The 56500-nt window shown below is 69.1% G+C and carries 48 protein-coding genes, 1 tRNA gene, 1 pseudogene and 1 riboswitch (1 of these 51 cut by a window edge); of the genes and pseudogenes, 27 read left to right on the forward strand and 23 right to left on the reverse strand.

Features of this window, described 5'->3' with window-relative positions; translation table 11 throughout:
* The 13 genes and pseudogenes from ABIS05_RS04155 to hrcA form a co-directional block, all read right to left on the reverse strand.
* Window positions 1-1567: EAL domain-containing protein (locus ABIS05_RS04155; protein WP_348013843.1), on the reverse strand; the 1567-nt coding region annotated here is incomplete at its 3' end.
* Between the two features lie 22 nt (window positions 1568-1589).
* On the reverse strand, window positions 1590-2423 hold the full coding sequence (locus tag ABIS05_RS04160; RefSeq protein WP_348013844.1) for an HDOD domain-containing protein: 834 nt from the start codon (window positions 2421-2423) through the stop codon (window positions 1590-1592).
* Entirely contained in the window at window positions 2420-3766 is a 1347-nt protein-coding gene (locus ABIS05_RS04165) for a hypothetical protein (RefSeq protein ID WP_348013845.1), read from the reverse strand. Before ABIS05_RS04165 ends, ABIS05_RS04160 begins: the two co-directional genes overlap by 4 nt.
* Before the next feature lie 172 nt (window positions 3767-3938).
* Window positions 3939-5267, reverse strand: coding sequence for an HlyD family type I secretion periplasmic adaptor subunit (locus ABIS05_RS04170; RefSeq protein ID WP_348013846.1), 1329 nt, complete (start codon window positions 5265-5267; stop codon window positions 3939-3941).
* Window positions 5264-5920 carry a hypothetical protein gene (locus ABIS05_RS04175; RefSeq protein WP_348013847.1) on the reverse strand — a complete coding sequence of 219 codons (657 nt, stop codon included), beginning with the start codon at window positions 5918-5920 and terminating at the stop codon, window positions 5264-5266. The genes ABIS05_RS04170 and ABIS05_RS04175 overlap by 4 nt, the downstream gene beginning before the upstream one ends.
* A gap of 169 nt (window positions 5921-6089) precedes the next feature.
* Complete coding sequence (locus tag ABIS05_RS04180) at window positions 6090-7487, reverse strand: TolC family protein (protein ID WP_348013848.1); 1398 nt, start codon at window positions 7485-7487, stop codon at window positions 6090-6092.
* 13 nt (window positions 7488-7500) lie between these two features.
* On the reverse strand, window positions 7501-9174 hold the full coding sequence (locus tag ABIS05_RS04185; RefSeq protein WP_348013849.1) for an ATP-binding cassette domain-containing protein: 1674 nt from the start codon (window positions 9172-9174) through the stop codon (window positions 7501-7503).
* Window positions 9175-9523: 349 nt separating this feature from the next.
* Window positions 9524-9661, reverse strand: coding sequence for a hypothetical protein (locus ABIS05_RS04190; protein WP_348013850.1), 138 nt, complete (start codon window positions 9659-9661; stop codon window positions 9524-9526).
* Window positions 9658-10788: a DEAD/DEAH box helicase gene (locus ABIS05_RS04195; protein WP_348013902.1), complete on the reverse strand. Its 1131-nt coding sequence runs from the start codon at window positions 10786-10788 to the stop codon at window positions 9658-9660. The genes ABIS05_RS04190 and ABIS05_RS04195 overlap by 4 nt, the downstream gene beginning before the upstream one ends.
* Complete coding sequence (locus ABIS05_RS04200; RefSeq protein WP_348013851.1) at window positions 10782-12143, reverse strand: TOTE conflict system archaeo-eukaryotic primase domain-containing protein; 1362 nt, start codon at window positions 12141-12143, stop codon at window positions 10782-10784. The genes ABIS05_RS04195 and ABIS05_RS04200 overlap by 7 nt, the downstream gene beginning before the upstream one ends.
* Window positions 12136-12681, reverse strand: coding sequence for a hypothetical protein (locus ABIS05_RS04205; RefSeq protein WP_348013852.1), 546 nt, complete (start codon window positions 12679-12681; stop codon window positions 12136-12138). The genes ABIS05_RS04200 and ABIS05_RS04205 overlap by 8 nt, the downstream gene beginning before the upstream one ends.
* Window positions 12682-12760: 79 nt before the next feature.
* Window positions 12761-13919, reverse strand: a pseudogene (locus ABIS05_RS04210) (YhcG family protein).
* Window positions 13920-14315: 396 nt separating this feature from the next.
* Window positions 14316-15323 carry a heat-inducible transcriptional repressor HrcA gene (gene hrcA / locus ABIS05_RS04215; protein WP_348013853.1) on the reverse strand — a complete coding sequence of 336 codons (1008 nt, stop codon included), beginning with the start codon at window positions 15321-15323 and terminating at the stop codon, window positions 14316-14318.
* Window positions 15324-15503: 180 nt separating this feature from the next.
* Here hrcA and ABIS05_RS04220 point away from each other — a divergent pair, with 180 nt between their 5' ends.
* Genes ABIS05_RS04220 through rapZ form a run of 3 tightly spaced genes read left to right on the forward strand, consistent with a single transcriptional unit; the run spans window position 15504 to window position 18998 of the window.
* Window positions 15504-16370: an NAD kinase gene (locus tag ABIS05_RS04220; protein WP_348013854.1), complete on the forward strand. Its 867-nt coding sequence runs from the start codon at window positions 15504-15506 to the stop codon at window positions 16368-16370.
* Between the two features lie 19 nt (window positions 16371-16389).
* Window positions 16390-18087 carry a DNA repair protein RecN gene (recN, locus tag ABIS05_RS04225; protein WP_348013855.1) on the forward strand — a complete coding sequence of 566 codons (1698 nt, stop codon included), beginning with the start codon at window positions 16390-16392 and terminating at the stop codon, window positions 18085-18087.
* Window positions 18084-18998, forward strand: a complete 915-nt coding sequence (rapZ, locus tag ABIS05_RS04230; protein WP_407074899.1) for an RNase adapter RapZ — start codon at window positions 18084-18086, stop codon at window positions 18996-18998. The genes recN and rapZ overlap by 4 nt, the downstream gene beginning before the upstream one ends.
* A gap of 156 nt (window positions 18999-19154) precedes the next feature.
* On the opposite strand, the gene ABIS05_RS04235 is transcribed toward rapZ, so the two are convergent.
* Window positions 19155-20051 carry a hypothetical protein gene (locus tag ABIS05_RS04235; protein WP_348013856.1) on the reverse strand — a complete coding sequence of 299 codons (897 nt, stop codon included), beginning with the start codon at window positions 20049-20051 and terminating at the stop codon, window positions 19155-19157.
* Window positions 20052-20324: 273 nt separating this feature from the next.
* Between ABIS05_RS04235 and ABIS05_RS04240 the strand changes: the two genes are divergently transcribed.
* From ABIS05_RS04240 to ABIS05_RS04250, 3 genes are read left to right on the forward strand one after another with little or no spacing between them, the layout of a single operon-like run.
* Window positions 20325-20717 (forward strand): BlaI/MecI/CopY family transcriptional regulator, encoded by a 393-nt coding sequence (locus ABIS05_RS04240; protein WP_348013857.1) that lies wholly within the window; start codon window positions 20325-20327, stop codon window positions 20715-20717.
* Window positions 20714-22438 carry a M56 family metallopeptidase gene (locus tag ABIS05_RS04245; protein WP_348013858.1) on the forward strand — a complete coding sequence of 575 codons (1725 nt, stop codon included), beginning with the start codon at window positions 20714-20716 and terminating at the stop codon, window positions 22436-22438. The genes ABIS05_RS04240 and ABIS05_RS04245 overlap by 4 nt, the downstream gene beginning before the upstream one ends.
* Window positions 22438-23553, forward strand: coding sequence for an FAD-dependent oxidoreductase (locus ABIS05_RS04250; RefSeq protein WP_348013859.1), 1116 nt, complete (start codon window positions 22438-22440; stop codon window positions 23551-23553). The genes ABIS05_RS04245 and ABIS05_RS04250 overlap by 1 nt, the downstream gene beginning before the upstream one ends.
* A gap of 231 nt (window positions 23554-23784) precedes the next feature.
* Here the strand turns inward: ABIS05_RS04250 and ABIS05_RS04255 are convergent, their stop codons facing one another.
* The 4 genes from ABIS05_RS04255 to mutM form a co-directional block, all read right to left on the reverse strand.
* Window positions 23785-25530 carry a methyl-accepting chemotaxis protein gene (locus ABIS05_RS04255; RefSeq protein WP_348013860.1) on the reverse strand — a complete coding sequence of 582 codons (1746 nt, stop codon included), beginning with the start codon at window positions 25528-25530 and terminating at the stop codon, window positions 23785-23787.
* Between the two features lie 76 nt (window positions 25531-25606).
* Window positions 25607-25909 (reverse strand): hypothetical protein, encoded by a 303-nt coding sequence (locus ABIS05_RS04260; RefSeq protein ID WP_348013861.1) that lies wholly within the window; start codon window positions 25907-25909, stop codon window positions 25607-25609.
* Entirely contained in the window at window positions 25910-26947 is a 1038-nt protein-coding gene (gene mutY, locus ABIS05_RS04265; RefSeq protein ID WP_348013862.1) for an A/G-specific adenine glycosylase, read from the reverse strand.
* Complete coding sequence (gene mutM / locus ABIS05_RS04270; protein WP_348013863.1) at window positions 26932-27750, reverse strand: bifunctional DNA-formamidopyrimidine glycosylase/DNA-(apurinic or apyrimidinic site) lyase; 819 nt, start codon at window positions 27748-27750, stop codon at window positions 26932-26934. Before mutM ends, mutY begins: the two co-directional genes overlap by 16 nt.
* Window positions 27751-27794: 44 nt before the next feature.
* Here mutM and ABIS05_RS04275 point away from each other — a divergent pair, with 44 nt between their 5' ends.
* From ABIS05_RS04275 to ABIS05_RS04305, 7 genes are all read left to right on the forward strand, one after another.
* Entirely contained in the window at window positions 27795-29522 is a 1728-nt protein-coding gene (locus ABIS05_RS04275) for a tetratricopeptide repeat protein (RefSeq protein ID WP_348013864.1), read from the forward strand.
* Window positions 29519-30031: an outer membrane lipoprotein LolB gene (locus tag ABIS05_RS04280; RefSeq protein ID WP_348013865.1), complete on the forward strand. Its 513-nt coding sequence runs from the start codon at window positions 29519-29521 to the stop codon at window positions 30029-30031. The genes ABIS05_RS04275 and ABIS05_RS04280 overlap by 4 nt, the downstream gene beginning before the upstream one ends.
* A complete protein-coding gene (gene ispE / locus ABIS05_RS04285) occupies window positions 30028-30930 on the forward strand; it encodes a 4-(cytidine 5'-diphospho)-2-C-methyl-D-erythritol kinase (protein WP_348013866.1) in 903 nt (300 codons plus the stop codon). The genes ABIS05_RS04280 and ispE overlap by 4 nt, the downstream gene beginning before the upstream one ends.
* A gap of 38 nt (window positions 30931-30968) precedes the next feature.
* Window positions 30969-31045 (forward strand) — tRNA-Gln (locus ABIS05_RS04290).
* 64 nt (window positions 31046-31109) lie between these two features.
* Window positions 31110-32072, forward strand: coding sequence for a ribose-phosphate pyrophosphokinase (locus ABIS05_RS04295; RefSeq protein ID WP_348013867.1), 963 nt, complete (start codon window positions 31110-31112; stop codon window positions 32070-32072).
* 83 nt (window positions 32073-32155) lie between these two features.
* Complete coding sequence (locus tag ABIS05_RS04300) at window positions 32156-32776, forward strand: 50S ribosomal protein L25/general stress protein Ctc (protein WP_348013868.1); 621 nt, start codon at window positions 32156-32158, stop codon at window positions 32774-32776.
* Between the two features lie 266 nt (window positions 32777-33042).
* Window positions 33043-33786: a PEP-CTERM sorting domain-containing protein gene (locus ABIS05_RS04305; RefSeq protein ID WP_348013869.1), complete on the forward strand. Its 744-nt coding sequence runs from the start codon at window positions 33043-33045 to the stop codon at window positions 33784-33786.
* Window positions 33787-33842: 56 nt separating this feature from the next.
* Here ABIS05_RS04305 and ABIS05_RS04310 read toward each other — a convergent pair whose 3' ends face one another.
* Genes ABIS05_RS04310 through ABIS05_RS04325 form a run of 4 tightly spaced genes read right to left on the reverse strand, consistent with a single transcriptional unit; the run spans window position 33843 to window position 42949 of the window.
* The gene (locus ABIS05_RS04310) at window positions 33843-35237 is read right to left on the reverse strand and encodes an efflux transporter outer membrane subunit (protein WP_348013870.1); all 1395 of its coding nucleotides are present in this window, start codon (window positions 35235-35237) and stop codon (window positions 33843-33845) included.
* A 5-nt stretch (window positions 35238-35242) separates the two neighbouring features.
* Complete coding sequence (locus ABIS05_RS04315; RefSeq protein WP_348013871.1) at window positions 35243-38356, reverse strand: multidrug efflux RND transporter permease subunit; 3114 nt, start codon at window positions 38354-38356, stop codon at window positions 35243-35245.
* Entirely contained in the window at window positions 38353-41475 is a 3123-nt protein-coding gene (locus ABIS05_RS04320) for an MdtB/MuxB family multidrug efflux RND transporter permease subunit (protein ID WP_348013872.1), read from the reverse strand. Before ABIS05_RS04320 ends, ABIS05_RS04315 begins: the two co-directional genes overlap by 4 nt.
* Window positions 41476-41485: 10 nt before the next feature.
* Window positions 41486-42949 (reverse strand): MdtA/MuxA family multidrug efflux RND transporter periplasmic adaptor subunit, encoded by a 1464-nt coding sequence (locus ABIS05_RS04325; RefSeq protein WP_348013873.1) that lies wholly within the window; start codon window positions 42947-42949, stop codon window positions 41486-41488.
* A gap of 99 nt (window positions 42950-43048) precedes the next feature.
* Between ABIS05_RS04325 and pth the strand changes: the two genes are divergently transcribed.
* The 14 genes from pth (at window position 43049) to ABIS05_RS04395 (ending at window position 55494) form a co-directional block, all read left to right on the forward strand.
* Window positions 43049-43681, forward strand: coding sequence for an aminoacyl-tRNA hydrolase (gene pth / locus ABIS05_RS04330; protein ID WP_348013874.1), 633 nt, complete (start codon window positions 43049-43051; stop codon window positions 43679-43681).
* Window positions 43678-44091, forward strand: a complete 414-nt coding sequence (locus ABIS05_RS04335; protein WP_348013875.1) for a hypothetical protein — start codon at window positions 43678-43680, stop codon at window positions 44089-44091. Before pth ends, ABIS05_RS04335 begins: the two co-directional genes overlap by 4 nt.
* Window positions 44087-44318: riboswitch (cobalamin riboswitch) on the forward strand. Its footprint overlaps the gene before it by 5 nt.
* Before the next feature lie 74 nt (window positions 44319-44392).
* Complete coding sequence (locus tag ABIS05_RS04340; protein ID WP_348013876.1) at window positions 44393-46261, forward strand: TonB-dependent receptor domain-containing protein; 1869 nt, start codon at window positions 44393-44395, stop codon at window positions 46259-46261.
* 7 nt (window positions 46262-46268) lie between these two features.
* A complete protein-coding gene (gene cobU / locus ABIS05_RS04345; RefSeq protein ID WP_348013877.1) occupies window positions 46269-46826 on the forward strand; it encodes a bifunctional adenosylcobinamide kinase/adenosylcobinamide-phosphate guanylyltransferase in 558 nt (185 codons plus the stop codon).
* Window positions 46819-47673 (forward strand): helical backbone metal receptor, encoded by an 855-nt coding sequence (locus ABIS05_RS04350; RefSeq protein WP_348013878.1) that lies wholly within the window; start codon window positions 46819-46821, stop codon window positions 47671-47673. The genes cobU and ABIS05_RS04350 overlap by 8 nt, the downstream gene beginning before the upstream one ends.
* A 136-nt stretch (window positions 47674-47809) precedes the next feature.
* Window positions 47810-48790 carry an iron ABC transporter permease gene (locus tag ABIS05_RS04355; RefSeq protein ID WP_348013879.1) on the forward strand — a complete coding sequence of 327 codons (981 nt, stop codon included), beginning with the start codon at window positions 47810-47812 and terminating at the stop codon, window positions 48788-48790.
* Window positions 48787-49545, forward strand: coding sequence for an ABC transporter ATP-binding protein (locus ABIS05_RS04360; protein WP_348013880.1), 759 nt, complete (start codon window positions 48787-48789; stop codon window positions 49543-49545). Before ABIS05_RS04355 ends, ABIS05_RS04360 begins: the two co-directional genes overlap by 4 nt.
* Window positions 49542-50831, forward strand: a complete 1290-nt coding sequence (locus ABIS05_RS04365) for a cobyrinate a,c-diamide synthase (protein WP_348013881.1) — start codon at window positions 49542-49544, stop codon at window positions 50829-50831. The genes ABIS05_RS04360 and ABIS05_RS04365 overlap by 4 nt, the downstream gene beginning before the upstream one ends.
* Window positions 50832-50834: 3 nt before the next feature.
* Window positions 50835-51404 carry a cob(I)yrinic acid a,c-diamide adenosyltransferase gene (gene cobO, locus ABIS05_RS04370; protein WP_348013882.1) on the forward strand — a complete coding sequence of 190 codons (570 nt, stop codon included), beginning with the start codon at window positions 50835-50837 and terminating at the stop codon, window positions 51402-51404.
* Window positions 51401-51733: a DUF1636 domain-containing protein gene (locus ABIS05_RS04375; RefSeq protein ID WP_348013883.1), complete on the forward strand. Its 333-nt coding sequence runs from the start codon at window positions 51401-51403 to the stop codon at window positions 51731-51733. Before cobO ends, ABIS05_RS04375 begins: the two co-directional genes overlap by 4 nt.
* Window positions 51733-52650 (forward strand): adenosylcobinamide-phosphate synthase CbiB, encoded by a 918-nt coding sequence (cbiB, locus tag ABIS05_RS04380; RefSeq protein WP_348013884.1) that lies wholly within the window; start codon window positions 51733-51735, stop codon window positions 52648-52650. The genes ABIS05_RS04375 and cbiB overlap by 1 nt, the downstream gene beginning before the upstream one ends.
* On the forward strand, window positions 52647-53636 hold the full coding sequence (locus ABIS05_RS04385; protein ID WP_348013885.1) for an aminotransferase class I/II-fold pyridoxal phosphate-dependent enzyme: 990 nt from the start codon (window positions 52647-52649) through the stop codon (window positions 53634-53636). The genes cbiB and ABIS05_RS04385 overlap by 4 nt, the downstream gene beginning before the upstream one ends.
* Window positions 53633-55096, forward strand: a complete 1464-nt coding sequence (locus ABIS05_RS04390) for a cobyric acid synthase (protein WP_348013886.1) — start codon at window positions 53633-53635, stop codon at window positions 55094-55096. The genes ABIS05_RS04385 and ABIS05_RS04390 overlap by 4 nt, the downstream gene beginning before the upstream one ends.
* A 122-nt stretch (window positions 55097-55218) precedes the next feature.
* The gene (locus ABIS05_RS04395; protein ID WP_348013887.1) at window positions 55219-55494 is read left to right on the forward strand and encodes a hypothetical protein; all 276 of its coding nucleotides are present in this window, start codon (window positions 55219-55221) and stop codon (window positions 55492-55494) included.
* Between the two features lie 375 nt (window positions 55495-55869).
* Here ABIS05_RS04395 and ABIS05_RS04400 read toward each other — a convergent pair whose 3' ends face one another.
* Window positions 55870-56500 carry the final stretch of a PQQ-binding-like beta-propeller repeat protein gene (locus ABIS05_RS04400; protein WP_348013888.1) on the reverse strand. The gene runs 1145 nt beyond the window's last position, so only the last 631 of its 1776 coding nucleotides appear in the window; its start codon lies off the right edge, out of view; its stop codon occupies window positions 55870-55872.

Here is a 56500-nt window from a genome sequence, read left to right on the forward strand (position 1 = left end):
TGCCGATGGCGCGTAGCAGCTGCGCATCCGACTCGCTGGCTGCGTCCGCAGCCAGCACGCGCAGGCCTTCCGACGCGCCCAGGTCCGCCATCAATTGCAGCAGCCGCCGCTTGCCCGCGCTGCCATCGCCGGCCAGGTTGGTGCTCAAACTCGGCCCCAGGCGCAGATAGCCCACGCCCAGGCGGCGCAGCAGCGCCAGGTCTTCGGGCGGCGAGACGACGCGGCGGATGCCGATGCGCACGCCGTGGCGCTGCAGCATGGTCGTCAGCGGGCCGAGCACGCTGACGATGTTGCGCTCGCCGTCGGTCTCGAACTCCACCCACAACCTGGCGCCAAGTGCGCCCACGCCGGCCAGCGCTTCGTCGAAGCGGCTGACGAAGGTCGGCCGCTCGGCCGAGCGCGGCGAGATGCGGATGGCCAGTTCGTCGCCCTGATCCGCCCTGCCGGCAATCCGGGCCAGCGCCAGCTCGGCCACGCGCAGGTCGATGTCGGCGATGCGCGCGGTGCGCAGCGCGGCGGGCAGCACCTCGTCGGGGCCGAAGAAGCGGCCATCCGCGTGCTGCAGCCGCACCTGGGCGAGCTGGTGCACGATGGCGCCATCGGCCGAAGCCACGGCCGTCAGGCTCAGGTCGACGCGGCCGGTGATGAGGGCCTCATCGATGAGGCTGCGCCATTGCGCCAGCGACACGGTCGGGCCGGTGCGGGTGGCGCGCACCATCATCCAGGCGGCATCGTTGCCTTCGCCGGACTGCAGGCCGCGGTCCACGCGCGACATCACCGCGCCAATCGTCTCGCCGCCATGGAAGGAGCTGGCCGCCAGCCAACCCACGCGTGGCCGGTCGGTCAGCTCACGCTGCTTGAGGCCATGCAACGCGTCGGCCAGCTCGCGCGTCCAGGCGTCGAGGGCGTCGGCCCGCACGAGCGGCATCAGCACCCCGAAGTCGGCACCGTTCAGCCGCGCAATCACGCCACCGGCATCGGTCAGGCGCGGCGCCCGGGTGCGCAGCAGCGTGGCCACCTGCTTGAGCAACTCGTCTGCGCGCTCGCGGCCGGCGCGCTGGTTCAGGCCCGCCAGGTCGTCGATGCGCAGCAGCACGATGCCGCCGGTGGCGTCGTCCGGCTCATGCAGCAGCGCCGCGAGCCGGTCCATGAACTGCGCACGCGCGGCCAGCTGGGTGACCGGGTCCACCGAGAGTTCGGCGTGCAGCACGCCCAGGCGGTGGTCGCGGTCGTCCAACTGCGCCTTGATGCGCGTCAGCGCGACATTGATGGTGCGCGACATCGAGGCCCATTCGACCGGGCCGTCCTGCGGTCGCTCGACGATGCGGCCCTGGCCTGCGGCATCGAGCTGGCCCATCAGCGGCTCGCCACCGCGTTGCCACCAGCGCAAGACGAACAGCAATCCGACCATCGTCGCCACGGCTGCCAGGGCGTGGATGACGAGCAGCCAGCCGAGCTGGGTTGGCGTCAGCGCGCCATGCAGCAGCCACCAGTTGCCAATGGCCGACAGCGTGAAGCCGCCCGCCACTGCCCCGGCGGCTCGCTGTGTGGCGCTGCCAATCGTCATGCGTGCACCCCAAGCGCGGCGCTCACGCCTCGCCCCCCGCCGCAATCAGCTCGTACTGCGGCCCGAAGCGCTCATCCAGGTTCTCGGCCACCAGCGAGGCGGCGGCGACGAGGCTGGTGTCCAGCTTGTGCAGCGCGCGCTGCGCGTTGTCACCGGCCTCGATGGAGGCGGCCACCTGCGTGGCCAGCGCCAGCACCGGCGCGAGCGTGGCGGGCGCGGGTTCGGTGTCGAGGTGATGCGCGACAGCGTCGACCACGGAGGCTGGGAAGCCCAGCTCATCCAGCCACGCCGCGCTGACCTGCGCGTGGTCCAGCCCACAGGCCTCGCGCTCGATGGCCGCCAGCTCCACGCCACGCGTCGAGCGGGCGCCGGCCAGCGCGGCGGGCAGTGTGTCGGCAAAGGCCTGGCAAAGAATCAGGTGGCCGACGTTGTGCAGCAGGCCAGCGAGGAAGGCCGCTTCGACATCGGCGCCGGTGAGCCGGGCCAGGCTGCGCGCGGCCTTGGCGGTGAGGGTCGCGTCCAGCCAGAACTGACGCAGGTTGACGCCCGGCACGGCGACGAACACGGCCTCCAGCCCGCCGCTGATGACCAACGTGCGCAGCGTGTCGGTGCCGATGATGGCGACAGCGTCCTTCAGGCTGGCCAGGCTGCGGCGGCCGCAGTAGTAAGGCGAGTTGGCGATGCGCAGCGTGCGCGCGGCGAGTTGGGGTTCCTGCTCCAGCTCGTCCACCAGTTCGAGGATGGAGGCGCCCGGTTCGCGCAGCTGGCTGATGAGGCGGCGCACGACACGCGGCACCGAAGGCAGTTGCAGTTGCCCGCCGGCCGCAGCCCTGACCTTGTCCATCTGAAGGCTCATGTGCGCGGCCCCTTGCCGTCGGACAGCGCATCGCGGAGCTGGTCTTTCTCCAGGTTCCACAGCGTCGAGTCCATGCGCTTGACGAGGACGGCCTGCTGCATCACCTCGTCTTTCAGCCCCTGGTTGGAGGCGGTCAGCGCGGAGATCTCACGCTCCAGGCTGGCCACGCGCGACAGCGTCAGGCGCACATCGCCGACCAGGGCCTCCTGCACGGGCAGGAAGTCCAGCATGCGGGCAACGCGCTCGTTGGACGAGCCGCTCTCCTGCAGCATGCCCTCGGCCGCCGAGGCTAACCGCGCCATCGCCGGCACCACGTCGCCCACGCCGCCGACGGTGGCCGTCGTGCGCTCCAGCACCGCTTCCTGGCTCTCCAGCCGCTCGGTGAGCCGCGCCGAGGCGCCGGCCATTTGTGCCACCTGTGGCACGAGTTGATCGAGCCGGGCCACCACGTCGGCCAGCCCCGTGGTGGACGCGCGGTGCTGCTCCAGGATGTCGGCCAGCAGCGTGGCCAGGAAGCGCTCGCTGATCTCGACGTTCTCGTTGACGCTGCTCTTCTCGGCCAGCGACAGCACATGGCCGCGCACGGCATCGACGACATCGCCCGCCGCCTTGCGCACCGCCACCATCTGGAAACCCAGCACGATGGAGCCGACCAGGCCGAACATCGACGCCGAGAAGGCCGTGCCCATGGCCGCCAGCGGCTTTTGCAGGCCGCCGACGATCTTGGCGAACTCGCCCTCCATGTCGGCGCCGCCACCCGCGCTCTTGGCAATGGTGGCGATCAGGCTCGACGTCTCGACCAGCGTCTCCAGCAGGCCGACGAAGGTGCCCAGCAAGCCCAGGCCCACCATCAGGCCGACCAGGAACTGGCTCAGCTCCTGGCGCTTGTTGAGGTACTGCTCCAGCGCCTCGATTTCGGGCTCCATCGCCGAGCTGTGGATGTAGACCTGGTGGCCGAGGCCGAGCTTTTGCAGCCGGTCCAGCATGCCGGTGACGAAGGCCGGCGGGCCCAGGCGCGGGTGCTGCTCGCCGCTGGCGTCGCCCTCGCGCAGCCAGCGCATGCCGGCGCGGAAGACGCGGTCCTCGGCGAACAACTCGATCAGGTGGCCCGCCATCGTCCACATGCCCCAGCACAGCACGGCAATGATGATGCCGTTGAGGATGGGGTTGGACATGATCGCGAACGACACGAAGTGCCACATCGACGCGGCGCCCGCCAACATGGCGAACAACGGCAGCGCGACGAAGAAGATGTGACGCACGCCGATGCCATGCTCGTGCGGCGACCTCGGCGCTCGCGGCGGCAGCGGCTCGGACACGGTGGCGATGTGGGTGTCGCTCATGGCGGTGATCTCATTTCAGTGTTCTTTGCGCATTCCGGGCCGAGCGCCGGGCCGCTCCCAAGCCGGCCCGCGCTGGCGATGTGCTCGCGGCTCAATGCCGCGAGCATCGCCGTCCCCTCGGGGGACCGACCGGGCGAGCCGCGTTCAGCGGGGCGAGAGTGGGCGAGGGGCTTCATTTCCTGTCACGCAAAGCGGTATCGGCCATGCCGCGAATCGGCGACAGCAGGTACTGCAGAACGGTGCGGCGGCCCGTGACGACGTCGGCGCTGACGCTCATGCCGGGGCCCAGCGGCTGCGCAAAACGTTTCGCGCTCGCCGGGTCCACGGCAGAGACGACGCGGAAGTAGCGCTCGCCGCGCTCGTCGACGAGGCTGTCCGCACTGATCTCGGTGACGCGCGCTTCCAGCGTGCCGTAGGTCGTGTAGTCGAAGGCCGCGACCTTGACCCGCGTGGGCAGGCCGACGCGCAGCGTGCCGCGCTCGGCGGGCGAGGCGCGCGTCTCGACGACGAGGGCGTCGTCCTGCGGCGTCAGCTCCACCAGCGTCTCGCCGGGCTTCACGACACCGCCCACCGTGTTGCTCGCCAGCTTGTTGACGATGCCGGCCACGGGCGCGGTCAGCACCGTGCGGCGCACGCGGTCGTTCTCGGTCTTGATGTCTTCCTCCAGCCGGCGCAGCTCCACGCGCGCATCGCTCAGTGCCGTGCGGGCCTCGCTGTGGAACTGGGCGACCGTCTCGGCCTTGCGGGCGGCCAGTTCGGCGGCGGCGGCAGCCAGGCGCGGCAACGAGGCCTCGCTCTCGGCGATCTGCGTCGTCAGCCGCTCGACACGGCCGCGTGCATCGAGCAACTCGCTCTGCGAGCCGGCATTGCGGTTGACCATGTTCTGCACCAGGCCGAGCTGCGAGCGCGCCACCTCCAGCTCCGCGCGCAGGCCCTTGCCGCGCGCTGCGGCTTCGGCGGCCTCCTGGCGGCGCTGCGTGGCCTGCTCGTCCAGCACGCGGGCCGTCTGCGCCAGCTTGGCGGTGCGGGCGGCGAAGGACTCGGACTCGGCCCGCACGGCCGGGTCGTTGGCCGCTGCACCCGCTGGCGGCAGGAAGCGCGGCGCGCCGGTGGCTTCCGCATCCAGCCGGGCCACGCGGGCCGCCATGCCTGTCAACCGCGCGCTCTTCTCGGCGCGCGAGGAATTGGCCTGCAGGTCCGACACCGCCACCAGCGGCTGGCCGGCGGTCACCGTGTCGCCCTCGTGCACGAAGACCTTGGACAGGATGCCGCCCTCCAGATGCTGCACCAGCTGCTGCTTGCCCGACGGCACGATGCGGCCCTGGGTGTGCACGACGAGGTCGACGTTGGCAAGCGCCGTCCACAGCGCCAGCGCGGCGATGACGGCCGTGGTGGCGTAGATCAGCGCACGGGGGCGGCGCAGGCGGCGCGTCTGGCCGAGGGTGTTGTCGAAATAGCCGAGCAGCAGGTCTACGGAGGCGTCGCGCGTCACGGTCGTCATGGCTTCTCTCCCAAGCGCACGGCCACGGCTGCGGCGGGCGCGCTGGCATTCATGTCGATGCGCGTGACGATGCGGTCCCCGGCGATGCCCTGGCCGAGCAGCTCGTTGCGCACGGCCATCGCGCGGATGAAGGCGGCGCGCTGGTTCTCGCTGAGGTGGATCTCGGGGCCGATGGCCACGACCTCCAGCCGCAGCGTGGGCGATTCGGTCAGGCGCTGCTTAAGCGGCGCGAGCGCCTCACCCAAGGCCTTGGCGGCGGCGGCATCGACGGTGAGCGCGCCCGGTGCGAAATCCAGTTGCAGGTAGCGGTCGACCGGCTTGACCTTGGCGGTGGCCGCACTCGCGGCGAGCGCGGCCTCGTTGCCGGCCACGGCGATGCGCGTACGCTGCGGCGCCTTGGTCTCGATGAGGGGGCCGCCAGCCGCCGGCTTCTCCTTCTCGGCCGCCGGCCCGATGAGCGCCTGTCGCGCCCGCCCCAACTCTGCCTGCTGCTCGGCAATCTTGGCCGCCATGCGCTTGGCCAGGATCTGCGCCGAGAAGCTCAGCGCGATCGCCAGCACGACGATGACGAACACCATCGCGATGACCACATTGGTCAACGCGTCCACAAACCCTGGCCAGTAATCCCCGCCCTTGCCGCCGCCGCCTGACATGTCAGCTTTCTCCGGCGTGATTGAACGAATACACAACACAGCCACAGAGACACAGAGGCACAGAGGCGGCACCACAGATCCGCGAACGCGGGATTTCTCTGTGCCTCTGTGCCTCTGTGGCTTTGTTCATCGCGCTGGCCAACGTGGACGAGATCTTCAAGTCAGCTCCTCAACGTGCCACGACCGTGCGCAGCGCGCCGGTCAGGTGCGCAATGCGCCACTCATTCTGCGCGGCGCTGACGACGACCTGCACGATGTCCAACCGGCTCTGGTGCAGGCGCTGGTAGGCGTCCAGCACGTCCAGCAGCTGGCGATTGCCGCCGGTGAGCTGAGCGCGGAAGGCTTCGACCACCTTGCGGTTAGCGTCCAGCTCGTCACGCACGGAGGCGAAGCGTTCGGTCGCCGCGCTCAGGTTGGCGTAGCTGGTTTCCAGGTCCTGCACGACACGGCGGCGCACGCCCTCGCCGCGCGCCTCCAGCTCGTTGCGGCGCGCCTCGGCGGCCTTCATGCGCGAGTAGTCGGCGCCGCCGTTGAGCAGGGGCATCGTCAGCACCAGCATGGCCTTGCTGTCGCGCTGCTGCGCCTCGCTGCCGGCCGCGTTGCGCGTCTGCGAATGCGTCACCTCCAAGGCCAGGCGCGGCAGGAAGGCGGCGCGGTTGCCCTTGCGCTCGGACTCCGCCGCCTGCTGCTCCAGCCGCGACGACAGGATCTCGGCGTTGGCGCCGTCGGCTTCGGCCAGCGCCGCGTCGGCATCAACGGGCAGGTAGAGGTCCATCGGCGCGTCCAGCGCGAGGCCGAACGGCGTCACCGACGACAGCCGCTGGAAGTTGCGCAGCGCCGCCGCCAGCGCCGCGCGCGAGTCGGCCAGGCCCGAGCGCACATTGGCCACGCGCGCCGTGATGCGCTCGCGCTCGGCCGGGCTGGCGCCACCGGCCGCCACGCGGTCGCTGATGTAGCGCAGCAGCTCGTTCAACTCTTTCTCGTAGCCCTGGCCAAGCTCCACACCCACGCGTTGCTGCAGCACGGCGAACCAGGCGGTGCCGGTGTCCAGCAGCGTCTGCGACTCGACGCCGGCCTGCTGGATATCGGCAGATGCGGCCAGCAGTTCCTGGCGCGTCCACTCATAGCGCGCGCTCTCGTCCACCAGCGCCTGGCTGAGCACGGCTGAGTTGTCGTTGCGGCCCAGGTTGTCCTTGCGGTCCGGCGGCGTTTCCAGATGGCCACGCCCCACGGAGAAGCGCGTCTCCAGCCTCGGCAGCAACGCACCGCGCGCGGCCTTGCGGGTGTAGTCGAAGCTCAGCGCGCGGTAGCGCGCGGCGGCCACCTCGGGGCTGTTCTGCCAGGCCAGCTGCAGCGCGTCGCCCAGCGACAGCGCCGGGCCGGTGCCCGTCAACGGCAGCACCGGCGGCATGCCCAGCAGCTGTATGAGATTGGCGACGCGCGGCTTGGTGGCCTCGACCATGGGCGCCGATGCGGCGGCGGCCGGCGCATCGGTCTGGGCCACGGCCCAGGCGGGTGCGATGCAGAGCAGCAGCAGGCTGCTCAGGCGACGCAAGGGGAGAGACATGGATCGCATTCCTTCAGGCAGACGTCGTGCGCGGCGCGGGCGTGCGCGGGGTGACAGCGCCCGGCGCCAGCAGGCGCTGCGGCGGCGCGTCGGCCACGAGGCGGCCGCGGTCCAGCACCAGCACGCGGTCGCAGATCTGGATCAGCTCGGCGCTGTGCGTGGCGACGACGACGCAGCGGCCGTCGCGCCAGCTGGGCAGCGCCGCGAGAAAACCTTCCTGGGCCTGGCGGTCCAGGCCGAGCGTGGGCTCGTCCAGCAGCACGAGGTCGGATGTTTGATGCAGCACGCGCGCCAGGGCCAGCATCTGCCGCTGCCCGCCCGACAGCCCGGCGCCGTTGGAACCCAGCTCGGTGTTCAGGCCCAGCTCGCCACGGTCCAGCTGCGGGCCCAGGCCAGCGACGCGCAAGGTGCGCAGCAACTCGGCCTCACGCTGGCCGTTCTCGCCCGGGGCGACGACGTCCTGCAAAGCGCCGGCCAGGAAGCCCGGCTCCTGCGGCTTGTAGGCGACGGCACCGGCCAGCCAGCGGCGGGTCAGGTCGTCCTGCACGACGCGGCCACCCAGTGCGAACTGGCCCGAGGTCGGCACCACATGCCCTGCGAGCAGCTTGAGCAGCGTCGACTTGCCGGCGCCCGAGCTGCCGACGACGGCGACCAGCTCGCCCGGCTTCAGCGTCACGCTCAAATCGGCCAGCACGGGCGGCCGGTCCGGGTAGGCAAAGCCGACACCGGCCAGGCGCACGCCTTCGGCAGCGGCAGACCCGAGCGGGCCGCCGGCCTCGCGGTCGGGCAGGGTCGCCGCGTCCAGCGCCACCGTATGGCCCATGTCACGCAGCGCGCGCATGAACTCCTGCCAGCGCAGCATTACCGGCGCGAACAGGCAGATGGAGCTGACGAGGCGGCCGCCCAGCATCGTCGTGGAGATGAGCCCGCCGACGCTGAGCGCCTGGGCTTCGATGCGGTAGACACCGGCCACCAGCGTCAGCACCGTGCAGGCCGACATGCCCACGGGCAGCAGCTGCTGGCTGACCTGCTGCCACACGCGAGCCCGCGCTGCCGCCCGCGCCGAGATGGCCGAGGGCTCGCGCAGACCGCGCTCGGCCACGCGGGCGGCGGCGACGGACATGAGGCTTTCGCGCGCCATCAGCACGTCCACCAACCACGACAGCTTGGTGCCCGACGCCTGCGTGGCCACCCGCGAACGGCGCGCGGCGGCGGCCTGCAGCACGCCACCCGTCATCAACAGCAGCGCACCGAAGCCGAGCGGAATCAGCACCAGCGGGCCGGCGATGACGGCCAGCACGACGGCGAAGATCAGCGCGAAGGGCACGTCGGCCAGCGGCAACAGGAATTGGGCAGACAGCACATCGCGCGTCGACCCGAGTTCGCGGTAGCGCGCCAGCAGCGTGCCCACCGCCAGCGGCTTGCTCGCCGGCGCGGCCAGCACGCCACGCAGCAGGCGTTCGTCCAGATGCATGTCCCAGCGCGCGCCGGCATGCTCCACCAGCATCACGCGGGAAAAGCGCAGCACCAGCTCCAGCGCGAACAGCAGCACCATCCCGAGCGCCAGCGCCCACAGCGTCTCGTGCAACTCGTTGCCGACGGCCTTGTCATAGACCAGCATCGAGAACAGCGGCAACGTCAGCACGAAGGCGTTGACGAGCAGGCTGGCCAGACCCAGATCCAGCAAGTGCCGCCGGTTCGCGCGGAGAAACAGAAGAATCGATTCACGCATGCGTCGGTAGCAACTCGTACCTCACGCTGGCGAAGGGCAGACCAGGCGGGAATTAGGAAAAGGGGCTTAATTGACTAGCCAATAAATGATAGCCATCGATAAAAGCTCGCCATCGCCGGGAATACCAGTCAAAACCCTTGCAGTTGCCAACTTGTAGGACGGCGGGCTGGCTGTTACGCATGCGCAGAACTGGGTTTTTCGCTGCGGCGCCAGGGCTGGAAGCCGGGCGCCAAACGGCTTGCGCATCGCAAACCACCAATACCAAACGGGGAGTTTGGTAGGCCGTGTTGGACATAGTTGTCGATCAACGGAAATGCTCCGAGGTCCCCAGGCAGACATTCAGCATCAGCGGCTCCTGATCCAGCAGGCAGCGCTGCTTGAACTTGTCGGCCGCAGCGATGACCTGAGCGGCTCTGAAGAAGTTCGGGGTGAACCGGCTCATGTCAGGAATGCCTGTTGTATCGGTTGCTCCGATGATTGGCTGGGCACTCCGTCGGCAAGCGGCCGCACCCCGTCATCGCCGCAGATCTCAATGCCCATGCGATATCCCATGGCGCGGTAGCCCCGCTGTCGCTTGTCCCACATCCGCAGCAGCGCCGGGTGTCCGGTATCAACGAAGTCGATGATCCGCACGTCGGCCTTGCTGGCGTGCTCACGGTGCAGGCGGCCAGCGTACTGCTGCAGCGTGCCTTTCCAGGACACCGGCATGGCCAGCACCAGGGTGTCGAGTGGCGGGTGGTCGAACCCTTCGCCGACCAGCTTGCCGCTGGCCAGCAAGATGCGCGGCTCGTTGGGTGGCAGTGCGTCCAGTGCGGCAATGAGGGCGGCTCGCCGCTTCTTCGACATCCGCCCGTGCAACACGAAGGGTGATGGCGCGTGTGCGGCCAGGGCTTGCTGGATCGCATCGAGGTGCTCGGTGCGCTCGGTCAGCACCAGCACTTTGCGGCCTTGTTCGAACGCCGCCGCAGCTTCTGCGGCGATGGCTTCGGTGCGGGCCAGGTCATTGGCCAGGTGTTTGAACACGTCTTGAATGCCCGCAGTGGCGCCCAAGTCGATGCGGGCAAGGCGTGATCGTGGCCACACCGCCAGGTCATGCGGTGCGCAGACCGGCCGGGCTGCCGTGTGCCGGATGGGCCCGCACTGCATGAAGATGATGGGCTGCAGGCCATCGCGGCGGATCGGCGTGGCGGTCAGGCCCAGCACGAACTTCGCCTTGGTTCGTTTGAGGAGGGCATCGAATGACGCGGCGCCAACGTGGTGGCACTCGTCCACGATGATCTGGCCGTAGCTTTCGACCCGTGCGTTCACCTCGCCCTGTCGCGACAGCGACTGCATCACGGCGATGTCGATCTTGCCCGTGGGTTTGGCTTTGCCGCCGCCGATGGTGCCGACCACCCCCTTGCCAACGTCGAGAAAGGCTTGCAGCCGCTCTTGCCACTGCTTCAACAGCTCGGTGCGGTGGACCAGCACCAGCGTGTTCACGCCGCGCCGGGCGATGAGGGCCGCCGCCGTCACGGTCTTGCCGAACGCAGTGGGCGCACACAGTACGCCGGCGTCGTGCTTCAGCATGGCGGCCACGGCCATTTCCTGATCCGGCCGCAGGTTGCCGACGAAGGCGGTTTGGATGGGCTCACCGGCGAATCGCTCGTCTGCAGGTCGCAGCGGATGCCGTTGTCCTTCAGCAAGCCCAGCGCAGCGTCAAGACAACCGCGTGGCAAGGCGATGTGCTGCGGGTAGTTCTCGGCATTGCCGACAACGCGAGGCTTGTCCCACACCGACATGCGCATGGCCTGAGCCTTGTAGAACGCGGGGTTCTGAAAGGCCGCCAGCCGGATCAGCCGATTCGCCAGCGCCTGCGGCAGCGCACTCTTCTCGAAGTAGATGAGGTTGGCCAACGTCACTGTTAAGGACTGCGGCATGGCACCCGGCAGCTTGGCGGACGTGTTGACGGGGCGCTTCCAGGGCGCGGCCAAGTCCTCGTCGTCGATGAACGTCACGTCCAGCGGGTGGGTACCGCCCGTGGCACGCAGGATGGTGGGCTCGATGTCGTGTGGCGCCAGAGGCTGGATCGACTCGAGATACGCCCACTGGTCGCCGTGCGGCTGCAGCGCGGCATTCACAAATACGCTGCAACCGTTTTCCCGCGGGTGCTTCTGCAGCGGCAGGGCGATCAGGTTGCCGAATCCTCCTTTGGGCATCGAATCCTGGTTGGGAAACAAGCGGTCGTAAGACCCCAGCTTGAGCTGTCGGGTGCGCGCGCAGGTGTGGCTGATGAGGGCGGTGCCCAGGCGGCGCGCATCGCGCGCCGACACGCGCCCTGCGAAGAACACCCAGGCGTGTGCGCCCTGGCCCGAGCGCGAAATCTCAAGCGCTGCCGGTACGCCCAGTTCATCGCAAGACTGCATGAACGCCTGGGCGTCCTGTGGCCAGTCCGCCTCATCGAAATCGACCGCCAGGAAGTAGCAGGTGTCATCTTCGAGCAGCGGATAGACGCCCACCGTTTGCTTGCCGGCCAGGTGGTTGTAGATCACAGCATCCGTCAGCCGCACCAGCAGCCGCTGGCCGCAGTCCCCGCACTTGATGCGCGGCTTCTCGCAAACGCCCGCGCGCCACTCGTTGGCACAAGCCGGCGCGTAGCCCGACTTGCCCGAGGTCTTACCCTCCCAGCGGACGGGATAGACATCGGTTCGGCCCCTGAAGAGCCGACGGAACAAGGCCACCTTGTCGGCCGTCGACAGGCTGGCACGCGGAGCCTGCGGTGTGGGTGGCGTGGGCGCAGGGGAGTGTGCCTGCGTGGCGATGGTCAGCGAGGGCAGCGGTACCGCTGCGGGTGTCGGGCGCCATGCGATGCCGTGCGACTCCAGCAGCGCCACCAGCCGAGCGTTCTCGGCTTGCAGCGCCCGGAGGTTTTCGCGCTCAGCCATTGCCTCCGTGCTCAGCGAACAGTTCGGCGATGTCGTCGCCCACGCCGTAACCGATGTCTTGGCAGCGATCCTGAACGACTTCCAGCCGCGTCAACAGCGGGTCTTGCTGTGTGGGTGGCAAGGAGGTGACAGCCTTCAAGGCCTGCTCGAACATGCGCACCAACGCACCCAGATAGGTCTCGTCGTCCATGCCCACATCGCCGCTGAAGCCCGAGGCACGCTCGCAATAGAACACCATCAACTCTGCCAGCCCGACGGCCGTGCCCGAAGCCTTCTTGTAGTCCGCGATGGCCTTCTTGGCCTTGGCCACCGAGGTGTCCTGGTTCTTGAACACATCGGGCCACAGCCAGCGGTCGATCGTGGCCTTGTAGGGCTTGAGCACGTCGGCGCCCAGCTGCAGCCGCGCGTGCAGAAAAGCCTGGTTGTCCTTGCTGGCGGCGTAGAGGTCTTGCAGCAGGCCGAGCAGGCCGGCGCGGTCGAGGTGGGCGAGCTGCGCCTTGACGTCGATCCAGGAGGAGGTTGCCTTCGTCTTTGCCATGTGGGTGGTGGGGGTCCAGAGGGTCAGTGCGACCCGGTTCAGGGGAGTGCGGACACTCGGTACAGCGTGGCGTTGGCCTTCATTGCCCAGCCTCCGCATCGTCCCCGCCGGCGCGCCGCGCATCCAGTTCCCGCCGCGTCCTGTCCAGCTCGTCCGCCAGCAACTTCTCATCGGGCAGGACGGTTTGATACTCCGCCGCCAGCACGGTGTTGGGCAAGCCCTCCAGCGCGTAACGCGCCTCGGCAGCGCCCTTCTCGGCACACAGGATCAGACCGACCGGCGGGTTCTCGCCGGGCTTCATCCAGTGCTCGCGGGCGTAGTTCAGGTAGAGGTGCATCTGGCCGGCATCGGCATAGCTGAATTTGCCGACTTTCAGATCGATGACCACGAGACACTTGAGCCGGCGGTGGAAGAACAGCAGATCGACGCGGAACCAGCTGTCGTCGATACGCAGGCGGCGCTGCCGGCTCACGAAGGCGAAGTCGTCGCCGAGCTCCAGCAGAAAGTCGGCCAGGTGCTGGATCAGCGCGCCTTCCAGGTCGGACTCGGAGTATTCGTCCTTGAGGTTGAGGAACTCCAGGACGAAGGGGTCTTTCAGCGCTTGTTCGGGCGTGACGGCATCGCCGGGCTCGGCCGCTTCTGCCTTTTGCAGCATGGCGGCCTTGTTGCGCGACAGGGCGAGGCGCTCATAGAACTGGCTGTTGACCTGGCGGTCGAGCTGTCGCACGCTCCAGCCGCAGCGCAGGGCTTCGGTTTCATAGAAAGCGCGCGCCGCGTCGGATTTGACCGAGAGCAGGCGGACATAGGCTGACCACGGCAGCGGGAAGGCCTGGGCCAGTGAAGCCAGGTTGGGTAGGTCAGGCGATTCTCCGGACGCCGCCTGGAGAATTTGCCGACCAGATTTTGCAGACAGCGTCTGCAAAATCTGGTCGGCAGGCCAAGCCAGGTAGGAAGCTGCGCATCTGCGCCAGGTTGCGCCAGCCAAAGCCGCGCCCGAACCGCCGAGTCAGGTCGCCGCCCAGGCGCTTGATCAGGTCTTCGCCGTAAACCGCCCGCTCCCGCCCGCCCTGCTCAAACTCAACGATACGCCGGCCGATCTCCCAGTAGCTCGCCGTCATCAACGCGTTGACGCTGCGGGCGGCTGCATGGCGGGCCGCCTCCAGCAGGCTGACGATGTCGCCATGGATGCCGCTGTAGCCCGGCTGTGCATCGGCGCTGCCGGGAGCGAGTTCGCTCATGCCTGCACCTCGTCCCAGTCGCGTCTCACGCACTCTCCCAGGCTGTTGTCTAGTGGTAGGCCGTGCAGGACTTGAACCTGCGACCAAAGGATTCCGGTTTGTGCCCATTTCTGGACTCCCTGGACTATGCCTTCGCCATGGGCCGTGAGGCCGGTAGGCGGGCGCCGTCTAGTCTCTACACCTTCCCCTCGCGGGGCTTGGCTCGGCGTTGCCTTGTGCCTTGCGGCCGTCAGGTTTCGCCGAATTTGACGCCATTCACGCGGGCGCTTTCGCCGCCCGGTGCACAACTTTCGCTATGAGTCCTCTGCTCTAACCAACTGAGCTAACGGCCCACTGAACAACAACTCCCTTGTCTGGAAGAAGGGGCGGATTCTAATCGTCGCCTGAACAGCCTAATCAGCGTTGACTGAGCGCCTGCCCAACCATGCGCGACGTGATGTCGACGATCTGGATCATGCGGTCGTAGGCCATGCGCGTGGGGCCGATGACGCCGAGCGTGCCGACGATCTGGCCATCCACTTCGTAAGGCGCCGACACGATGGACAGCTCCTCGTAGGGCACGACCTTGCTCTCGCCGCCGATGTAGATGCGCACGCCCTCGGCGCGGCTGGATGTGTCGAGCAGGCGCATCAGCTGCGTCTTCTCTTCGAACAGGTCGAAGAGGCGGCGCAGGCTACCCATGTCGTGGCTGAAGTCCTGCACGGTCAGCAGGTTGCGTTCGCCGGAGACGACCATCTGTTCGTCCTGCTGCTCCATGGCCTCGGTGCCGACCTTGACGGCCGCGCTCATCAGCTGGGCGATCTCGCCGCGCAGCTCGTCGACTTCGCCGCGCAGGCGTTCGCGCACGCCTTCCAGCGTCAGGCCCGCGTAGCCGGCATTCAGGCGTTTGCTGGCTTCGGCCAGTTCGCTCTGGGTCAGGTCTTGTGCCGTGAAGATGACGCGGTTCTGCACGTCGCCATCCGGCGAGACGAGGATGACCAGCACGCGCCGCTCGCCCAGGCGCAGGAACTCGATGTGGTGGAAGACACTGGGCTTCTTGGGCGACGTGACCACACCGACGAAGCTCGACAGGTTGGACAGCATCTGCGCGGCGCTGGCGATGACGCGCTGGGGCTGGTCCGGCTGCAGGCGGTTCGTCTCGACGCCAATGAGGGCGGGCTGGGCCGTCAGCATGGTGTCGACAAACAGGCGGTAGCCGCGCGCCGTGGGAATGCGGCCCGCGCTGGTGTGCGGGCTGGCGATGAGGCCGAGTTCTTCCAGGTCGGCCATCACATTGCGGATGGTCGCCGCGCTGAGTTCCAGGCCGGAGGCCTTGGACAGCGTGCGCGAACCCACGGGTTGACCGTCCGCGATGTAGCGTTCAACCAGGGTTTTCAGCAGGGATTTGGATCGCTCGTCGAGCATGGGTCAATCTTATGGCTTGCGTGCCAGACCGCCCGAGCGTAGCGAGTAGCTCTGGCTCCAACTGACTAAAGCTTGCGTGCCAGACCGCCCGAGCGCAGCGAGTAGCTCTGGCTCCAACTGACTGAGAACTGGCCCCTTTCCTCCACGGAGAGGCGATACCCCTGTGGTGTAATTTGCCGCATGGCCGAGCGCTTCAGACATGTCGCCATCGTGGGCAAACATCAAGCGCCGGGCATCAGGCCGGTGCTGGAGGAGATTGCCCAATTTTTGTGCAGCAACGGGCTCGAGGTTTCGCTCGAAGCGGAAACGGCGCTCAACACCGGGCTGACCGACTATGACGCCCTCTCCCACGACCAACTCGGCAAGGCCTGCGACCTGGCCGTCGTCGTCGGCGGCGACGGCACCATGCTGGGCTTTGCGCGCGAGATGGCGCGCTACGGCGTGCCGCTGCTGGGCATCAACCAGGGGCGGCTGGGCTTCATCACCGACATCCCCATCGAACGCTGGCGCGAATCGCTGGCGCCCGTGCTGGCCGGCGACTACGAGGTGGAGTCGCGCGCGATGCTGGAAGGCGCCGTGCTGCGCGACGGCGAAACCATCTTCTCGGGCCTGGCGCTCAACGACGTCGTCGTCAGCCGCGGCGGCACGGCGGGCATGGTGGAGCTGAAGGTCGACGTCGGCGACCAGTTCGTCGCCAACATGCGTGCCGACGGCCTCATCGTCGCCTCGCCCACCGGCTCCACGGCCTATGCGCTGTCGGCCGGCGGCCCGCTCATGCACCCCAGCATCGCCGGCTGGCTGCTGGTGCCGATTGCCCCGCACACGCTGTCTAACCGACCCATCGTGCTGCCCGACCTGGGCGAAGTCAGCCTGGAAATTCTGGCCGGGCGCGACGTGTCGGTGAACTTCGACATGCAAAGCCTGGCCAGCCTGCTGCACGGCGACCGCATCACCGTGCGGCGCAGCCAGCATCAGGTCCGCTTCCTGCACCCCAAGGGCTGGAGCTATTACGCGACGCTGCGTCGCAAGCTTCGCTGGTACCTGTAGCCTTTTCCCGAACCCCACCATGCTGCGGCACCTCAGTCTCAAGGACTTCGTCATCGTCCCGGTCCTCGAACTCGATTTCGAGCCGGGCTTCGCCGTGCTGACCGGCGAGACCGGCGCGGGCAAGTCCATCCTCATCGACGCGCTGCAACTGGCCCTGGGCGGCCGGGGTGAGGCGGGCGTCGTGCGCGAAGGCGCGGCCAAGGCCGAGATCACGGCGGAGTTCGACACGCCGGCGCATCTGCGCGGCTGGCTGGACGAAGCCGGTTTCGATACCGACGACACCCTGCTGCTGCGTCGTGTCATCGACGCTGCGGGAAAGAGCCGCGCTTGGATCAACGGCGGCGCGGCCACGCTGACGCAGTTGCGCGAGCTGGCCGACCATCTGCTCGACATCCACGGCCAGCATGCCTGGCAAGGCCTGACCCGCCCGGCCGCCGTGCGCGAGCTGCTGGACGGCTTTGCCGGCCTGGACACCGCGCCGCTGGCCCGCGCCTACGCCGCCTGGAAGCAGGCCGCCGAGGCGCTGAACAAGGCGCAAGCACTGCAGGCCGACGCCCAGCGCGAGCGTGAGCGCCTGGCCTGGCAGATCGGCGAGCTGGACAGCCTGGCGCCGGTCGACGGCGAGTGGGACGAACTGAACGCCGAACACCAGCGCCTGTCGCACGGGCAGTCGCTGCTCGACGCGGCACGCTCGGCGCTGGACGCGCTGGACGACGCCGAGCCCAGCGCCCAGTCGCTCGCCAGTGGCGCGCTGGACCAGCTGGAGCGCGTGCTGGACCACGACGCCCGCCTGCTGCCCGCCGTGCAGGCCCTGCGCGATGTGCAGGCCCAGCTGCAGGACGCCAGCCACACGCTGGCCGGCTATCTGCACAAGACCGACCTCGACCCGGCCCGCCTGGGCGAGCTGGACGAGCGCGTCTCGGCGTGGGTGACGCTGGCCCGCCGCTACCGCCGCCAGCCGCCCGAACTGCCCGCACTGCTCACGCAATGGCGCGACGAACTTGCCGCACTGAATGCCGCCAGCGACCCGGCCCAGCTTGAAGCCGCCCTGGCCGCCGCGCGCAAGGCCTTCGACGCCCAGGCCCAGGCCGCCAGCCGCGCCCGCCGCAAGGCCGCGCCCCAGCTCGCATCGGCCGTCACCGCGGCGATGCAGCAGCTCGGCATGGCCGGCGGCCTGTTCGACATCGTGCTGCAGCCGGCCGCCGAGCCGCAGAGCTACGGCGCCGAGTCCGCCGAATTCCTCGTGGCCGGCCACGCCGGCAGCACGCCGCGGCCGCTGGCCAAGGTGGCGTCGGGCGGTGAGCTGTCGCGCATCGCGCTGGCCATCTCCGTGACGGCCAGCCAGGCTGCCAACGCCGACAGCAACGGCCAGGCGCCGGGCACGCTGATCTTTGACGAGATCGATGTCGGCATCGGCGGCGCCGTGGCCGAGACGGTGGGCCGGCTGATGAAGCAGCTGGGCCGCGAGCGGCAGGTGCTGGCCGTGACCCACCTGCCGCAGGTGGCCGCCTGCGCCGACCGTCATCTCGTCGTCTCCAAGAGCCTGCAAGATGGCGCCACCGCCAGCCGCGTATCGCCGGTTGCAGGCGAAAGCCGAGTCGCCGAAATTGCCCGCATGCTGGGTGGCGAACGGCTGTCGTCCACCAGCCTCGCTCACGCGCAGGAGATGCTGGCGGCCTCCACCTCCACAGCCAAGTCGAAGAAGGCCAGATCATGAGCTTGGGCCAAGAGCTGCAGGGCGATGTCGTGCTGCTGACCGGCATGTCCGGCGGCGGCAAATCCGTGGCCATGCATGCGCTGGAAGACGCCGGCTACTTCTGCGTGGACAACCTGCCAGCCGAGCTGTTGCTGGACTTCCTCAAACTCGAAGCGCAGCGCGGCGAACGCCGTGTCGCCATTGCCGTGGACGTGCGCTCGGCCGACTCGCTGCCGCTGATGCTGCCGCTGCTGAAGGAGTTGCGCGCCGGCGGTGTGCAGGTGCGCTCCATCTTCCTGGATGCCAGCGACGAGGCGCTGATGCGCCGCTTTTCCGAAACGCGCCGCCCCCACCCGCTGCGCCAGGGCCGCGACACCGGCTCCGGTTCGCTGGGCGGCGCAGCCGAAGACAGCCACCGCCTGCTGCTGGACGCCATCCAGCTGGAACGCGAACTGATGAGCGGGCTCAAGGCCGAGTCCACCGTCATCGACACGAGCCAGCTGCGCCCCGCGCAGCTGCGCGCCTGGCTGGCCGACCTGGTCGGCCCCGACGCCAGCAGCAAATTGACGCTGGTGTTCGAGAGCTTCGCCTTCAAGCGCGGCGTGCCCAGCGACGCGGATTTCGTCTTCGACGTGCGCGTGCTGCCCAACCCCTACTACGACCGCGAGCTGCGGCCGCTGACCGGCCGCGACGCGCCGGTGGCGGCCTATCTGGCGGCCCAGCCCGAGGTCGGGATGATGATGGGCCAGATCGCCGGCTTCCTGTCGCGCTGGCTGCCAAACTTCGCGGCCGACCAGCGCAGCTACCTCACCGTCGCCATCGGCTGCACCGGCGGCCAGCACCGCTCGGTCTATCTCGTCGAGATGCTGTCAAGGCAGTTCGGCCACCACGGCCACGTGCTCAAGCGGCACCGCGAACTCGACGCACGCTGACACTCAAGCCGGGTGTTCGGGCCGAGCGCCGGGCCGCTCCCAAGCCGGCCCGTCTGGCGATGTGCCTGCGGCTCAATGCCGCAAGCATCGCCGTCCCCTCGGGGGACCGCCCCAGGCGCGCCCGCGTTCAGCGGCGCGAGACTGGGCGAGGGGCGTTCATCTCCGTGGCTTCATCCAGTAGGCCAGGTCGGCCTCCATCTCGCGCTCGGCATCGGCACTCACGTTGGGGTTGTGCAGATGCAGCACGCGGCGCTTTCGCAACCCGGCACGCGCCACGGACGGCCCGTGGTGGCGCCACAGATGCGCATCGAAACTGCCATCCGCCTTCATCGCCAGCAAGCCCTCTTCGACCCGGGCCGCCAGCGCAGCCTGGCTGGGTGCGAAGTAGTAGTGGCAGGGATGGGGAAAGACCAGCAGCAGGCTGGGGTCAACCGCGAGGCGCGGCATGGCGGCATGCCGCGCATCGAACTCGTCAAACACTTCGCCAACGCCGCGCGGAAACAGATCGAACCGGCCGGCCAGCAACATGCGGAACAGGTTCTCGTAGCCGGACACGGTGAAGACCTTCAAGCCGCTGGCCTCATAAACATCCACGTCCGGCCAGCCCAGGCCTTGGCCGATGGTGAAGCGCCGCAGCGCCGCCAGGTCGCTCGCCTTGGCGAGGTCGGGCAGCCGCTGCTGCTCAAGCAGCGAGACACGCATACCCAGCAGGCCGCGCCGGGTATCGAAGTTCACGGGCCGCGCGCTGGTCTTGCGTTGCAGGGCCGGGTTCGCCCAGGTCACGTGCAGCAGCCCGCGGTCCATATTCAATTCGGCGAACTGGCGCAACTCGGTCAGGCGCTCGTCCGACGGCAGCAGCCGGACCGGGCCGTGGTTGACTTCGGTGCGGCGCAGCGCCGCGTCCAGCAGGCTGATCATGTCCAGCGAGCGCTTGTCCAGATCGGACTGAGGCGCCGGATAACGCACCACCGTCGCCTCGCCAGCCCGCGCGGCGCCACCGGCCACCAGGCCCACAAGGCCGAGTTGGAGGCAGTGCCGGCGGCTTGTGATCATGCGCGCCAGTTTGACACGCACTGCTTGTCGATTTACGTTGCTTTATCACGATCACCGCGACAGCGGCAGGCACTCAGAACGGTTCGAGTGCCTCGGCAAATAGCCCGAGCCGTTCAGTGCACCCCAAGGATCATGTCGTACTTGGCGCCGTTGTCCCTTCAAGGTGCCGAAGAACCAGCGGAAGCTGCCGGTATGGCTCTTTCGGATAAGGGCTTTCCAAATTCAGAACATCAGTTCTAGACAACAAGTTCTAGAACTTCTATGCTGCGCGCCATGAGCAAAACCTCCCCTCCCGCTGCCCGCCCCACGGCCGCCGAGCTGGACCTGCTGCAGGTGCTGTGGCGCCTCGGCCCGGCCGACGCCAAGGCCGTGCACGATGCCCTGCTGCCCGACCGCCCCGAGGCCACCTACGCCACCGTGCTGCGCCAGCTGCAGGTCATGCACGGCAAGGGCCTGCTGGCGCGCGACGAAAGCCAGCGCCCGCAGCTCTACGCGCCGGTGCACGCGCAGGACAAGCTGCAGCAATCCCTCGTCAGGGACTTCATCGCCAAGGCCTTTGCCGGCTCGGGCAAGGCGCTGGTGTTGGCGGCATTGAAGAACCATGTGAGTGCCAAGGAGCGCGCGGAAATCCGCCGGCTGCTGGCCAAGAACGGAGATGAGGCATGAGCGTGGATGTCGTCATGAATGTGTGGGGCTGGGCTCTCGTGAACTTCGTCTGGCAGGGCGCCGTCATCGGTGCCGTGGCGGCGCTGCTGCTGGCCCTATTGCGTGGGGCGTCGGCACGTTGGCGATACGCCGTCTGCGCGGTTGGACTGGGGCTGTGCCTGGCGCTGCCCCTGGCCCAATGCCTGGACGTCGCGCCCGCCGATGTCGAGTTCCTCGGCGAGCTGCCACCGTGGGCCGAGCAGATGCCGGCCCTCGTCACCGCCTGGGCGCTGGGCACGGCGCTGATGCTCGGCCGCCTCGCGCTGGGCCTGGCCTGGGTGCGCCGAGCGCGCCGGCGCAGCGTGCCGGCGCCGGCTGAATGGCAGGCGCGGCTGGACGCCCTCGCCCGCCGCCTGGGCCTGAAGCGCCCAGTCAGCCTGCGCCTGCTGCCCGAGCTGGCCGGGCCCATCGCACTGGGCGCCTTGAGGCCCTGCGTGCTGCTGCCCGCCGCGCTGCTGAGCCGCCTGCCGGTCGACCTGATCGAAGCCCTGCTCGCCCACGAGCTGGCGCATGTGCGGCGCTGGGACTATCTCGCCAACCTGCTGCAGAGTGCCGTCGAGGCGCTGCTCTTCTTCCACCCCGTCGTCTGGTGGCTGTCGGCCCGCATGCGCGCCGAGCGGGAGCTGGTGGCTGATGAAGTATCGGCCGAGCTGCTGTGCGACCGTCGCCGCCTGGCACTGGCGCTGCATGCACTCAGCGAACTGGCGCCGCAGCCTACGCCCGCCCTCGCCATGGCCGCTCGCGGCGGTGACCTGCTTCAGCGCATCGAACGCCTGCTCGCGCCCCGCCCTCAGGCCACCGGCTGGAAGCTGGCCCTGCCTGCGCTGCTGATCGCCGCGACGAGCTTCGTCGTGCAGGCCAAGGGCCGCGAGACACCCGAGCCGCCCGTTTCAGCAACGCCCGTTGCGGCGGCAAAGGAGACGCCACCAGTCCAGCAGTTGCGCCTGCCCGTCAATGCCAAGCATGTCCTCGTTGTCGATGACGAGACCGGCAAGGTGCTGATGTCCCGCGACGCCGACGCCATCGTCCCCATCGCCTCGCTAACCAAGCTGCTGACGGCCATGGTGGTGCTGGACGCCAAGCTGGACCCGAACGAGAAGCTGCGCATCACCGACGACGACGTCGACACGCTCAAGCACAGCCGCTCGCGGGTGCGCGTGGGCACGCAGATGTCGCGCCAGTCGGCGCTGGAGATGGCGTTGATGGCGTCCGAGAACCGCGCCGCTGCGGCGCTGGCCCGCACCTTTCCCGGCGGCGAGGCCGGCTTCGCGAAGGCCATGCACGCCAAGATCCGCGCACTCGGCCTGACCCGCACGGCCATCACCGACCCGACGGGCTTGTCGCCGGCCAACACATCTACCGCCACCGAGATGGCCGCCATCACTTCGGCAGCGGCGCGTTACCGCGAGATCGAGCGCATCACCAGCGTCAAGAAGGCCAATGTGCCGGTGGACGGCCGGCCGCGCGAGATCCGCAACACCAACCGGCTGGTGGGCGCAAAGGGCTGGAACATCCGCGTCTCCAAGACCGGCTACACCGAGGAGGCCGGCCGCTGCCTGGCCATGCGCATGATGAACGGCAAGCGCCCGATCACCGTCGTGCTGCTGGACGCAGACGGCTCGGCCAACCGGCTGCGTGACGCGGCGCTGATCCGCAAGTCGCTCGGCCGTAAGGGGTTCTGATGCAGCGGCGCCATCTACTCGCCGCTGGCAGCGCGGCCCTGACCCTGCCTGCACGCGCCCTCGACTTCGCGCCGCCTCGGGCACCGGCGGCGATGCGCATCAGCGTCGACCGCATCATCGACATCACCGTCGGCATCCGCCCATTTCGCGCGCAAGGACCGCGCATCGAGGCCGAGCGGCTGTTCGGCAAGGCCGTCGTTCACCACTACGGCCACGGCGGCAGTGGCTGGTCGCTGAGCTGGGGCTCGGCCGAGCGGGCGCTGGCGCTGATCCAGGCCCACGCGCGGCCGGGTGAGCGCATCGCCGTCATCGGCGCTGGCGCCATCGGCCTGACGACCGCGCGCACGGCCCAGCAGGCCGGCTTCAAGGTGCGCCTCTACGCCAAGGACAGGCCACCGCACGTGCACTCCTCGGCCGCCACGGGCCTGTGGACGCCAGACTCGCGCATCGTCACGAGCGAGTACGCGACCGACGCCTGGAAGGCGGGTTGGGAAGCCATGGCGCGTGCGTCCTTCAAGGTCCACCAGAGCTATCTCGGCCTGCCTTCGGCTCCGGTGGAATGGCATGACGGCTACCTGGTCGCCGACAACGGCTTCGACACGCCGTTGCCCAGCTACGCCGTGGAACCGGACTACCCGGAGTTGCCCCTGGATGTGCGCCCGCACAGCAAGGCACTGGCCGCCGGCGAACACCCGTTTCACTCAGCCCAGGCGCGCCGCTTCACGCAGCTCGTCTTCAACGTGCCGGCCTACCAGCGCCTGCTGCTGGAGGACTTTGCGCGAGACGGCGGCGAGCTGGTGCAGCGCGAGTTCAAACGGCCGCGCGACTTCGCCCGCCTGCCCGAGCGCCTCGTCGTCAACTGCACGGGCGACGGCGCGCGCACGCTGCTGGCCGACACCAGCCTCACGCCGGTGCGCGGCCAGACGGCGCGGCTCATTCCGCAGCCCGAGGTGGACTATGCGGTGATCTACCGAGGCCGCAACGTCGTGGCCCTGCCGCGCCGCGACGGCTTGCTCGTCGCGTCTATGGGCGAGCACGATTTCGGCAGCGACGACCTGCGGCCGGACCGGGCGCACTCCGAAGACGCCGTGCGGCGACTCGCGGCGTTGTTCTAGCCAGTTGGGGACAGAGCTACTCGCTTCGCTCGGGCGGTCTGTCCCGCAAGGTCATCAGCTTAGTTGGGGACAGAGCTACTCGCTTCGCTCGGGCGGTCTGTCCCGCAATGTCATCAGCTTAGTTGGGGACAGAGCTACTCGCTTCGCTCGGGCGGTCTGTCTCGCAAGGTCATCAGCTTAGTTGGAGACAGAGCTACTCGCTTCGCTCGGGCGGTCTGTCCCGCAAGGTCATCAGAAGGTCTCCCAGTCGCTCTCGCCGGCGCCCGGTGGGGGCGCAGTGGCCGCGGGCGCAGGCGCGGCTTTCGCCGGTGCGGGTGCTGCCGGCCTGGGGCCCGCAGCCCTGGCTGCGGGCTTGGGCGCAGACCTGGCCACCGACTTGTGAGCGGCCGCCGGCCTCGGCGCAGCCGCGTGGCCGGCATCCACGCGGAAGGCTGCAACCGCCTCGGTCAGCTGCGTCGTCTGCATGCGCATGCTCTCGGCCGCAGCGGCGGTCTGTTCCACCAGCGCCGCGTTCTGCTGCGTGGCCTGGTCGAGCTGGTTCACGGCGGCATTGATCTGGCCCACGCCCTCGCTCTGCTCGCGGCTGGACACCGTGATCTCGCCGACGAGGGCGGTCACCTTGCGCACCTCGGTCACCATCTGGCCAATGGTCTCGCGCGCCGCCAGCACCTGGGCGCTGCCGCTCTCGACCTTGCTGACGCTGTCGCCGATGAGGCTCTTGATCTCCTTGGCCGCCTCGGCGCTGCGCTGCGCCAGCAGGCGCACCTCGCCGGCCACGACGGCAAAGCCCCGGCCCTGCTCGCCCGCACGGGCCGCTTCCACCGCCGCGTTCAACGCGAGGATGTTGGTCTGGAAGGCGATGCCGTCGATGGTGCCGATGATGTCGGCGATCTTGCGGCTGGAGGTCGAGATGCCATCCATCGTCGCGACCACCTCGCCCACCGCGACGCCACCGGCCTGGGCCACCTCGGAGGCATGGTTGGCGAGCTGATCGGCCTGGCGCGCGTTGTCGGCATTTGCCTTGATCTGCGCGGCCATCTGCTCGACCGAGGCGGCCGTTTCTTCCAGGCTCGACGCCTGGCTCTCGGTGCGGGCCGACAAGTCGGCATTGCCCTGGGCAATCTCGGCCGCCGCCACGTTGAGCTGCTCGCAGCCCTGGCGCACGCCCGACACCATGCGCGCCAGGTTCTGCGTCATCTCGTCCAGCATGGACAGCAGCTGGCCCAGCTCGTCGCGCCCGTTGCTCTGCAGCCGCTGCGTCAGGTCGCCGCCTGCCACGGCCCTGACAGCGTCGGACGCACGCTGCACCGGGCGCGTGATGGAGCGCGTGATGGTCAGCGCTGCCGCGATACCAATGACCAGGGCGACGACCGTCGCGAGCGCGAAGATCAACAGCACGCGCCGGTAGGCAGCCGCAGCGGACTCGGTCGCTGTCGCTGCGAGCTTCTCGTTGTGTTCCCACCAGCGGGCGACAGCCTCTCGCACCGGCAGGAAGACCGTGCGCACCGCACCCAACGACGTCTCCCTCGCCGCCGTGGCCTGGGTCGGGTCCGCGCCGCTTTCGTCGGAGGCCTTCAACACCTTGTCCTGCAGGCTCAGGTACGCCGCCAGGCCGTCGCTGGCTTTCTTCATCAGCGCACGGTCCTCGTCGTCGGTGACCAGGGGCTCGTAGTCCTTGAACGCCTTGGCGAGCTCCGCGCGCGCCTGGGCGATGCGGGCCGACGTGGCCTTCTTCTCCTTGTCATCGTCGGCCATGACGTGCTGCTGCTCCAGCCGCCGCGCGTCGCCGATGGCGCCGTCGATCTCGTGGATCAGCCGCAGCGACGGCAGGATGTTGTGGGGGTAAAACTCCGCGTACTCATTGATGGAGCGCGCCAGCAAGGCCCCCACGCCGGCCATCGCCAGCATCAACGCCAGCAACACGGCGAAGGCCAGGCCGAGGCGGGCCCCGACGCGCAGGTTCTTCAGTAAGTCCATGGCAGTGCCCTCTCGTTGCCTCGGGGACTTTGCCTCTTTCGGCGAGGTGAAGCAATGCTGGCACAAGCCCGCGTGGTCAGCTTTCCGACGGCTCCGACTCGCTGAGCAGCAAGGCCAGCAGCACGGCCGTGCCCAGCGGCGCGAAGATGACGATGGCGACGAACCACGGCGCGAACGAACGCCCCGTGCGCCGCACCAGTTGCATCATGAAGACGCAATGCATGGCACCCGCCACCAGCAGGCCCAGGCCCATGAGGGCGATCCTGGCCGCCGGCGGGTCGGGCTCGTTGGCGCCGCTGATCAGCTGCCACAGGCACAGGCCCGACACCAGCAGTGTGATGACCGCGTACTCGATGCCACTTTTGATGTCGTTCTTCATTCAGCTTTCCTCGATCAGCTTCTTCAGCGGCGCGGGCAGCGCGTAAAGGCTAAGTTTCTCCCGCGCCACCCAGGTGCCGCCATCCGTCATGCCTGCGGTCACTCCATGCACCTCGGCCCGCAGCGTGTGCAGCACCCAGTCGAAGTGGGTCAGCGCGTGCTGGATGCGCGGCAGCGTCGCCAGCTCGCCACCGGGCAGGGCCGCGCGGGCACTTGCCTCGTCGTCGAACATCGGCAGCGTCCACAGCCCCGCCCACACGCCGGTGGCCGGGCGCTGGTGCAGCAAGACCTGGCCCCCAGCCTCGCCCTTCTTTTCGACCCAAAGCCACCAGTTCTCGCGCCGGCCGCGCTTGAGCTTGCGCGTCTTGACGGGGTAGCGCGTCGGGTCGCCCTCGTGCTGGCCGCGACACATCGGCTGCACCGGGCAGAGCAGGCAATCGGGCGAGCGCGTACTGCAGACGGTTGCGCCCAGGTCCATCAGGCCCTGCGTGTAGCGGTCCACGTCCTGCTCGGGCAGCAGCTCGCTGGCACGGTCCCAGAGGCGCTTCTCGGCCGCGCTGCTGGCCAGATCGCCGCCAAAGGCCAGCACGCGGCCAAGCACGCGTTTCACGTTGCCGTCCAGGATGGCGACGCGCTCGCCGAAGCAGAAGGCCGCGATGGCCGCAGCCGTGGAGCGGCCGATGCCGGGCAACGTCTGCAGGCCCGCAGCCGTGGCCGGGAACTCGCCGCCATGCAGCTCGGCCACCGCCTTGGCGCAGCCGTGGAGATTGCGCGCACGGCTGTAGTAGCCCAGGCCCGCCCACTGCGCCAGCACTTCGTCCAGCGTGGCGGCGGCCAGATCGGTGACCTTGGGCCAGCGCGTGAGGAAGCGCTCGTAATAGCCCAGCACCGTGGTCACCTGCGTCTGCTGCAGCATGACCTCCGACAGCCAGACGCGGTACGGGTCACGCGTGTTCTGCCACGGCAACGTGTGGCGGCCGTGGCGGCGCTGCCAGGCCACCACCGTCTTGCCGAAGTCGGCGATCAACGTTTCTGACATGTCGGACAGAAGAAGGTGGAGCGCGCGCCCTGCACGATGCGCCGGATGGCCGTGCCGCAACGCCGGCACGCCTCGCCCTCGCGGCCGTAGACCTGGGCCTGCATCTGGAAGCTGCCCGCCACGCCGTGTGCATCGCGGAAGTCGCGCAGCGTCGTGCCGCCGGCCTCAAGCGCCTTGGCCAGCACCGTGCGCACGGCCAGCGCCAGCTTGTCTGCGCGCGGGCGGCTCAGCTTGCCGGCGGGCAGGCGCGGGTCGATGCCGGCCATGAACAGTGCCTCGCAGGCGTAGATGTTGCCGGCGCCGACGACGATGTCGCCCGCCAGCAGTGCCTGCTTGATCGCCACGCGCCGGCCACTCAAGGCGGCGTGCAGGTGCAGGCCGTCGAAGCGCTCGTCGAAGGGCTCCAGGCCCAGGCTGCCGAGCAGCGTCGCCACCGGTTCGGCATCCAGCCCCGCGCCCCAGACGACGGCGCCAAAGCGGCGCGGGTCGGTCAGGCGCAGCAGGCCCCGGTCGGTGTGCAGGTCGAAATGGTCATGCGCGCCGGGCGCCGGGGTCGTTTCCAGAAACGCCAGCGAGCCCGACATACCCAGGTGCATCAGTAACCCGCCGCTGTTTTCCAGCGGAAGCCACAAATATTTACCCCTTCTTTGCACGTTGCCGACCAGGGTGCCGAGCAGGGTTTCGGGGTCCACGCCTATGGGCCAGCGCAGGGGTTTTCCCAGGCGCAGACCGGTGACCCGGGCTCCTTGGATGGCGCCTGCAAAGCTGCGGCGCGTGACTTCGACTTCGGGCAACTCGGGCATGAGGGCGAAATCATAATCAGCGCTTGCTCCCGGAGTTCCCTCGAATGCCGTTCACCGTTCGCCGCATCGCCTGTGCCGCCGCCCTGCTGGTGGGCCTTCACGCCCATGCCCAGGAGGGGCCCTCAACGCCGTTCACGAACTCGGCGATGGACGCGCCGCTGTTCTACCAACTGCTGATCGGCGAACTTGAGCTGAGCGGCGGCCAAGCCGGCGTCGCCTTCCAGGTGCTGCTGGACGCCGCCCGCCGCACCGGCGACGAGGAGTTGTTCAAGCGCGTCGTCAACATCGCGCTGCAGGCCCGCGCTGGCGACCAGGCACTGATGGCCGCGCGCGGCTGGACGGAAGCCGTGCCCAGCTCGGTCGAGGCACACCAGACCATCGTGCAGTTGCTGGCCCTGTTGAACAAGCCGGCCGAGGTGCCTCAGCCGCTGCAGGCGCTGCTGCGCCTGGCACCCGCCGATCAGCGGCCCGGCTTCATCGCCTCGCTGCCCCGCCTCTTCCAGCGTGCGAGCGACCCCAAGGCCGTGCTCGCCGCGCTGGCGCCCGTGCTGCAGGCCCAGACCGGCCCGCTCAAGCCGCCGGCCCTCTTCACCGAGGCGCGTCTGGCCATGAACGCCGGCGACAACGCCCGTGCGCTGGCCCTGACCCGCGAGCTCGCCGCGGCCCAGCCCGACGGCGACGACGCGATGCAGCTTGCCGTCGACCTGATGCCGGTCGAGCCGCAGGCCGAGAGCCTCATCACCGCACGCCTGGCGCAAAAACCCGACCAACACGCGCTGCGCCAGGCCTACGGCCGCACGCTGATCAAGGCGCAGCGCCCCGCCGACGCGGTGCGCGAGTTCCGCCTGCTGACCGAGGCGACGCCCGACAACCCGGCCGTGTGGCTGGCGCTGGGCGCCATCGAGCTGGAGCTCAAGCACCTGCCCGCCGCCGAGGCCGCGCTGCGCGAAAGCCTCAAGCGCCTGGACACGCCGGCCGCCGGCAGCGATGCCGAGATCAAGGCCCGCGCCGACGGCCGCCAGAGCGCCTGGCTGATGCTGTCCCGCGTGGCCGAGCAGCGCGGCGACCTGAAGGCGGCCGAGGCGGCGCTGCTGAAGGTCGACGGCAGCGGCATCGACGTGAAGTACCGCCGCGCCAGCCTGCTGGCTCGCCAGGGCAAGCTGCTTGATGCCCGCAAGCTGCTCCAGCCCGACGCCGATGCCAGCGACGCCGACGCGCGCGCCGCCATGCTGGCCGAGGCCCAGCTGCTGCGTGAGCAACGCGACTTTGCCGGTGCCGCCGCCGTGCTGAAGGCGGCGACCGAGCGGTTCGCCGGCGACGCCGACCTCATCTACGAGCAGGCCATGATGAGCGAGAAGCTCGGCCGCTTCGACGAAATGGAGGCGCTGCTGCGCAAGGTCATCGAGCTGAAGGCCGACCACCCCCACGCCTACAACGCACTGGGCTATTCCTTCGCTGATCGCAACGTGCGCCTGCCGGAAGCCAAGGAGCTCATCGAGCGCGCACTCCAGCTGGCGCCCGGCGAGGCCTTCATCATCGACAGCATGGGCTGGGTCGAGTTCCGCCTGGGCAACCTGCCCGAGGCCACGAAGCTGCTGCGCCAGGCCTATGCCGGCCAGCCCGACGCCGAGGTCGCCGCCCATCTGGGCGAAGTGCTCTGGGTCAGCGGCGCGCAGGACGAGGCGCGCAAGGTCTTCGCCGAAGCCGCCCAGCGCGATGCAGACAACGAGGCGCTGCGCGAGGTGATGGGCCGGTTGAAGGTGAAGCCTTGAGGGTCGCCGCCCTGCTCCTGAGCTTCGCGTTGGCCGGCTGCGCGCAACTGCCCAAGGCGCCAGCCCCCGTAACGGATGAATCGCGTCTGAGCGGCCGCATCAGCGTCACCGTGGCCGGCGACGTGCACAACCGCGGCACCGGCGGCGCGGCCAGCTTCGAGCTGTTCGGCGGCCCCGAGGCCGGTCGGCTGGAGCTGACCTCACCACTCGGCACCCTCGTCGCCCGCGCCACCTGGCAGCCCGGCCTCGTCGCGCTGCGGACGCCCGACGGCGAGCGCCGCTTCGACGACCTGGACGCGCTGACCCGCGAGATGCTGGGAGAGACCGTGCCCGTGGCCGCGCTGTTCGACTGGCTCCATGCCCGCCCCTGGCCCGCCGCGCCGCACGAGAAGACGGCGAGCGGCTTCGAGCAACTGGGCTGGCGCATCGAACCCAAGCTGCCCGCCCTCGTCGCCACGCGCCTGGCCGACCCCGTCGTCACGCTGCGCGCCAAGCTGGATGGGGAATGAAGGCCCTCCACGATCTGGCCGCGCCGGCCAAGCTGAATCTCTTCCTGCATGTCGTCGGCAAACGGCCGGACGGCTATCACCTGCTGCAGTCGGTGTTCGTGCTCATCGATTGGGCGGACACGCTGCACGTCGAAGTGCGCAGCGACTGCCGCCTGCAACGCCACGACGTGCTCGGCGGCGACCTCCCAGCGGACGACCTCTGCCTGCGCGCCGCGCGGCTGCTGCAGGCCGAGACCGGCTGCACGCTGGGTGCCGACATCCACCTCGAAAAACGCTTGCCCGCCGGTGCCGGCATGGGCGGCGGCTCGTCGGACGCTGCCACCACGCTGCTGGCGTTGAACCGACTTTGGGGCCTGCGCTTGCCGCTGCCACGCCTGCTTGCACTCGGCCTCAAGCTCGGCGCCGACGTGCCCTTCTTCCTCGGCGGCGGCCCGGCCTTCGTCGAAGGCATCGGCGAGATCCTGCACCCGCTGTCCCTGCCCGCGCAGCGCTTCGCCGTCATCAAGGGGCCGGCGGGGCTGGCCACCAAGGACATCTTTTCAAGCCCTCTCTTGGCACGGAGCGAAAACCTGGCTATAGTCGCGGGCTTTCCCGCCCTGGCTGGAACTGCAGAAAACTTCAACGAATTGGCGGGGGGCTTTGGTCGCAATGACCTTCAGCCCGCAGCAGAAGCGATCAGCAGTGAAGTGCGAGACGCGTTGGCTCTGATGTCGAAGCAATTCGGCAACGCCCGGATGACGGGCTCAGGCGCTGCCGTGTTTTCAGTGCTCCCCGAGGATGGAAAGAATGGCAATGACGACCAGTCCCTGGCGGCATTACTGCAGGCTAAATCTGCAGAGTGGACCGGTCGAATCTGCCGCAGCTTGGCTCAACACCCGCTCGCGGGTTGGGCCAACTGAAAAGTTATAGGGTGCAGCAGCTCTGCTGTGTCCTGTGTAGGGGAGTCGCCAAGTTGGTAAAGGCACTGGATTTTGATTCCAGCATGCGAGGGTTCGAGTCCTTCCTCCCCTGCCAAATGTTTTTTGTACTTCGCTGAACCGGCTGCGCATTCAGCGGGCCACTGACTCAAGGAAGCACAGTGCTGCTCAACACGGTTCTCTTCACCGGCAACGCGAACCCGGTCCTCTCCCAGGAAATCGCCACCCACCTCGGTGTCGAGCTCGGCAAGGCCGTGGTCGGCCGTTTCTCGGACGGCGAGGTCACGGTCGAGATCCAGCAGAACGTGCGCGCCCGTGACGTCTTCGTCATCCAGCCCACCTGCGCGCCGACGAACGAAAACCTGATGGAGCTGCTGATCATGGCGGACGCGCTCAAGCGCTCCAGCGCCCGCCGCATCACCGCCGTCATCCCCTACTACGGCTACGCCCGCCAGGACCGCCGCCCGCGCTCCACCCGCGTGCCGATCTCGGCCAAGGTGGTGGCCAACTGCCTGGAAACCGTCGGCGTCGAGCGCGTGCTGACGATGGACCTGCACGCCGACCAGATCCAGGGCTTCTTCGACATCCCGGTCGACAACATCTACGCGTCGCCCGTGCTGCTGTCGGACCTGAAGAGCCGCAACTACAGCAACCTCGTCGTCGTCAGCCCGGACGTTGGCGGCGTGGTGCGCGCCCGTGCGCTGGCCAAGCAGCTCGGCTGCGACCTGGCCATCATCGACAAGCGCCGCCCGGCCGCCAACGTCTCCGAAGTGATGCACGTCATCGGCGACATCGACGGCCGCAACTGCGTGGTCATGGACGACATGATCGACACCGCCGGCACGCTCGTGAAGGCGGCCGAGGTGCTGAAGGCACGCGGCGCCAAGAGCGTCTTTGCCTACTGCACCCACCCCATCCTGTCCGGCCCGGCCATCGAGCGCATCGCCGGCTCACAGCTCGATGAGGTCGTCATCACCAACACCATTCCGCTGACCGACGCGGCCAAGGCCTGCAAGAAGATCCGCCAGTTGTCGGTGGCCTTCCTGTTTGCCGAAACTATCCGCCGTATTTCCGACGGCGAGTCGGTCACGTCCCTCTTCTCCGAGCAGAACAACAACTTCTGATCGGCGATTCCGCCGCAGCCGCAAGGCTGCAATCCCAACGGCAACCTGGTCGCGGGTGCCGTTTCTCTTTCTAGGAGAAAACCATGAAGTTCGTCGCTTTTGAGCGCAATCTGCAGGGGACCGGAGCGAGCCGCCGCCTGCGCGTGGCCGGCAAAGTGCCCGGTATCGTCTATGGCGCCGGTGAGCCCGCACTGATCGAACTCGATCACAACGCGCTCTATCACGCCCTCAAGAAGGAAGCCTTCCACAGCTCCCTGCTGGACATGGAGCTGAACGGCGCCGTGACCCAGGTCTTGCTGCGCGACTTCCAGGTGCACCCGTACAAGCCGCAAGTCCTGCACTGCGACTTCCAACGCGTGGACGCCACCACCCGCATCACGAAGAAGGTGCCCCTGCACTTCGTCGGCGAAGACACCTCGGTGGCCGTCAAGACCGATCACTGCACGGTCAACCACGTCATCACCGAGCTGGAAATCGCCTGCCTGGCGCAACAGCTGCCCGAGTTCATCGAGGTGGACCTGTCGGGCATGACGCAAGGTCACTCGCTGCACGTCAACGACATCAAGCTGCCTGCCGGCGTCAAGATCGTCACGCACGGCAAGCCGAACCCGGTCGTCGCGACGCCGATCGCACCGGCTGCTGAAGAAGTCATCGTCGTGGCCGCTCCGGTGGTCGACGACGGCAAGAAGAAGAAGAAGAAGTAATTTCTTCGACGGCTTCAAGCCAGATAAAGGGCTCCCCAAACGGGAGCCCTTTTTTCATGGCGCTGCGGCAGTTTTCGCCGCGCTGCCACTGCCAACGGAAAGGTGTTCCACCCCCGCACGCGCGGGGGGCGGGGCGGTGGAACATGCACAAGCACACAGAACAGCTGTGCAACCCCCACGCGCGAGGGGGCGGGGTGCCGGCCCGTGTAGGAACAATGGAACTTCCAGCAACAGACTCGGCTCGTACCGAGACACAGGATTTCAGTATGACGATCTTCATTCGCACCCGTTCCGCCGTGGCCTTGGCCGGCTTGGTCGCCTTGATGGCGGGCCAGGGTGCACACGCCGACTCGTTCACCCAGACCTACGAGCTGCCGGGACTCAAGAACACCACGACAACCTTCTCAGGTGGCAGCGGCGTCGAGACGTTCGATTCGCGCTCCACCGGCACCGGCGGCTTCGTCTCCACCTTCGGCGGCAGCACGATCACCGGGACCTACAGCGCTCCGGTTCGTATCGACCCGGCGAACCAGTACGGCAGCGCCAACGGCGTCGGCAACCATGCCGTCACGTCCTCGTCGACCGGCTACTCGATCACCCTCGCCGCCCCGGTCAACTACTTCGGCTACTGGCTGTCGGCACTCGACACGGGCAATGTCGTCGAGTTCTACAGCGGTGCGACAAAGGTCGGCTCACTCGGTGCCGCAGCGGTGCTGGCCTCGATCGGTGACAACGCCTCCTACTTCGGCAACCCCAACGGCCCGTTCGCCGGCATGAACTCGGCCCAGCCTTACGCATTCGTGAACTTCTACGACACGAACGGCTCCTTCGATCGCATCGTGTTCCGCGAGGAACCGTCGTTCGGTGGCTACGAGTCTGACAACCACACCGTTGGCATGTACCTCGACATCACCGGCGTGCCGGCGGTGCCGGAACCGAGCACCTACGCCCTGCTGGCCGCCGGACTCGGCGTCTTGGGCTTTGCGGCGCGCCGTCGCCGGCAGCATTGAGAGGCTTCGAGCCGAGGGAACAACGGGCTGCTTCGGCGGCCCTTTTTTTGAGCGCCTTACTGAGCAGTGGGCAGCCGCCCGCCCAGGTTCTTCAGCAGCAGGTTGGCCGCTACAAGCTGGCGGTTGCGGGCGCTGAGCAGGCTGGCTTCAGCCGACAGCAGCGAACTCTGCGCCGAGCTGACGTTGATGTAGCTGACCGTGCCCGCGCGGTACTGGGCCAGCACGATGTCGAGGTTGCGCTGGGAAGCGTCGAGGGCGTCGCGTTGCAAGGCCAGCGCGGCGCCGGATTCGGCGAACTCGACGAGGTTGTCCTCCACTTCCTGGAAGGCCACCAACACGGCCTGGCGGTAGTTGGCCGTTGCGACATCGGCACTCGTGCGGGCCTGAGCCGAAGCGAGCTTGCGCTGGCCGCCGTCGAAGATGGGCGCCGCCACGGCCGCGCCGAGGCTCCAGACCAGGTTGGGCGCTGAGATCAGGTTGGACCACGACGAGCCGCGGTAGCCGGCGCTGGCGGACAGGTCGACCGAAGGGAAGAAGGCCGCATCGGCGATGCCGATCTGGGCGTAGGCCGCGACCTGACGGGCGCGGGCGGCGGCGATGTCGGGGCGCTGGGCGAGCAGCGTCGACGGCACTAGGTCGGGCACGGGTGGCAGCTCGGGCAGGCGGGCGCTTGGGGCCAACTGCAACTGGCCCGCCAGTTTGCCGACTTGGGTGGCGATGGCGTGTTCGAGCTGGGCGCGCTGGGCGCGCATGTCGGCCAGTTGGGCCTGCACGCTGCGCAGCTGGGTGCGCGCCTGCAGCACGTCGGCCTGGGCGACGACGCCGCTGGCGTAGCGCGCCTGGGTCAGGTCCAGCGCGCGCTGGTTGGCGGCCGCTGTGCGCACGAGCAGCGCCTGCTGGGCCTCGGCGGTGCGCAGCGCGAAGTAGCTCTGCGTCAGCGTCGACTGGGCCGACAGGCGCAGTGCGGCGAGGTCGGCCTGGCTGGCCTGGTAGTTGGCGCCGGCGGCCTTGATGCCTTCTGCCAGGCGGCCCCACAGGTCGATCTCCCACGCGGCATTGGCCGTCAGCGAGTTGTTGGTCGACACGGTGCGCTGGCCGTTGTTGTTCTCTGCCGTGGCCGAGCGCGTGCTGCCGGCGCCGACAGACAGCGTCGGGAAGATGGCCGAGCCGCTGGCCTTCAACACCGCGCGGGCGGAGGCGACCTGAGCGAGCGCTGCGGCGAGGTTCTGGTTGCCGACGACGAGGTCGCCCTGCAGGCCGTCGAGCACGGGGTCCTTGAACAGCGTCCACCAGGCTTCGGGCACGGCCAGGTCGGGCGCGATGCGTTGCCATTCGGCGGAGCCTTTGAAAGCGGCGGGCGGCGCGGGTTCGGCGGGCGGGCGCTGTGAGGTCACGGCGCAGCCGGCGAGCAGCGCAGCCAGCAGCAACGGGGTCAATACGGTCTTTGGCATGTGCTTCAGCTTGCTGTCTGCAGAACGGGCGCGGGGCGGCGGGCGGGAGCCCGCTTCTTGCGGCTCAGCCGGTCCATGCAACAGAACACGACGGGCGTGGTGTAGAGGGTCAGCAACTGGCTCAGCAGCAGGCCGCCGACGATGGAGATGCCCAGCGGCACGCGCAGCTCGGCGCCTTCGCCGTGGCCCAGGGCAAGCGGCACGGCGCCGAAGACAGCCGCCACCGTCGTCATCAGGATGGGCCGCAGCCGCAGCAGCGCGGCGCGGTAGATGGCCGCGCCGGGCGACAAACGCGAGCCGCGCTCGGCGGCGCCGTCCTGCGCCGAGATGGCGAAGTCCAGCATCATGATGGCGTTCTTCTTGACGATGCCGATCAGCAGGATCACGCCGATCAGCGCAATGATGGTGAAGTCGGTCTTGAACAGCATCAGCGCCAGCAGCGCGCCGACGCCGGCCGAGGGCAGCGTCGACAAAATCGTGATCGGGTGGATGAGGCTCTCGTACAGGATGCCCAGCACGAGATAGATGGTCACGATGGCCGCGAGGATGAGCAGTGGCTGGGACTTGAGAGACGCCTGGAAGGCCTGCGCCGTGCCCTGGAAGCTGCCGCGCACCGACACCGGCGCGCCACTGCCGGCGACGGCATCGTTGATGGCGATGACCGCGTCGGACAGCGGCACGCCCTCCGCGAGGTTGAAGCTGATGGTGCTGGCCGGCGTGCCGCTCTGGTGGTTGACGGACAGCGGCGTGCTCGTCGTCTCCACGCGCGCCACGCTGGACATCGGCACCTGCTGGCCGCCGCTGCCCGTCAGCATCAGCCGGTCCAGCGTCTGCGGGCTTTGCAGCCACTCGGGCGCCAGCTCCATGACGACGCGGTACTGGTTCAGCGGGTTGTAGATGACGCCGACCTGCCGCTGGCCGAAGGCGTTGTTGAGCGTGCTGTCGAAGGCGCTCATCGTGATGCCGAGGCGGGCGAGCGCGTCGCGGTCGACGACGAGGGAGGTCTGCGTGCCCTTGTCCTGCTGGTCGGTGTTGACGTCGGTGATCTCGGGCACCTCGGTCAGCGCGCGGCGGATGCGCGGCTCCCAGGTCCTGAGGGCCTCCAGGTCGTCGGCCTGCAGCGTGTACTGCAGCGAGGCGTTGGACTGGCGACCGCCGATGCGGATGTCCTGCACAGGCGCCAGGAACATGTTGGCGCCGGGCTCCTTGGCGAGCTTGCCACGCAGCCGGTTGATGACGGCGTCGATGCTTTCCTTGCGCTCGGCCTGGGACTTCAGGCTGATGAACATGTTGGCGCTGTTGCGCTGGCCGCCGCCGGTGAAGCCGGTCACGTTGGCCACGGCCGGGTCGGCGCGCACGATGTCGTGGAAGGTGCGCAGCTTGCCCTGCATGGACTGGAAACTGCTGGCCTGGTCGGCCTGCACGCCGCCCATCATCAGGCCGGTGTCCTGCTGCGGGAAGAAGCCCTTGGGGATGGTCATGTAGAGATGCACGTTCAGCGCGACGACGCCGGCCAGGGCCAGCAGCGCGAGCGGCTGGTGACGCAGCGTCCAGCGCAGCGAGCGGCGGTAGCCGCGCATCAGCGCGCGCTGGATGCGCGCGAGGCGCTGTCCGAAGCGACCGGGCTTCTTCGCCTCGGCATGAGGCTTGAGCAGCGCGGCGGCCATCATGGGCGTCGTCGTCAGCGACACGACCATGGACACGAGGATGGCGACCGACAGCACGACGGCGAACTCGCGGAAGAGGCGGCCGACGATGCCGCCCATCGCCAGGATCGGGATGAACACGGCGATCAGGCTCAGCGAGATGGAGACGACGGTGAAGCCGATCTCCTTGGCGCCCTTCAGCGCCGCCTCGCGTGGCGGCACGCCGCGCTCGATGTGGCGCGAGATGTTCTCCAGCACGACGATGGCGTCGTCGACGACGAAGCCGGTGGCCACGGTCATCGCCATCAGCGACAGGTTGTCGATGCTGTAGCCCAGCAGGTACATGACGCCCGCCGTGCCGGCCAGCGACACCGGCACGGCCACGGCCGGCAGCAGCGCCGCGCGAAAGCGCCTCAGGAAGACGAAGACCACGACGATGACCAGGCCGAAGGAGATGGCCAGCGTGCGCTGCACCTCGGTGATGCTGCCGCGAATGGTGGACGTGCGGTCCATCACCACGTTGAGGTTGATGGCTGGCGAGATGGACGCGCGCAACTGCGGCAGCAGCGCGCGCACGGTATCGACCGTCTGGATGATGTTGGCGCTGGGCGCCTTGTTCAGGATCAGCAGCACCGCCGAGCGGCCATCGGCCAGGCCGTCGTTGCGCAGGTCCTGCACGCTGTCTTCGATGGTGGCCACGTCGCGCAAGTGCACGGCGGCGCCGCTCTTGTAGCTCAGCACCAGTGGCGCGTAGTCGCTGGCCAGGCGGGCCTGGTCGTTGGCGGCAATCTGCCAGTAGCGCTCGCCCGTCTCCAGCATGCCCTTGGGCCGGTTGGCATTGGTGGCGACGACGGCCGCGCGCACCTGCTCCAGCGAGATGCCCTGCGCGGACAGCTTGTTCGGGTCCAGCTCGATGCGCACGGCCGGCAGCGCGCCGCCGCCCACGCTGACCTGGCCCACGCCCTCCACCTGCGCCAGCCGCTGCGCCAGCACGGTGGAGGCGGCGTCGTACATCTGGCCGCGCGTCAGCGTGTCGGACGTCAGCGACACGATCATGATGGGCGCGTCGGCCGGGTTCACCTTGCGGTAGGTCGGGTTGCCCGGCATGCCGCTCGGCAGCAGCGCGCGCGAGGCGTTGATGCCGGCCTGCACATCGCGCGCAGCGGCGTCGATGCTGCGGCTCATGTCGAACTGCAGCGTGACGCGGCTGCTGCCCAGCGACGACGACGACGTGATCTCGGTGACGCCGGCAATGCTGCCGAGCGTGCGCTCCAACGGCGTGGCGACCGTGGCGGCCATGGTGTCGGGGCTGGCGCCGGGCAGGGACGCGCTGACGGAGATGGTCGGGAACTCGACCTGCGGCAGCGGCGCGATGGGCAGCAGCAGGTAGGCGATGGCGCCGGCCAGCGCAATGCCGCAGGTGATCAGCGCCGTGCCGATGGGGCGCTCGATGAAGACGCGCGACAGGTTCACGCTGCGGCCTCCGCAGCCCGGTTGCGACGCTTGCGCAGGCGCGCCGCCAGCGACGCGAAGCCGAGGTAGATGACCGGTGTGGTGAACAGCGTCAGCAGCTGGCTGACGATGAGCCCGCCGACCATGACGACGCCCAGCGGGTGGCGCAGCTCGCTGCCCACGCCGGTGCCCAGCATCAGCGGCAGCGCGCCGAGCAGCGCAGCCATCGTCGTCATCAGGATGGGCCGAAAGCGCAGCAGACAGGCTTCGTAGATGGCGTCTCGCGGCGCCTTGCCGTGGTCGCGTTCGGCCTCCAGCGCGAAGTCGATCATCATGATCGCGTTCTTCTTGACGATGCCGATCAGCAGCACGATGCCGATGATGGCGATGATGTCCAGGTCAAGCCGGAAGGCCAGCAGCGCCAGCAACGCACCCAGCGCCGCTGAGGGCAGTGTGGACAGGATGGTCAGCGGGTGGATGGTGCTCTCGTACAGCACGCCCAGCACGATGTACATCGTCACGATGGCCGCGAGGATCAGCAGCAGCGTACTCGAGAGCGACGCCTGGAAGGCCAGCGCCGAACCCTCGAAGCGCGTCTCGACGCTGAGCGGCAGCTGCAGCGCGTCGACCTCGGCGCGAATGGCTTTCACCGCCTCGCCCAGCGACGCACCCGGCGCGAGGTTGAAGGACACGGTGGCTGATGGGAACTGCGCCACGTGGTTGACGGCCAGCGGCGCGAGCCGCTCGCTGAAGCGCGCCACCGAGCTGAGCGGCACCTGCACGCCGCCGGCACCGGGCACGTACAGGCGCTGCAGCGCGTCCAGGCCCTGGCGGTCCTTGGGCGCCACCTCCAGCACGACGCGGTACTGGTTGCTCTGCGTGAAGATGGTGGAGATGAGCCGCTGGCCGAAGGCGCTGTAGAGCGCGCTGTCGATGGTCGCGACGCTGACGCCGAAACGCCCGGCCGCCTCGCGGTCGATGTCCACAAACGCCTGCAGCCCCTTCTCCTGCTGGTCGCTCGCCACGTCGGCAATCTGCTTGAGCTCACGCAGCCGCTGCAGCAGCGCGGTGGTCGAGCGGCTCAGCTCGGCCGAGTCCGGCGAGCTCAGCGTGAACTGGTACTGCGTCTTGGCGATGCGGTCCTCGATGGTCAGGTCCTGCACGGGCTGCAGGAACAGCGAGATGCCAGGCTCGCCGGCCGCCTCGTCAGCAATGCGGCGCGCCACCTCGGTCGCACTGGCACCGCGCGTCTCCTTGGGCTTGAGCGTGATCTGCAGGCGGCCCTGGTTCAACGTCGTGTTGCCGCCGTCCACGCCGATGAAGGACGACACGCTGTCCACGGCCGGGTCCTTCAGCACGCGCTCGGCGATGCGCTGCTGATGCTCGGCCATGGCCGCGAACGAGGTGGACTGCGCGGCCTCGGTGATGCCCTGGATCTGGCCCGTGTCCTGCACCGGGAAAAAGCCCTTGGGCACCAGCAGGTAGAGCACGCCGGTCAGCAGCAGCGTCGCGACGAAGACGAGCATCGTCGCGGCCGAGCGGTCCAGCACCCAGTTCAGCATGCGACCGTAGCCGGCAATGGTGTCGTCGAAGGCCTGGCCCACCAGGCGCCACAGCCGGCCATGGTCTTCAGGGTGCTCGTGCTTCAGCAGCCGCGCGCACATCATGGGCGTCAGCGTCAGCGACACGAAGGCCGAGATCAGGATGGACACGGCCAGCGTGATGGCGAACTCGTGGAAGAGGCGGCCCACCACATCACCCATGAAGAGCAGCGGGATCAGCACGGCGATGAGCGAGACCGTCAGCGAAATGATGGTGAAGCCGATCTGCTTGGAGCCGGTCAGCGCGGCGTCATAGGCGCTGACGCTTTCGCCGCCCTCCTCCATGTGCCGAGCAATGTTCTCGATCATGACGATGGCGTCGTCGACCACGAAACCCGTGGAGATGACGAGCGCCATCAGCGTCAGGTTGTTGATGGAGAACCCAGCCATGTACATGACGCCGAACGTTCCCACCAGCGACACCGGCACGGCGACCGCGGGAATGATGGTGGCCGGCACGCTGCGCAGGAAGACAAAGATGACGCCGATGACGAGCAGAACTGCGAACAGCAGCTCGTGCTGCACGTCGGTGACGGAGGCGCGGATGGTGGTGGTGCGGTCGCTGAGCAACTGCACGTCCAGCGACGCCGGCAGGCTGGCCTGCAACTGCGGCAGCACGGCGCGCACGCGGTCCACCGTCTCGATGACGTTGGCGCCGGGTTGGCGCTGCACGTTCAGGATGACGGCCGAGACGGAGGACTTGCCGGTCTGGCCGGCCCATGCGGCCAGGCGCAGGTTCTCGGCGTCGTCGACGAGCTGGGCTACATCCTTGAGCCGCACCGCGTTGCCATTCTTGTAGGCGATGACGAGATTGGCGTACTCGCTCGCGTTACGCAGTTGGTCGTTGGCGTCGAGCGTGGACGCGCGCAGCGGGCCGTCGAAGCTGCCCTTGGACTGGTTGACGTTGGCGCTGCCTATTGAACTGCGCAGGTCGTCGATGGACAGGCCCAGGGCCGCCAAGGCACTCGGGTTGGCCTGGATGCGCACGGCCGGGCGGCGCCCGCCCGCGATGCCGACGAGGCCGACGCCCGGCACCTGCGAGATCTTCTGCGCGAGGCGGTTTTCCACCAGGTCGTGCACGCGCGTGATCGGCAGCGTGGCGGAGCTGACCGCGATGGTCAGCACCGGCGCGTCGGCCGGGTTGACCTTGCTGTAGACCGGCGGCATCGGCAGGTCGCTGGGCAGCAGGTTGCTGCCGGCGTTGATGGCCGCCTGCACCTCCTGCTCGGCCACGTCCAACTGAACGACGAGCTCGAAGCGCAGCGTGATGACCGAGGCGCCGCCCGAGCTGGTGGACGACATCTGCGCCAGGCCCGGCATCTGGCCGAACTGGCGCTCCAGCGGCGCGGTGACGGAGGACGTCATCACGTCCGGGCTGGCGCCGGGGTAGAGCGTCGTGACCTGGATGGTCGGGTAGTCGACCTCGGGCAGGGCCGACACCGGCAGCAGCCGGTAGGCCAGCGCGCCGGCCAGCACGATGGCCAGCATCAGCAGCGAAGTCGCGACCGGCCGCGCGATGAACAGGCGTGACGGGTTCATGGCCGCAGCCTCAGGGGGCCGGAGCGGAAGCGCGGTGCTCCTGCATCCAGGCACGGCGGTCCTCGGGGCTCATGGCCTTCAGCTTGTCGACCATCTCGGGTGGCACACGGTCCATCCAGCGCGGGCGCTCGCCGTCAGCGGCGCCGCTCGCAGCCACGGCGCCACTGGCCGCCGCACTTGCCGCACTTGCAGCGCTGGCCGCAGCACCAGGGCCGCGCCCCCGACCGCGCCCACCCGCCGCCGCGCCAGCCGCCGGAACCTGGATGACCTCGGCCTTGCCGCCGTCGCGCAGCCGATCGGCGCCGTCGGTAACGACCTGGTCGCCCGGCTTCAACTCGCCCTGCACGGCCGTCGCTTCGCCGTCGGTCGCCAGGATCTGCAGCTTGCGCAGCGCCACGGTGCCGTCGGCCACGACGTAGACAAAGATGCCCGGCGCGCCGCGCTGCACGGCCGCCGTGGGCACGACGAGCACGCCCTTCAGCGTGTCCAGCTGCAGGCGCACGTTGACGAACTGGTTGGGGAAGAGACTGCCGTCCTTGTTGTCGAACAGCGCCTTGACCTTGATGGTGCCGGTGCTCGCGTCGATGGCGTTGTCGGTGCTGGCGACACGGCCTTCGGCGAGCTTGAGCTTGCGTTCGCGGTCCCAGGCTTGCACGGGCAAGGCCTGCTTGTCGCCCAGCTGCTGGCGGATGCGTGCCAGCCGCGCGTCGGGCACGGCGAAGACGACGGCCGCCGGCTGCGTCTGCGCGATGCTGAGGATGCCGTTGGCGTCGCTCGGCGTCACGGTGTTGCCCAGGTCGGCCTGCTTCAGGCCCGCCTGGCCGGCGATGGGCGCGGTGACGCGGGTGTAGGAAAGCTGCAACTTGGCGCTGTCCAGCGTGGCCTGGTCGGACAGCAGCGTGGCCTCCAGCTGGCGCACCAGCGCCTGCTGGGTGTCGAGCTGCTGGCGCGGCGCGGCTTCCTGCGCGACGAGGTCGCGGTAGCGGGCCAGGTCGGCGCGGGCGTTCTCCAGCTGCGCCTTGTCGCGGGCCAGCGCGGCATTGGCCTGGTCACGTGCGATCTCGAAGGTGCGCGGGTCGATCAGGGCCAGCAACTGCCCGGCCTTCACCGGCTGGCCTTCCTTGAAGTAGATCGCCTTCAGCTCGCCGCTGACCTTGGCGCGCACGACGGCCGTGTTGGCCGAGGCGATGCTGCCGATGGCGTCGATGGCGACGGCGAGGTCGCGCCGCTGCACCACCGCCACCGACACCGGCTGCGGCCCCGTGCGGCCGAAGCGCCCGCCACCGGGCCGGGCGGTGCCTGAAGCACCCGACGCCGCTGATGCTGCGCCGGCCGGGCCTTCGCCACCGGTGGCGCCGTCGCGGCCCTTCCACCACCAGCCCGCCAGCGCGATGGCCGCCACGGCCAGCGCCACCAGCAGCCAGGTTCTCGCGGCTCCGGTCGCCTTGCCGCCTTTGGAATCCTTGTTCTTCATTCGAATCCACTCCTGATGCAGCGAAGTTTCCTGGGCGAATGTAGCTAGAGCGTTGCTGGGCTGGAATCTGTTCAAAGTTCCAAAAGCTAGGATGACCGCATGATCCGATTGCTTGTCGGCCTGGGCAACCCAGGCGCTGAATATGAAGACACCCGGCACAACGCCGGCTTCTGGTGGATAGACGGCCTCGCGCGCGGCCTCAAGGTCAGCCTCGGGCCGGACAAGGCCTACCACGGCCTCGTCGCCCGGGCCAACAACGCGCCCGGCGCCAGCGGCCCCATCTGGCTGCTGCAGCCCATGACCTACATGAACCTCTCGGGCAAGTCGGTCGCGCCGCTGGCCCGCTTCTTCAAGATCGCGCCGGAGGAAATCCTCGCCATCCACGACGAGCTGGACCTGCCGCCCGGCGAGATGAAGTTCAAGAAGGGCGGCGGCAACGGCGGCCACAACGGGCTGAAGGACATGCAGGCCCAGCTCGGCAGTGGCGACTTCTGGCGGCTGCGCCTGGGCATCGGCCACCCCGGCCACAAAGACGAAGTGGCCGGCTACGTGCTGCGCAAGCCGCCACTGGCCGAGCGCCAGGCGGTGGAGGACTGCATCGAGAAGAGTTACGGCGCCGTCGAGCTGATGCTGCGCGGCGAGATGGACAAGGCCCTCGCCAAAATTCACGCGAAACCGCCCCGGCCCAAGCCCCCCAAACCCGAGCCACCGGTAGACACTCCGCCCTCATGAAGCCGCTACTGCTGGTTCTGACCTTTTGCATCGCACTGCCCTGCCTCGCGCAGACGCAGGTCCGGCGCACCCAGGTCTACCGCTGCGGTGCCGAGGGCCGCGACCTGCGCGATTCGCCCTGCCCCGGCGGCACGGCGGCCAGCAGCGTGGACTACGACGAGCCCAGCAACGCCGACAGCCGCGCGGCGCGTGCCCGCCATCTGGCCGACGCCAAGCAAGCCGCCGCGCTGGCCTCGGCGCGCCGCGCCAGCGACGCCGAGGGGCGCCACACGCGCGCCACGCTGATCGGCTTGCAGCCTTCGGCGGTACCGGCCCAGCCGGCGAGCGCACCGAAGGTCACCTACCTGAAGCCACCCAAGACGGCCAAGCCGCGCAAGCCAGCCGCCAAGGCCAACAGCGACGGCCGATAGAATCCGCGCCGTTGGTGCTCGCGCCCGCCTCCATGGCGGGTGCAGTTCAACGGGAATCAGGAGGGTGGGTCACACCGTGACGAACCTAACCTGAGCTGTCCCCGCAACGGTAAGTGGACGAGGCCTCGCGCCTCACTGTTCGACAAAAGCCACTGGTGCCCAGCACCGGGAAGGGGTCGAACGGCGTTTCACCAGCCCGGATACCGGCCAACGACGGGGCTTTCGTGCAATCAGCCGGAAGCCGTTTTCAGCCTTGCTGCGGGGGTCAGCAGGGCTGCTTGATCGTTTGCGCTTCCCTTTCATGTCCCCATCATTCTTTGCGGCCCGTCGGCCGCTGCTGGCCCTTTCCGTGCTGGCACTGGCTGCGTCTGCCCACGCCCAGAACAAGCTCGACACCGTCGTCACCACCGCCACCCGCACGCCGCAAAAGCTGTCCGAAGTGCTGGCCGACCTCACCGTCATCACCCGCGCCGACATCGAGCGCCAGGCCGCCGCCAGCGTGGCCGACCTGCTGCGCAACAACGGCTGCGCCGAGGTGACGCGCACGGGCGGTGCGGCTTCGACCACGTCCGTGTTCCTGCGCGGCGCCGACAACCGGCACACGCTGGTGCTGATCGACGGCGTCAAGGTGGACTCGCAATCCACCGGCGGCGCCAGCTGGCAAGGCCTGCCGCTGTCGCAGATCGAGCGCATCGAGGTGCTCAAGGGCCCGGCCAGCGCCATCTACGGCTCCGACGCCGTCGGCGGCGTGGTGCAGATCTTCACGCGCAAGGGCGGCAGCCGCACGAGCGCCGACTTCGGCGTGTCGGCCGGCAACCTCGGCGCCTACAAGGCAGACGGCGGTGTGTTCGGTTCTACCGGCATCTTTGACTACGCGGTGACAGCCGCCATCGAAGGCAGCGACGGCTTCAACGCCACCGTGGACTACCCCGGCTCCTTCAGCTACGTGCCGGACCGTGACGGCTTCCGCAAGCGCCAGGCCATGGTGCGCGTGGGCGCACAGCTGAGCGCCGAGCACCGTGCCGAAGCCCTGGTCATGCGCACCCACACGGTGGCGCAGTACGACGGCTCCAAGTCCCGCCCGCTGGTGGACGACCTGACCCGGCAGGACGCCGACGTGGCCCGCCTGGCCTGGACGGCGCAGTGGACGCCCGACCTGCAGACGCAGCTGAGCTTTGGCGAGTCGCGCGACCGCTACGAGACGACGCCCTCGCCCTACCTGACCGACACCCGCGTGCGCAACCTGGCGCTGACCGGCTTCTACAAGCTGTCCGCCGGGCAGCAGCTGAACTTCACGGCCGAGCGCATCGAGGACAAGCTGGAGAACAGCGGCCTCGTGACGGCCGGCGTCGGCACGCGCCACCGCGACGGCATGGGCCTGGGCTATCTGCTGTCGGCCGGCGCCTTCGACCTGCAGGCCCACGCGCGGCACGACCGCGACAGCGAGTTTGGCGACGTCAACACGGGCACGCTGCTGGCGGGCTTCGCGGTGGCGCCGGGCCTGCGCCTGGTGGGCTCCATCGGCAACGCCTTCCGCGCGCCGACGATCTACCAGCAAGGCACGGTCTACGGCCCCGACCTCAGCAAGCCCGGCGTCACGCCCCTGGGTGCCGAGCGCGGCCGCAACATGGAAGCCGGCCTGAAATGGGCCAGCGGCGATCACGAGTTGTCGGTCACGGCCTACCGCAACCGCATCAGCAACCTGATCATTTTTGGCGCGGCGGGCAATTGCAACAGCAGCTTCGGTTGCTACCAGAACGTGTCCAAGGCGCGGTTGCAGGGCGTGAGCTTCGCCGGCGCCACCAAGGTCGCCAACGTGAACCTACGCGGCACGCTGGACGTGCAGAAGCACACCGACGCCGCCAACGGCCTGCTGCTGGCCCGGCGCGCAAAACGCCTGGCCAGCGTCAATGCCGACACGGCGCTGGGCGCGTGGACGCTGGGTGCCGGCGTGACGGCCTCGGGGGCGCGCTTCGACAACGCCGCCAACACGCGAAAGCTCGGCGGCTATGCGCTCGTGAACCTGAACGCGCAGGTGGCCGTCAGCCGCGAAGTGAAGCTGCAGCTGAACCTGGACAACGCCTTCAGCCGCAAGTACCAGACGGCCTACGGCTATGCCTCGGCGCCGATGACGGTGCTGGCGTCGCTGCGCTGGACGCCACGGTTCTAAAGAAGCGATGACCGCACACCAACTCATCGTCGGCGGCCAGCGCAGCGGCAAGTCGCGCCAGGCCGAAAGGCTGGCACTGCGATGGCAGGCCGGCGGCGGGCGAGTGGCGGTCATCGCCACCGCACTCGCCGCCGACGAAGAGATGCGTACGCGCATCGCCCATCACCGCGCCACGCGGCCGGCGGGCTTCGACACCATCGAAGCGCCGCTGGGCCTGAGCGCGGCGCTGCAACAGGCCGACGATGCGGGCACGCTGCTGGTCGTCGACTGCCTGACGCTGTGGCTCGTCAACTGGCTGATGCCGATGAACAGCGCACCCGACTGCAATGGCTGGGAGGTCGAGCGGCAGACGCTGCTGGCCCTGCTGCCGCAGCTGGCGTCGCCCGTCGTCTTCGTCTCCAACGAGGTGGGCTGGGGCGTGTCGCCGCTGGGCCGCGAGGTGCGCGACTACGTCGACGAACTCGGCCGGCTCAACCAGGACATCGCGCGCCTGTGTGGCCGGTTGACACTGATGGTGGCGGGCCAGGCTTGGGCGCGACCTGTCGAGGATTCTTTCGATGCTTAGATTGCTAACCCTGCTGTTGCTCGCCTTGGCGCTGCCCGCCAGCGCCGTCGAGATCAAGGACGATCTCGGTCACACCACGGTGATCACCGCGCCGCCGCAGCGCATCGTCAGCCTGCTGCCGTCGCTGACCGAGACGGTCTGCGAGCTGGGCGCCTGCGGCCGCCTCGTCGGCGTCGACCGCTACTCCAACTTCCCGGCCAGCGTGAACGCGCTGCCCAAGCTCGGCGGCATGGAGGACACGAACGTCGAGGTGATCGCGTCGCTGAAGCCCGACGTCGTGCTCGTCGCCGCGTCCTCCCGCGTGGCCGAGCGGCTGCGCGCTTTGGGCATGAAGGTCATCGCGCTGGAGCCGCGAAGCTACAAGGATGTGCAGCGCGTGCTGAGCGTCATCGGCCAGGTGCTGGGCGTGCCGGACGCGCAGCGCGTTTGGCGCCACATCGACGCCGGCGTGGCGGCGGCGGCCAGCAGCGTGCCGGCATCGGCGCGCGGCGTGCGCGTCTACTACGAAGTGGCGAGCGGCCTGTACGCGGCCGGCACCGTCTCCTTCATGGGCGAGACGCTGACCAAGCTCGGCGCGGGCAACATCATCCCGCCCGACCTCGGCCCCTTCCCCAAGATCAATGCGGAGTTCGTCGTCAAGGCCAACCCGGCGCTGATCATGATCGGCCAGCGCGGCGTCGAGGGCCTGGCCCAACGCCCAGGCTGGGACCGCATCGACGCCATCAAGCGCGGCCGCGTCTGCGTCTTCAAGCCCGATGAGGGCGACATCCTGTCCCGCCCCGGGCCGCGCATGGCCGAGGCCGCGCAGATCATGGCCAAGTGCCTACGCGAGAAGGCGGGCTCATGAAGCCAACGCCGAACACAGCCACAGAGGCACAGAGGCACAGAGAAATTCGGTCGCTGAACACAGGTCTCTCTGTGTCTCTGTGCCTCTGTGGCTGCGTTGAAGCTCTCGTGCGTCAACCACGGCAGCGAGGCGAGGCGTGAACCTGCGTCCCGGCGTCCTGCTCGTGCTGCTGCTGGCCGTCGGCGCCGCCGGCGTGCTGGCCGGCGTGCTGACCGGCAGTACCGGCTGGGCCGATCTGCAGGACGACAGCATGGGCGTCATCCTGTGGGAGATCCGGCTGCCGCGCTCGCTGGGCGCGTGGCTCGCGGGCGCGCTGCTGGGCATGGCGGGTGCGATGGCGCAGGGCCTGTTCCGCAACCCGCTGGCCGACCCCTATCTGCTCGGCAGCGCCTCGGGCGCGGGCCTGGCCGTCGCCGTCGCGCTGGCGTTGACGGGCATCTCGCCGCAGACCTCGTCGCTGCTCGCCCACGTCGGCCTGACCGGCATCGCCTTCGTCGGCACGCTGGTGGGCGTGGGCCTCACGCTCATCCTCGCGCGCGGCGTGGAGCAGACGCTGCGGCTGCTGCTGGCCGGCGTCGTCGTCGGCGTGGTGCTGAATGCGCTGACCGGCCTGGCCACGCTGTGGGCGCCCGACATCCTGCGCGCCATGCAGGCCTTCCTGCTCGGCAACACCGGGCTGCTGGGCTGGAGCAGCGTCACGGTGATGGCGGCCAGCGGTGCGGCGGCGCTCGTCGTCGGCCTGCTGGCCAGCCCGGCGCTGGACGCGCTGACGCTGGGCGAAGCCACCGCCGCATCGCTGGGCGTGCGCATGGGCCTGATGCGGCTGCTGCTGATCTGCGCCTTCGCGCTGGCCACGGGTGCGGCCGTCGCGCAGACGGGCATCGTCGCCTTTGTCGGCCTTGTTGCGCCCCATCTCGTGCGCGCGCTGTGCCCGATGCTGCACGGCCGTTTGATCATGATGTCGGCTGCGGCCGGCGGCGCGCTGCTGCTGGCGGCAGACGTGCTCGCGCGCGGGTTGATCCGGCCGCAGGAGCTGCCCGTCGGCCTCGTGACGGCGCTACTCGGCGGCGTTTACTTGCTGGTGCTGATGCACAGGCGCGGAGCACCCCGCCGATGAGCGCCCTGCAAGCCCGCATCGAGCGCGTCCGCATCGACGGCCGCGACCTCATCAGCGGCATCGACCTGGTGATTCCGCAAGGCCGCTGGACGGCCATCGTTGGCCCGAACGGAGCCGGCAAGTCCACGCTGCTGCGCGCCGTGGCCGGCCTGCAGCGCTGCGACGGCACCGTGCAACTCGCCGGCCGCGCGCTCAGCGATTGGCCCAGCCGCGAGCGCGCCCGCCATCTGGCCTGGATGGGCCAGCAGGAGACCGGCGCCGACGACCTGATGGCCCACGACGTCGTCATGCTCGGCCGCCTGCCCCACCGCCCGTGGCTGGCGCCACCCACGGCTGCAGACCAGGCCGCCGTGCACGCCGCCATGCAGGCCACGCAGAGCTGGGCTTGGCGCGAGCGGCGCCTGGGCTCGCTGTCGGGCGGCGAGCGCCAACGCGTGCTGCTGGCCCGCGCCATCGCTGTGGACGCGCCGCTGACGCTGATGGACGAGCCGCTTGCCCATCTCGACCCGCCCCACCAGGCCGAGTGGATGGCGCTGGTGCGGGCGCGCGTGGCGGCCGGGCACAGCGTCGTCAGCGTGCTGCACGAGCTACACCTCGCGCTGCAGGCCGACCACCTCGTGCTGATGGCCGACGGCCGCATCGTGCACACCGGCGCGCCGGCCGACGCGGCCACGCACGACGCGCTGCGGCGCGTGTTCGGGCCCAGCCTGCACATCGCGCAGATCGAGGGGCGCTGGGTCGCCTTGCCGCTATGACGTCCTGCCCTGCCCTCTTCATCAGCGCGCCGTCCTCCGGCTCGGGCAAGACCAGCATCACCGCAGCCATCGCCCGCAGCCACGCGCGGCGCGGCAAGCGTGTGCGCGTCTTCAAGACCGGGCCTGACTTCCTCGACCCCGGCATCCTCGAACTCGCCAGCCGCGCACCGGTCTACCAGCTCGATCTCTTCATGGGCGGCTTCGCGCACTGCCAGGCGCTGCTGGCGCAGGCGGCGGCCGAGGCCGACCTGATCCTCGTCGAGGGCGTCATGGGCCTGTTTGACGGCGACCCGAGCAGCGCCGACCTTGCAGTCGCTTTCGGCCTACCCGTCGTCTGCGTCATCGACGCCTCGGCAATGGCTCAGACCTTCGCCGCGCTCGCCACGGGCTTGCAGCGCTTCCGGCTCGAGGTTCATCACGGCGGCGTCATCGCCAACCGCGTGGGCGGCCCGGCGCACGGCCGCATGCTCCTGGAAGGCCTGCCCGCCGATCTGCCATTGATCGCAGCGTTTCCGCGTGAGGCAGCGCTGAGCCTGCCGGAGCGCCACCTCGGCCTCGTGCAGGCGCTGGAGCAGCCGGGGCTGGACGGAAAGTTGGGTGCCTGGGCTGACGCCTGGGAGGCCGCGCTGCGGCCGGGCCTGGCCTTGTGCGCGGTCGAGTTCCCGCAGGAACCCGAGCCACCGCCTGCCCCACGCTTGGCCGGCCGGCGCATCGCCATCGCGCGCGACGCCGCCTTCGGCTTCATCTACCCGGCCAACGTCGACCTGCTGCGCGCACTCGGCGCCGAGCTGTCCTTCTTCTCGCCCATTGCCCACGAGCCCCTGCCCGCCTGCGACGCGCTGTGGCTGCCCGGCTGCTACCCCGAGCTGCATGGCGACGCGCTGGGCAGCCACCCGACGCTGGCTGCATCGCTGGCGGCCCACGTCGCGGCCGGCAAACCGCTGCTGGCCGAATGTGGCGGCATGCTGGCGCTGCTGGATGAGCTGACCGACGCCACCGGCCACGCCCACCGCATGGCCGGCCTGATGCCCGGCCATGCCCGCGTGCAGCAGCGCCTGGCCGCGCTGGGCCTGCAGGCCATAGCCTGGCCCGAAGGCCCGCTGCGCGGCCACAGCTATCACCACTCCACGCTGGAGACGCCGCTCGCGCCGGTGGCGCACGCCACCAACCCCAACGGCGGCAAGACGACCGAGGCGCTCTTCCAACACGGCTCGCTGCGCGCGAGCTATGTGCACCACTACTTCCCGTCCAACCCCGAGGCTGTGGCCGAATTCTTCAAGGGCTGACTGATGGAAATCGAACAACCTCCCATCGACCGCGAACGCGTCATCCCCACCGCCGAGCGACGTGGCCTCGTGCTGGTTCACACGGGTGACGGCAAGGGCAAGAGCACGGCCGCCTTCGGCCTGGCGCTGCGTGCGCATGGGCGCGGCAAGCCGGTGTTGATCTTCCAGTTCATGAAGGTGCCCAGCGCCCGCTTCGGCGAGCACCGCGTCTTCGAACAACTTGGCGTGCCCATCATCGGCCTGGGCGACGGCTTTTCGTGGAAGAGCAAGGACCTGGAGCACTCCGCCGAGCTGGCCCGCGAGGGCTGGGCGCGCGCCGAAGCCACCATCCGCAGCGGCGACCATTTCCTCGTCGTGCTGGACGAGATCATGTATCCGCTGCGCTACGGCTGGGTGCCGCTGGAGCCGGTGCTGGCCTGCCTGCGCGAGCGGCCCTCGCATGTGCACGTCGTGCTGACCGGGCGCGGTGCACCGGCCGAGTTGATCGAGCTGGCCGACACGGTGACGGAGATGACGCTGGTGAAGCATCACTACAAGGCAGGCGTACCGGCGCAGCGGGGCATCGAGGATTGAGCGCGCTCATCATTTGCACGACTTGCACCGACGGCCAGGGGCAGTTGTTGCTGGAGGCTGTCGAGAACGAGGCGCTGGCACGCAACCTGCCGCTGGCCATCCGCGGCCAGGCCTGCATGGCCGCCTGCAAGCAGAGCTGCACGGCGGCGCTGCAGGGCGCGGGCAAGCACAGCTATCTGTTCGGGCAGTTGGCGCCCGGCGCGGCCAGCGTCGACGCATTGCTGGCCGTGGCCGCCCAACATGCGGAACCCGGTGACGGCCTGCTGGCCTGGAGCCGCCGCCCGGAGCTGCTGAAGAGCGGCTTGGTGGCCCGGCTGCCGCCGCTGTGATGAGCCTGCTGCTGCCCCTGTCCATCCTCGTAGCCTTGCTGGTGGACCGCCTGGGCGAACCACCAACATGGATGCACCCCGTCGTGGGCATGGGGCGCTACCTGGGGTGGTTCAAGCTGACCAAGCTGCCGCCCGCGTTGGGCTTCATCGCGGGGGCGCTGGCCTGGCTTGTCGGCGCAGCTGTGGTGGGGTTCATTGCGCTGTGGCTGGCGGGCTGGGTGCTGATCGCTTTGCAGCCGTCGGTGTCGCCGGTGCGCCTGCTGGGCGCGGCCCTGCTGCTCGGCCTGCTGCTCAAGCCGCTGCTCGCCTGGCGCATGCTGGCCGACGAAGCGATGGCCGTCGAGATGGCGCTGGCCGAATCGCTCGATGTCGGCCGCGCCCGGCTCTCCAGGCTTGTCAGCCGCGACACGTCAATGCTGTCCGAGACCGAAGTGCGCGAGGCCGCCATCGAGACACTCGCCGAGAACCTGAACGACTCCGTCATCGCGCCGCTTTTCTGGTTCGCGCTGCTGGGCTTGCCGGGCGCGGCCATCTACCGCTTTGCCAACACCGCCGATGCGATGTGGGGCTACCGGGACGAGCGCGAGTGGAGCGGCAAGTGGGCGGCGCGTGCTGACGATGCGCTGAGCTGGCTGCCGGCGCGGCTGACGGCGCTGGTGCTGCTGCCGCCGTCGCTGCTGGCCGTGGCGCGCGAGGCGCGCCGCACGCCATCGCCCAACAGCGGCTGGCCGATGGCCGCGATGGCGCTGCGGCTGGGCGTTCGACTGAGCAAACCGGGTGTCTACTCGCTGCACGCTGGCGGGCAAGCCGCAGCGGCTGGCGCGCTGCAGGCGGCGTGCACGGTGGCCCGGCAGGGCGTCATCGTCGGCACCGTGTTGATCGCCGCGCTGGCCTGGGCGCTGAGGATGGCGCCATGAACTCTCTGCAAGCCGAACACGGCGGCCCCGACGGCGGCCCACCGGTGGCGCACGACTTCTCGACCAACGCGAGCCCGCTGGGCCCGCCGCCGGCGCTGTGGCAGGCGGTGCAGCAGGCCGACCGCCAGGCCTACCCCGACCCGCACTACGCCGCGCTGCGCCGCAGCCTGGGCGAGGCTCACGCGACCCATCACGACCTGGTGCTGCCCACGGCTGGCGGCGCCGAGGGCATACGCCGCCTCACGCTGGCGGCGATGCTGGCCGGCCAGCGCGAGGCCTGGGTGCCGCAACCTGGCTTTGGCGACTACGCCGCAGCGGCGCATGCGCTCGGACTGGCCGTGAAGTCCTATGCCGACCCGGCCGAAGTGCGCCCGACAGCACCGGCACTGGTGTGGATCTGCGAACCCTGCAACCCGACCGGTGCGAGCGAGGCGGCCTGGCCCGATCTGGGCGAACACCTGGTGGCCGTGGACCGCGCCTACGAGCCGCTGCGCCTGCACGGCGCGGCGCCCATGCTGCCGCGCAACGCCTGGCAGCTGGTCTGCCCCAACAAGGCGCTGGGCCTGACCGGCGTGCGCGCCGGCTACCTCATTGCGCCGTCGCCCGATGCCGTCTGGACGCACGCGCAGGCACTGGCGCCGAGCTGGGTGCTGTCGGCCGAAGGCGTGGCGCTGCTGTCGCACTGGCATGACGACACGACCACCGCCTGGCTGATGGACGCCCGTGCTCGGCTGCGCGAATGGACCACCGCCCAGCGCGCGATGCTGGCCGCGCTGGACTGGCAGCAGCGACCCAGCTGCACCAACTTCTGGCTGGCCCGCCCGCCGCGACACGACATCGACACGCGGCTGCACGAATGGGGCATTCGCCTGCGCGACGCGACCTCCTTCGGCCTGTCCGGCTGGGTGCGTGTGTCGGCCCAGCCGCCAACTGCACAGCAGGCGCTGCAGTTGGCGCTAGTTGAGATCGAAAGCGAGGACGCATGAGCCCGAAAGGCCACACCGCCAAGGCCGTCATGGTGCTGGGCACCACCAGTGGCGCGGGAAAAAGCTGGCTGGCCACGGCACTGTGCCGCTGGTACGCACGGCAAGGTCTGAAGGTCGCGCCGTTCAAGGCCCAGAACATGAGCAACAACGCGCGTGTCGTGCCTGGGCTGAATGGACGAATGGGCGAGATCGGCAGCGCCCAGTACTTCCAGGCCCTGGCCGCTAAGCGCGTGCCCGAGGTGCGCATGAACCCCGTGCTGCTCAAGCCCGAGGCCGACACGCAGAGCCAGGTCGTCGTGCTGGGCGAGGTGGACGCAGCGTTATCGCGCATGGCCTGGCGCGAGCGCAGCGCTCTGCTCAAGCCGCGTGCCAGCGCCGCGCTGCACGAGCTGATGAGCGAGAACGATGTCGTCGTCATCGAGGGCGCGGGCTCGCCGGCCGAGATCAATCTGGCGCCCAGCGACTACGTCAATCTCGGCACTGCGCGCGACGCCAACGCGGCCTGCCTGCTCGTCACTGACATCGACCGCGGCGGCGCCTTCGCCCACCTCTACGGCACGCATCAGCTGATGCCGGCCGACGTGCGCGCACAGGTCAAGGGCTTCGTGCTGAACCGCTTTCGCGGCGACGCGGGATTGCTGGCTCCCGGCCCCGAGCAATTGCAGGCGCTGACCGGCGTGCCCACCATCGCCACGCTGCCGATGTGGCGCAATCACGGCCTGCCCGAGGAAGACGGTGTGTTTGATCGCGCCACCACCGGCGCCGGCCTGCACATCGCCGTCGTCGCCTACCCGCACATCTCCAACCTCGACGAATTCCAGCCGCTGCGCCAGCTGCCCGGCGTGCGCCTCTCGTGGGCCCGCGAGCCGCGCGACCTGGCGGGCGCTGACTGGGTCATCCTGCCCGGCTCCAAGGCCACCGCCGCCGACCTGGCCTGGCTGCGCGCGCAGAAGCTGGACGCCGCCATCAACAGCCACGCCGGCCCGGTGCTGGGCATCTGCGGCGGGCTGCAGATGCTGGGCGAGGCGCTGATCGACACGCAGGGCGTGGACGGCAATGCGCCCGGCCTGGGGCTGCTGCCGCTGGTCACGGTGTTCGAGACGCAGAAGCTGCTGCTCGACACCGCCGTGGCCTTCGACCCGCTGGACGGCCCGTGGGCGCCGCTCTCTCTGGTGCATGCGCGTGGCTACGAGATCCGCCACGGCCGCACGCGCGCCCACCCGGCCTTCGAGCCGCCGCGCGTGGCGCTGCGCAATGCCGAGGGCGAAGCCATCGGCTGGCAGGCGGGCCTCGGCGGAAGGGTGCTGGGCGTCTACGCCCACGGCCTGTTCGAGCAGCCGGCCGTGCTGCAGGCGCTGTTCGGCCAGACGGGCCGGCCGCTGGAGGCGGTGTTCGATGGCCTCGCCGACTTCATTGACCTGCACTTCCAGCCGGGCAAGATCGCCGGCTTGATCGCCTGAAGGAAAGTGAGCCCCTCGCCCGGTCGTGCGCCGCGGGACGCGGGCCAGCCAGTCTGGCCGCCCATCGTTTCCGCAACCTCGGGCTGATCGAGCCCGACACGAGCAAGGGGCCGCCGTTCCGCATGTTCGAAGCCTGGCCCGTCGCCCCGAATGCGGCGCTGGTGCTCTTCCACACCGACCGGGTGCGCCTGAAGGCCGAGGTCTACGCGAAGAAGTTCGACCACCTGGTGCTGTACTCCGACCGCTACCCACAAGGGCTGGAGATGCTGAAGCTGGGCCTGGACGACGGCAACGTGCAGCGCTGGGCCATGAGCGGCACCACGCTCTGGCTCGACACGCTGGACCTGCGCACGAACAACTCGTTCGTGTGGTCACTCGATTTGTCCAAGGTGATCTGACGCACCGGGCAATCAGTACAACAACAAGCACCCGCGCGTGGGCGCGTTCGGCACGTTCGCGGCATTCCACGACTCCATCAAGAAGGAGAACATCTTCCGCGTCGCGCACGACCTGGACCCGATCCCGCTGCTGGGGACCTACCCGTACACGCACGTCAACCCCAGCCCCCGAGACCCCAACAACTTCACGCTGCCGTCCCCCAGCGGCGAGCTGTTCAGCACCGCCAACCACGACATGAACCTCTACATCACCTCCGTGGGTGCGGGGGAAGGAACGACCTCGGACACGGTGCGCGGCTTTTCGCAAAAGACCGACAACGACAACGCCGTGCTGGCCAAGTGGCTGCTGCCTTCGATGCAGGCTGCCAAGCGTGTTCACCGCAGATTGATGGCGACCAGCTTCCTGGCGCTGATATCCACCACGTTCTGGTCGCTGGCGATATACAGCACGCCGTTGGCCGATACGGCCAGTGGTCCGGAAAGCGGGTATTGCCAAGCCAGCTGATGGGTGCGCAGGTCCACCGCATAGGTGACCTGGTCGACGCCCATGAATGCGTAATCCCCCACCACGAGCAGCGGCGCGTTCGGGCCGTAAGGTCCCGGTGCGGAAGCCGGTGCGTTGGGGTCCGCGGGCGGCTGCGGCACGTCCCAGCGCCACAGCTCCGTGCCGGTCGCGGCATCCAAAGCCTGCAACGTGCGGCTCGCCAACGTCACGTAGACGACGCCACGTGCCAGCACGGGATTGGAGCGCACGGTGTTGAGGCTGCCTGTCCAGCGCAGGCTGCGCGTGTTCAGGTCGAACGCGGCCAGTTGCCCAGACGGCGTGCTGGACTGGGCGTTGTACGCGGTGGCATAGGCAATGCCGTTCGCCCCCAACGAGGGCGCACCGAAGGGCGCCCAGACACTGGACCCTGACAACGGCCTGGGGCCGACGATGCTGAAGTTCTTCGTCGCCGTGGCGAGGTCCGTCACATGCAGCGTGCCCAGGTCGAACACCATCGCCAAC

Origin of the sequence: Roseateles sp., from assembly GCF_039929605.1 — a bacterium.
GTDB lineage: Bacteria > Pseudomonadota > Gammaproteobacteria > Burkholderiales > Burkholderiaceae_C > Pelomonas.

Bases quoted from the DNA above. Each gene is read 5' to 3' on its own strand.
- ABIS05_RS04160 (WP_348013844.1), bottom strand. From the start codon at position 2,423: ATGAGCCTTCAGATGGACAAGGTCAGGGCTGCGGCCGGCGGGCAACTG.
- ABIS05_RS04165 (WP_348013845.1), bottom strand. From the start codon at position 3,766: ATGAGCGACACCCACATCGCCACCGTGTCCGAGCCGCTGCCGCCGCGA.
- ABIS05_RS04170 (WP_348013846.1), bottom strand. From the start codon at position 5,267: ATGACGACCGTGACGCGCGACGCCTCCGTAGACCTGCTGCTCGGCTAT.
- ABIS05_RS04175 (WP_348013847.1), bottom strand. From the start codon at position 5,920: ATGTCAGGCGGCGGCGGCAAGGGCGGGGATTACTGGCCAGGGTTTGTG.
- ABIS05_RS04180 (WP_348013848.1), bottom strand. From the start codon at position 7,487: ATGTCTCTCCCCTTGCGTCGCCTGAGCAGCCTGCTGCTGCTCTGCATC.
- ABIS05_RS04190 (WP_348013850.1), bottom strand. From the start codon at position 9,661: ATGAGCCGGTTCACCCCGAACTTCTTCAGAGCCGCTCAGGTCATCGCT.
- ABIS05_RS04195 (WP_348013902.1), bottom strand. From the start codon at position 10,788: ATGCTGAAGCACGACGCCGGCGTACTGTGTGCGCCCACTGCGTTCGGC.
- ABIS05_RS04200 (WP_348013851.1), bottom strand. From the start codon at position 12,143: ATGGCTGAGCGCGAAAACCTCCGGGCGCTGCAAGCCGAGAACGCTCGG.
- ABIS05_RS04205 (WP_348013852.1), bottom strand. From the start codon at position 12,681: ATGGCAAAGACGAAGGCAACCTCCTCCTGGATCGACGTCAAGGCGCAG.
- hrcA (WP_348013853.1), bottom strand. From the start codon at position 15,323: ATGCTCGACGAGCGATCCAAATCCCTGCTGAAAACCCTGGTTGAACGC.
- ABIS05_RS04220 (WP_348013854.1), top strand. From the start codon at position 15,504: ATGGCCGAGCGCTTCAGACATGTCGCCATCGTGGGCAAACATCAAGCG.
- recN (WP_348013855.1), top strand. From the start codon at position 16,390: ATGCTGCGGCACCTCAGTCTCAAGGACTTCGTCATCGTCCCGGTCCTC.
- rapZ (WP_407074899.1), top strand. From the start codon at position 18,084: ATGAGCTTGGGCCAAGAGCTGCAGGGCGATGTCGTGCTGCTGACCGGC.
- ABIS05_RS04235 (WP_348013856.1), bottom strand. From the start codon at position 20,051: ATGATCACAAGCCGCCGGCACTGCCTCCAACTCGGCCTTGTGGGCCTG.
- ABIS05_RS04240 (WP_348013857.1), top strand. From the start codon at position 20,325: ATGAGCAAAACCTCCCCTCCCGCTGCCCGCCCCACGGCCGCCGAGCTG.
- ABIS05_RS04245 (WP_348013858.1), top strand. From the start codon at position 20,714: ATGAGCGTGGATGTCGTCATGAATGTGTGGGGCTGGGCTCTCGTGAAC.
- ABIS05_RS04250 (WP_348013859.1), top strand. From the start codon at position 22,438: ATGCAGCGGCGCCATCTACTCGCCGCTGGCAGCGCGGCCCTGACCCTG.
- ABIS05_RS04255 (WP_348013860.1), bottom strand. From the start codon at position 25,530: ATGGACTTACTGAAGAACCTGCGCGTCGGGGCCCGCCTCGGCCTGGCC.
- ABIS05_RS04260 (WP_348013861.1), bottom strand. From the start codon at position 25,909: ATGAAGAACGACATCAAAAGTGGCATCGAGTACGCGGTCATCACACTG.
- mutY (WP_348013862.1), bottom strand. From the start codon at position 26,947: ATGTCAGAAACGTTGATCGCCGACTTCGGCAAGACGGTGGTGGCCTGG.
- mutM (WP_348013863.1), bottom strand. From the start codon at position 27,750: ATGCCCGAGTTGCCCGAAGTCGAAGTCACGCGCCGCAGCTTTGCAGGC.
- ABIS05_RS04275 (WP_348013864.1), top strand. From the start codon at position 27,795: ATGCCGTTCACCGTTCGCCGCATCGCCTGTGCCGCCGCCCTGCTGGTG.
- ispE (WP_348013866.1), top strand. From the start codon at position 30,028: ATGAAGGCCCTCCACGATCTGGCCGCGCCGGCCAAGCTGAATCTCTTC.
- ABIS05_RS04300 (WP_348013868.1), top strand. From the start codon at position 32,156: ATGAAGTTCGTCGCTTTTGAGCGCAATCTGCAGGGGACCGGAGCGAGC.
- ABIS05_RS04305 (WP_348013869.1), top strand. From the start codon at position 33,043: ATGACGATCTTCATTCGCACCCGTTCCGCCGTGGCCTTGGCCGGCTTG.
- ABIS05_RS04310 (WP_348013870.1), bottom strand. From the start codon at position 35,237: ATGCCAAAGACCGTATTGACCCCGTTGCTGCTGGCTGCGCTGCTCGCC.
- ABIS05_RS04320 (WP_348013872.1), bottom strand. From the start codon at position 41,475: ATGAACCCGTCACGCCTGTTCATCGCGCGGCCGGTCGCGACTTCGCTG.
- ABIS05_RS04325 (WP_348013873.1), bottom strand. From the start codon at position 42,949: ATGAAGAACAAGGATTCCAAAGGCGGCAAGGCGACCGGAGCCGCGAGA.
- pth (WP_348013874.1), top strand. From the start codon at position 43,049: ATGATCCGATTGCTTGTCGGCCTGGGCAACCCAGGCGCTGAATATGAA.
- ABIS05_RS04335 (WP_348013875.1), top strand. From the start codon at position 43,678: ATGAAGCCGCTACTGCTGGTTCTGACCTTTTGCATCGCACTGCCCTGC.
- ABIS05_RS04340 (WP_348013876.1), top strand. From the start codon at position 44,393: ATGTCCCCATCATTCTTTGCGGCCCGTCGGCCGCTGCTGGCCCTTTCC.
- cobU (WP_348013877.1), top strand. From the start codon at position 46,269: ATGACCGCACACCAACTCATCGTCGGCGGCCAGCGCAGCGGCAAGTCG.
- ABIS05_RS04350 (WP_348013878.1), top strand. From the start codon at position 46,819: ATGCTTAGATTGCTAACCCTGCTGTTGCTCGCCTTGGCGCTGCCCGCC.
- ABIS05_RS04360 (WP_348013880.1), top strand. From the start codon at position 48,787: ATGAGCGCCCTGCAAGCCCGCATCGAGCGCGTCCGCATCGACGGCCGC.
- ABIS05_RS04365 (WP_348013881.1), top strand. From the start codon at position 49,542: ATGACGTCCTGCCCTGCCCTCTTCATCAGCGCGCCGTCCTCCGGCTCG.
- cobO (WP_348013882.1), top strand. From the start codon at position 50,835: ATGGAAATCGAACAACCTCCCATCGACCGCGAACGCGTCATCCCCACC.
- cbiB (WP_348013884.1), top strand. From the start codon at position 51,733: ATGAGCCTGCTGCTGCCCCTGTCCATCCTCGTAGCCTTGCTGGTGGAC.
- ABIS05_RS04385 (WP_348013885.1), top strand. From the start codon at position 52,647: ATGAACTCTCTGCAAGCCGAACACGGCGGCCCCGACGGCGGCCCACCG.
- ABIS05_RS04390 (WP_348013886.1), top strand. From the start codon at position 53,633: ATGAGCCCGAAAGGCCACACCGCCAAGGCCGTCATGGTGCTGGGCACC.
- ABIS05_RS04395 (WP_348013887.1), top strand. From the start codon at position 55,219: ATGTTCGAAGCCTGGCCCGTCGCCCCGAATGCGGCGCTGGTGCTCTTC.